Here is a 47858-nt window from a genome sequence, read left to right as displayed (position 1 = left end):
CCGTGCCTGAGCTCTTTTTTTCGCGCAGCCCGCGCCCCCGCCGCTGCGCGGCCTCCCTGCCCCCGCAGGAGAGCAGAGAAGCCCGGGGTCAGGTCAGTACCCTTTCTTCACCTGCGCCAGCGCCGCGCTGAGGCCCTGCGCGACCCGCGCCCGCTCGTCCGGCCCGGCATCGCGCGCCACCAGCGCCTGCTGTCGACGCGAGACCAGGGTCAGACGCTGGAGACCGTACTCGTCGTCCTCGACCGTCTCGAGCTTTGTCCAGAGCGGGTTGAACCGCCACTCGCGCCGCTCGCCGCGGTGGCTGACCCGGGCCAGCAGGATCTCGATCTGCGAGATCATCACCTCCTCGAAGGAACGCCCGCGTCGGAAGCTCACCTTGAGCGCGGCGTAGATCGCCAGCATGTCGAGGCCGAAGAAGCCGGCCACGGGCCAGAAGCCCATGCGCCAAGCCCAGACCGATACGGCGAGGGAGACCGCGCAGCACCCGCCCATGACCACCCGGAAGCCGCGCCGGCTCAAAGACTGGTGCGGCCGGATCGTCGCGGTGAAGACGGGCCGGTCGATCGTGTCCGGATCGAGCCCGTAGGGGTGGACGGAAGGATTGCCGCTCGCCATGCGATCCATATAACGCGCCGATGCCCGCCAGAAAGACTCCCCCTCCCGTGACGGATCGCGCCGGTCGGCGCGTCGCGGGACCGGCCGAGGCCGCGCCCGGGGCCGTGACCGAGACGTCGCGAACGAAGCGGCGCGAGGACGCGGCGGAGAACGTGGCCAGAGGCCCGTCCCGGAGCGCCGCCCCGGCGCGGCTCGCGGGTCCGATCGGGCGCGCCGTCACCGCGCAGGTGGACACGGCTCCCGAGGCCGTCGACCCGGCGACGCTCGCCGAGATCTTCCGCCGCTTCCAGGCGGCGGAACCGGAGCCCAAGGGTGAGCTCCACTACGTGAATCCGTTCACGCTGCTCGTTGCCGTGGTGCTGTCGGCCCAGGCGACCGACCGCGGCGTCAATCTCGCCACCGGCCCGCTCTTCGCGGTCGCCGACACGCCCGAGAAGATGCTGGCCCTCGGCGAGGACAGGGTCCGCGATTTCGTGCGCACGATCGGGCTGTTCAACACCAAGGCGAAGAACGTCGTCGCCCTCTCGCGGATCCTCGTGGACGAGCACGGCGGCACGGTGCCGGCTAGCCTGGAAGCCCTCCAGGTTCTGCCCGGTGTCGGCGCCAAGACCGCGAGCGTGGTGCTCAACATCGCCTTCGGGGTTCCGCGGATCGCCGTGGACACCCATATCTTCCGGGTCTCGAACCGGATCCCGCTCTTCGTCGGCGCGACCACCGACAAGGTGCAGGCCGGTCTCGAGGCGATCGTGCCGGATTCCTACCGGCTCCACGCCCATCACTGGCTGATTCTGCACGGCCGCTACACCTGCAAGGCGCGCAAGCCCGAATGCCCGCGCTGCCTCATCGCCGACCTCTGCCGCTACCCGTCCAAGACGACCGCGTGATGGCGGCGTGACGGCGGCGTGACGGGCTGCCGAGGTCGTTCCGGGCACGTCCCGGCCGGCCTCCGCAATCCCGCCCTGCGGGCTAACGCGTTGTGCTGGAAGCCCGCATCCGCTAGTTTGGCGGCCGGTCGCCGGGGCCCTCGGGCAGAGGCCGTCCGGCGGCCCGACCTCGCGTCCGGTCGCCGCGCCGCGGATTCCTCCCAATCGTCGCGCATCAGGAGCCTCGGCCCATGGACTTCCTCAAACCACGGTACACGCCTATGAATCGCCGCCGTCGCATCTACGAGGGCAAGGCGAAGGTCCTCTACGAGGGGCCGGAGCCCGGCACGCTCATCCAGCACTTCAAGGATGACGCGACGGCCTTCAACGCGAAGAAGCACGAGGTCATCGACGGCAAGGGTGTGCTGAACAACCGGATCTCGGAGTTCGTCTTCCAGCACCTCAACGACATCGGCGTGCCGACGCACTTCATCCGCCGGCTGAACATGCGCGAGCAGCTGATCCGCGAGGTCGAGATCATCCCCCTCGAGGTCGTTGTGCGCAACGTCGCGGCCGGCTCGCTGGCGACGCGGCTCGGTCTTGAGGAAGGCACCCAGCTGCCGCGCTCGATCATCGAGTTCTACTACAAGAACGACGCGCTGAACGACCCGATGGTCTCGGAGGAGCACATCACGGCTTTCGGCTGGGCGACGCCCCAGGAGATCGACGACATCATGGCGCTGGCGATCCGCGTCAACGACTTCCTGTCCGGCCTCTTCCTCGGCGTCGGCATCCGGCTCGTCGATTTCAAGATGGAGACCGGCCGCCTGTGGGAAGGCGACATGATGCGCATCGTGGTGGCGGACGAGATCTCCCCGGATTCCTGTCGGCTCTGGGACATCAAGTCCTCCGACAAGCTCGACAAGGACCGGTTCCGCAAGGATCTCGGCGGCCTGATCGAGGCCTATACCGAGGTCGCCAAGCGGCTCGGCATCATGTCGGAGAACGAGAAGGTCCAGGGCGGCGGCCCGCGCCTCGTGCAGTAGGCCCGGTCAGGCTGTCGGCCGGCGCAGGGGCGCCGGTCCGGCCTCGGGAAAACCTGCGCGCAGTCGCGCGTGGGTCGAGAGCGCCGGGTCGAAACCCGGATGGTAATGGGGGTCCTGCACCAGCAGCGACCCCCATCGCGTTCTCAGCGCGGCGATCTCGCGCGCGTGGCGGGCGCGGGCCTCGGGGGTCCAGCGGCGGCTCGCGGCCTCGCGGTGATGCAGGACCGCCCCGGGGACCAGGAGCGTGCGGTAGCCGGCCGCGTTCAGGCGCAGGCAGAGATCGACATCGTTGAAGTCGACCGCGAAGACCGCCTCGTCGAAGCCGCCGACCGCGCGGAACTTCTCCGCCTCGACGACCAGGCACGCGGCGGTCACCGCGGAGACCGTCTGCGTGACGCGCAGAGCGCCGAGATAGCCGGGGGCGTCCGCCGGAAAGTGCCGGTGGCCGTGAGTGACGAGGCCGCCGGTTCCGAGCACGATGCCGCCGTGCTGGATCCGGCCCTCGCCGTCGAGGAGCTTGGCACCGACGGCCCCCACATCCGGGCGGAGGGCCTCCCGGGCCATGCGCGAGAGCCAGTCGGGCCGGAAGGCCTCGACGTCGTTGTTGATGAAGACCAGCAGCCTGCCGCGGGCGCAGGATGCGGCGGCGTTGTTCATGGCGGCGAAGTTGAACGGCCCGGGCCAGGGCACGACGTGCCCCCTCCCCTCCCCCTCCAGGGCCCGCAGGTAGGCGAGCGTCTCGGGCTCGCGACTGTCGTTGTCGCAGACGATGATCTCGGTCGACGGCCAGTCCGTGCAGCTGCGCAGGCTCTCGAGACAGGGGCGCAGGAGATCCAGGCGGTCGCGGGTCGGAACGATCAGGCTGGCCAGGGGCCGCGTTTCGGGCAGGGGATGCTCGACTGCGACGAGGCCGTCCGTTCCCACGGCCACGCGCAGGCCGGCGCCGCCCGCCCGGTCGAGGTGGGCGCGTACGGTGGCGTGATGGGGCGCGTGTCGCGCTTCACGATCCGTCGCGGCGATCGCCTCGCCGCGCCGGACGGACAGGATCTCCGGCAGGTGGCCGATCGCGCCGGGGCCGAAGCGCTCCGCGATCCGAAAGGCGGCCTCGGCGGGACTCCCGGGATCGACGCCGGGGTCGAGGGCGCTGCATCGGCAGGCCAGGACGGGCCCGAGATAATCGAAGGCCGCGAGCCGGTCAGGGTCGAAAACCGGCGGCAGCAGCGGCAGCACCGCGCCGCCGGGTCGCTCCTGCACCAAGGCGTCGCCGTACAGGGCCTGAAGGTCGGGCTCGCTCGCGAACAGGGCCGCGATCCGTCCGGGCGCACCGGCGACGAGGACCCCGTCGCCGATCAGGCGGATCGCGCCGCCCGGACCGGCCGGTGCCGGCGGGAAGCGGTCGAGGATCCCCGGCGGCAGGGTGAGCCGATGGTCGATCCCGATCAGGGCCGCGAGCGCCTGCCGGGCGCGCAGCCGCTTCCCCGTCAGGCGCGCGCCCACGATCGCGGCCGCCGTTCGCGGATGCGCGAGCGCGTGGCGCGCCGCGCCCACCAGCGCGCGCCAGGAGCGGCGCGACGCTCCGAGAAACGGCGCCGCTCGGCGGCCCGACGCGCCGTCCGGCGGCGTCATTCCAGATCCTCGCCGAAGGTCGTGACCGACAGGGCGGGGTGGTAGAACGGATCGTGCCGGATCACGGCGCGCCAGCGCTCGGAGAAGCGGGCGGCCTCCTGCTCGAAGCGGGCGCGCTTGGCCCCGACGGACGGACCGCGGCTGACGGATTCGAGATGGGCCAGCGTCGCGGCCGGCGTCCAGACCGTCTTCCAGCCGGCGGCGCCGAGGCGCAGGCAGAAATCCACGTCGTTGAAATCCACCGGGAAGGCCTCGGCGTCGAATCCGCCCACCGCCAGATACTTCTCCCGCGCGACGGCGAGGCAGGCGGCGGTCACCGCCGAGACCTCGTGCGCGACGCGCAGCTGGCCGAGCTGACCCGGCGTGTCGCCGGGCCGGCGACGCAGGATGTGCCCGGCTCGGCCACCGAGACCGACGACGACGCCGGCATGCTGCAGGGTACCGTCCCCGTAGAGCAGCTTCGCCCCGACGGCGCCGACCTCCGGCCGGCAGGCCTGCCGGACCATGGCCTCGAGCCAGCCGGGCTCCAGCACGGCGACGTCGTTGTTCAGCAGCACGACGATCGTCCCCGACGCCGCGGCGACGCCGGCGTTGACCATCGCGGCGAAGTTGAAGGGCTGCGGATCCATGAGGATCTGGACGCGCGGATCGCCGCGCAGGGTCGCGTAATGGTCGAGGACCGCCGGATCGGTCGAGCCGTTGTCGACGATGATCAGCTCGAGCGGCGCGTAGGCGGTCTCGGCGAGCACCCCGCGGCAGACGCGGGTGATCAGGTCGAGGCGGTCGCGCGAGGGGATCACGATGCTGACCAGCGGCACCGGATCCGGCAGGGGCCATTCCAGGCGAACGGCACCGTCTTGGATCCCGGCGCGGACCTGAGGCCGTCCGGCCCGGAGCGCGTGGAGGGCCGCCGCCCGAGCGGACGGGCTCAGGCCATCGCCGGCAGAGCGGGCGAGGATCCGTGGGACGTGCGCCACCCGCGCGGCGCTGGTCATCGCGGCGGCCATGATGGCCGGCGCGATCTCGGCCATCCGGCCGGCGGGGCGCGTCAGGGCCGCGGCGAGCCAGGATCTCGACAGGAGGAGGGGAAACCCCGGATACCCCGTCGCCAGGGCGAGGTCCGGGCTCCAGTCCGGCTTCAGCCGCGGCCGGCCGTCGGGATCGATCGCGTCGCCGTAGGCGATGTCCGCGCCCGACAGGGCGCGGGCGAGCAGCGCCAGGGCCTCCGGCTCCGGGACGTCGCCGGCGCGCAGCAGGCACAGGGCGTCCGCCTCGCCGGAAAGTTCGTCGAAGCGGGCAGCCTCGTCCCAGGCCTGGTGCGACATCGGCCCGCTGGCCTTTGCGGGCGGCGCCCCCGCCCAGGCGACCCGGATCGACTCGGGGCGGTGCGTCTGCGCGTTCAGCGCGTCCCGCGTGGCCGACAGCGCCGCCGCGTCCCCGGGCTGCGCGAGCAGGACGCACCGGATCCGCAGGGCGGCGGGCGCGATGCGGGCGGGCCGGGTCCGGGCGGCGGCCCAGGACGGGAACCGGTCCATCGGCGTCACCGCGCAGGCGCCGCGCAGGATGTCGCGGTAGCGCCGCTCCGACCCGCGGGCGCGCTCGTACAGGGCGGAGACGCAGCGCCAGGGCCGGCGCAGGAGGCACTGCGCGAGCACCTCGACCTCGCGTCGGGCGCCGACCCGCTCCAGGGCGAAATCGGCGCCGGCCGAGAGGCGGATCTCCCGCGCATCCGGGGGGATCAGTCCGAGCCAGTGTGCGAGCCCCTGGGAGGCTCCCGGCAGGACGAAGTCCTGAACGGTCTCGTCAGACCCACGCAGGACGCGCAGGATCGGGCGCCGGGGCGCCGCCGTCGGATCACCGGCATAGCTCAGCACGATCCAGCCGGCGGGATGATCCGGGAGCACGAGGCGGCGATCGAACGCGGGATCGTCCGTGGCCTCCAGCCGAAACCGGACAGGCCGGCCGAGCCAGATCCTGTCGCGACCGGTCTTCGCGATCAGCGGGATCGGATCGCCGAGGCGCGCCGCGGCGTCACTGGGCAGCGTCGCCTCCGCCGGCGGGCGCAGCGGCGACAGCCGGTTTGCGCCGGCGCGGTTTCGCGGCGGGCTTGCCCGCCCCCTTGCCGGTGCCGACGCCCACCGCGATGTCGTAATCGGCCGTCATGGCGGCCGGAACCTGCAGTTCGTCGGCGACGATCGTGGCGAAGCCCTGCGCCTCGCCGGCCCCGACGACGACGCTGGCTCGCTCAGTGCGGCTCGAGACGGTCTTGCCGTCGTGGCGGATCTGGAACGTGACCGGCACATCGAACCGGCCCGGCGCGCCCGCCGGCCCGAGCAGGACGTTGATCTCGACGCCCACCTTGACGGTGATCGAGCCGTCCTGACGCCGCGTGCATTCGCGGGCGAGGCGGCCGAGGGAGAACTGGGTGCGCACCGCGTCGCCCGCGAGCGTGCGCGAGGCCGCCCCACCTTCCGCGACCTCGACCGTCGGGCAATAGGCCGGGTCGAGGGCTTCGGGCTGCGACGGCGGGACCGTCGTGCCGCCGTACTTGAACAGGTTGGAGAAGATGTTGCCCTCCTCGGCCCGGCCCGGGGCCGTGGCGGCGAGCGACGCGGCGAGCACCGAGGCGCCGAGCCGGAGAGCGACGGTCCGGCGCCGGGCCATGTCCGGGGACCGCGTGACGCTCCTGTTCCGATGTCCGATCATCGCACGGCTCCCGAACGGCACCGTCATTTCAGGCTGTCGAACCCGGCCGCGAAGCCCTTCATCGACAGCGGGATGCCGACGCCCTCCTCGGGCGTCTGGAACACGATGAAGGTGGCCTGCGTGCCGTTCTTGAACTGGCGGATCAGCCCGTCATCCATGACGACCTCGGCCACGCAGCCGGTGGTGAGGCAGCGGACGAAGCCGGCGCGGCCGATATCCGTCTGATCGATCTTCAGGCCGAGCCCGGAAGGCAGGAGAACGCCCAGCGGCGCCACCACCCGCAGCAGGTAACCGCGATTGTCGGCGGTCTTGAGGACGATGACCACCAGGGTCAGGTTCGGGCGATCCTCGGCGGCGAGATACTGGACGAGGGCGCACTGCTCGGCCTTCGCGCCGGCCGGCGTCTCGCAGCGCAGCTGCCAATCGTCGAAGGTCTTGCGCACCATGCCCTGAGCCGCGGCCGGCCCGGCGGGCGCGAGTGCCGCCGCGACGAGGGCGAGGAGAACCGGCAGCGCGGCGCGCCGGAAACGAACGAGCCTCGCGTGAAGCGGCACCACCGATCCCTTCGGAACGCTCCGGCCGAGGACCGGCGGGAGCCGTACAATCGGGCGTGTTCCGACCATGGTCCGCCCCGCGCTGTCAAGCGATGCGGGCGCGGTGTTGCGCGTCGGCGCTACCCGTGACGGTTTCAGCGGCCTAGATTGTGTTCGAACACTCCTCCAGCGCCGGATCTTGACGCCGTGATGCGCCCGCTCACTCTCTCGGCCGCCTGCCTGGTGGCCACCCTCGCGCAGGCGGGAGCCCAGTCCCTGCCGGTCGGAGAGACCACCTACATCGAACGCTCGCTGAACCACTCCGACACGCTGGTGATCGAGCATCCGCCCGTGGCGGCGAACCCGTACGGCCGCCGCAACGGGCAGGCGGCGATCGCCGGCTACTGCCGCGACGGCGGCCTGATCCGGCGCCGGGACGAGTTCGGCAACCCGGTGATCATCCGCCAGCGGGAGATCTGCGACAGCGTCGCCCCACGCACCCTCAGCCCGGGCCAGGTCGACCCCCGCCCGAGCTGGCCGGCGGATGCGGTGGCGCGCCAGCGGGTCCTTCGCGCCAAGGGCTGATGCAGGGCCTAACGACGACGGCTCAGCCGTAGCGATGCAGGCCGGTGCCGTGGCGCTTGAGCCACGCCTCGGCGGCATCGGTGTGCGGGCAGAGCGCGTGCACCAGGGCCCAGAAGCGCGGCGAGTGGTTCATCTCGCGCAGATGCGCCATCTCGTGGGCGACCAGATAGTCGAGCACCGTCGGCGGCGCGAGGATCAGGCGCCATGAGAAGTTGAGCTCGCCGCGGGCCGTGCAGGAACCCCAGCGGCTGCGGGTGTCGCGCAGCGTGACGCGCACCGGCCGCTGCCCGAGCTGCGCCGCGTAGCGCTCGATCGCTTCGGTCAGGTCGCGCTTGGCCTCGCGGGCCAGGAAATCCCGGACCCGGCGCGCCACGTGGGCGGCGTCGCACGAGACCGAGAGCACGCGCTCTCCCTCCACGCACTCGATGCGAACGGGGCCGCTCCGGGTGCCGCGCTGGCTGATCCGGTGAAGCTCACCGCGGACCGGCAGGCTGGCGCCGACCTCGAACAGCACGCGGACCGGCACGCGGGCGAGACGCGCCGCGATCCAGCCCGCGTGGCTCGCCGCGAAGCGCTGCGCCGTGTTGATGGCGGTCCGGCTCGGCAGGGTGATCACCGCCTCGCCGGTGGCGGCCGAGACGCGGAGCGTGATGCGGCGCGCGGTCGGTCGCCGACGGAGGGCGATGCGAAGGCTGGCGCCCTCGTGCTGGACCTCAAGATGATCGGGATCGGGGCGACGCAGCAGCGCGAGGGGCATGCGCGACTTTTAGCTAAGCCGAGCTCGGGGCTCCAGATCCTGCGCGTCTGAATCCCCGCGGCGGACTCAGCCGGCGAGGGCCCGGGTCCAGACCTCGGTCTCGGGGAGGACGAGGAGCGCCGCCGCGGCCAGGGCGATCCCGTACGGGATCCCGGTCTTGGCGTCGTGCAGGTGCAGGGCGAACGGCATGCGCGCGATCCGGACGGGCAATGGGTGCGTCCGCGCCAACAGGATCGCCAGCGTCAGGGCGCCGCCGAACACCGAGGCCACCAGCAGGTAGTCGCCGAGGCCGTCGAAGCCGAGCCACAGGGCCGTGGCGGCCGCGAGCTTCGCGTCGCCGCCTCCGATGATGCCGAAGGCGAACAGCGTGAACGTGACGAGGAGGACGACCGCTCCGGCCGCGCAGTGGAAGCCGATCTCGGTCCAGCTCATCGCGCTCGTCAGGGCCAGCAACGCGAACCCCGCCAGGAGGGCCAGGGAGATCCGGTTCGGGATCAGCATGGTGAGCAGGTCGCTGGCGGCCGCGTAGGCCATCAGGAAGGGGAACAGGATCAGGAGGCCGAAACCGGCCGGGCCCAGACCAGTCAGTCCCAGGCTTGCCGTCGCTGAACCGACCATCTCGGCGCCCATCTCGTCGAAGCCTGTCGCGTCACGGGATTCGACCCGACCCAGCGGTCTCGCTGCCGGTCCGGATCTCGGATGTGCCGGGCGGCCACCGCCGCCGCGAAGAACGACGATCCCGGCAGGCCGGGATCCCCCGCCTCTCTCCGGGTCTCGGGGAGAGGCGGGCTGTCTCGAACCTGCCGCAGATCGGACGGGTCTCGATCAGTTCAGGTTGCCGGAGATCTGGCTGAACTTGCTGGTCAGGCTGGTGCCGACGGTCTTCAGCGCGGTGATGATGGCCACGGCGATGAGGGCCGCGATCATGCCGTACTCGATCGCGGTGGCGCCGGACTCGTCCGAAGCGAAACGCGTGAACAGGGTCTTCATAGAGGGTGATCCTTCGACCAACACAGAGCGAGATAAAACTTGCGCGATGCCCGATGAAGAATTTTCAGGTCTCGATCGGCGGCCTGCACAGACTGCCGATTACGCCTTGAAAATCGGTTAAATCGATCCCGCACCGACGTAAAACGCCGTCTCGCTGCGAGTTTGGTGAAGGTTGGGTTTCCCCGATACGGCACAGTGCCGCGACTTGGTCTTGCTTAGCGCTTCCTTCACGGGTTCCGCGCTAGCCTGAGGCATCGGGCCGGATCGCGTGGACCGCCCGCCGTCTTGAGGAACCCCGATGCGTCGCACCCTGTCGATCGCGGGCCGAGCCGGCCTCGTCGTCCTGCTGACGGGCGCCGCGGCCGCGGCCGGGCAGCCCGATCTCCTGCCCGTCGTGACCGTTCTCGTGGACAACGCCAAGGTGCTCCGCCTGCCGGAGAAGACGTCGACCGTGATCGTCGGGAACCCGATCATCGCCGAGGTGACGCCGCAGAAGAACGGCGTGCTCGTGCTCACCGGCAAGAGCTTCGGCTCCACCAACCTGATCGCCCTCGACAACGGCGGCGCCATGATCGCCGAGACGACCATCCGGGTCGAGGCGTCGCGGGACTCGACCATCACGGTGCAGCGCGGCCTCGATCGGGAATCCCTGTCCTGCACGCCGGGTTGCCAGCCGTCGGTGCAGCTCGGCGACTCGGCCAGCTATTTCGGTGCGACGAGCGGTCAGGCCGACGCTCGTCGCAAGCTCGCGACCGGCGGCGGCGGCGGCGCGGTTCCGGCGGCCGATCACTGATCGCGGCGGGGTTCCGCCGCGACACCGGCCGCGGCCTGGGGCAGGATCCCCCGGCCCCCGCCGATACGCCGCGATGCCGCGGGGGCGATGACGCCAGGGAGACGCAGAGGCCGATGTCCGCCATCACCCGCCATCCGCCGCCGCCCGCCGTCGACCCGGCTGTGCTGGCGGCTTTCCGAGACGTCTCGACGGCCACGATCAGCGACTGCCTGGCGCGGATGCCGGTCCTGGCCGGCCTGCGCCCGTTCCACCGCGGCGGACCACTCGTCGGCACGGCCTTCACGGTTCGCGTCCGGAGCGGCGACAACCTCGCCATCCATCAGGCTCTGGAAGAGGTCCGTCCCGGCGACGTGATCGTGGTCGACGGCGGCGGCGACACGAGCCGCGCGCTGGTGGGCGACATCATGAAGGCGATCGCCGAGAGCCGGGGCGTGGCCGGTTTCGTGATCGACGGCGCCGTGCGCGACACGGCGGCCTTCGCGGGCTCGGACTTTCCCTGCTACGCCCGTGACGCGACGCCGCGGGGCCCGTTCAAGACCGGCCCCGGCGCGATCAACGGGCCGGTCTGCGTCGGCGGCTGGACGGTGAATCCCGGGGACGTGGTGGTCGGCGACGCCGACGGCGTCGTCTCCTTCCCGCCCGGCGACGCGGCGGCCCTGCTCGACGCCGTGCGGGCGCAGGCGGCCCGCGAGGCGGAGGTTCTGGAGCAGATCCGGGCCGGCCGCTACGACGGCCGCTACGCCCGGGTGGCGACGGGCTGATCGGGCCGGTCAGGTCCGGGCGCGTGCAGGCGCTGCCACAGGGCCTCGGCCGCGCCGCCGCGGCTCCCCCGCGCCCGGAACAGCCGGATCTCCACCGGAACGTCCAGCTCCTGGGAACCTGCCCGAACGAGCAGGCCGCGCGCGATCGCCGCCTCCGCGAGCGTCGCCGGGAGCCACGCGACACCGTCGCCTCCCTGCGCCATGGTCATCAGCGTCGCCGCCAGGTGCGACGTGAAGGCCGGCTCGTGGCCGGCCGCCACCCCGCTCGCCGCGAGGATCCGCCCGAGCCCGGAGGCCTCGCCGTAGGCGAGGTAGCGGACCGGCCTGCTTAGCGGCCAGAGCGGCGCCCCGCCGGATATCGGAGCGCAGAGCGGCACCAGGCTGTCCGCGCCGACGCGGACGGACTCGCAGCGGCCATCGTCCAGGCGCGTGGGCAGGTCCGCGCGATGGTGGCACAGGAGCAGCTGCACCTCGCCGGCCAGCAGGATGGCCTCGCAGGCCGCCATGCTGTCCGAGATCAGGTTGAGGGCGCCGAGCGTCTCGAAGGGCGCGTGCTGCCGGATCCAGCTTGGGAAGAACGTGAACGACAGCGCGTGCGTGGCCGCGATCGCGAGGCTCGCGTCCGCGCGCGCACCGGCGGCCCGGGCCTCGCCGCGGGCCCGATCCAGGCCCCGCAGCAGCTCCTCGGCGCCCGGCCGGAAGCGCGCTCCCGCGGCGGTCAGGCCTGCCCCTCGCGCGCTCCGCAGGAACAGCGGCGTCCCGACCCACTCCTCCAGCGCGCGGATCCGTCGGCTGAAGGCCGGCTGCGTCACGTTCCGGGCCTCGGCGGCCCGCGAGAAGGTCCGGTGCTCGGCGAGCGCGAGGAAATCCCTCACCCAGTCCAGATCCATGGCGCGCCTCTCCGACAGGACGGGCCGATGCCGTTCGCGCATCGCGCGCGCCGGAAACGGCATTGGCTGCCCGGGTGCGAGCGGCGCTACGGCACCGGGACACACCGGGAGGACAGCCATGCGCATCGTCGACGTCCGCGAGGTCACCAAGCCGATCGCCTCGCCGATCCGCAACGCCTACATCGACTTCTCGAAGATGACCACGAGCCTCGTCGCTGTGGTCACCGACGCGGTGCGCGACGGCCGGCGGGTCGTCGGCTACGGCTTCAACTCGAACGGCCGCTACGGCCAGGGCGGCCTGATCCGCGAGCGCTTCCGCGACCGGATCCTGGAGGCCGATCCGGCGAGCCTCCTGACGGAGGCGGGCGACAACCTCGATCCGCACCGGGTCTGGGCCGCGATGATGCGCAACGAGAAGCCGGGCGGCCACGGCGAGCGCTCGGTGGCGGTGGGCACCCTCGACATGGCGATCTGGGATGCGACGGCGAAGATCGCCGGGAAGCCGCTGTTCCGGATGCTCGCCGAGCGGAAGGGCGTCGCCGCCGACCCGCGGGTCTTCGTCTACGCGGCGGGCGGCTACTACTATCCCGGAAAGGACGATTCCGCCCTCCGCGCCGAGATGCGCGGCTATCTCGACCGCGGCTACACGGTCGTGAAGATGAAGATCGGTGGCGCGCCGATCGACGCGGATCGGCGCCGGATCGAGGCCGTGCTCGCCGAGATCGGCGGACGGGGACGTCTCGCGGTCGACGCCAACGGCCGCTTCGATCTCGAGACCGCCATCGCGTACGCACGGATGCTGCGGCAGTACCCGCTGTTCTGGTACGAGGAGGCGGGCGACCCGCTCGACTACGCGCTCCAGGCGGCGCTCGCGCCCTACTATCCCGGGCCGATAGCCACCGGCGAGAACCTGTTCTCGCACCAGGATGCGCGCAATCTCCTGCGCTACGGCAACATGCGGCCCGACCGCGACTGGCTGCAGTTCGACTGCGCCCTGTCGTACGGGCTGGTGGAGTACCTGCGCACCCTCGACGTGCTGGCCGAGTTCGGCTGGTCGGCCTCCCGCTGCATCCCGCATGGCGGGCACCAGATGTCGCTCAACATCGCGGCCGGCCTCGGCCTCGGCGGCAACGAGAGCTACCCGGATCTCTTCCAGCCCTACGGCGGCTTTCCCGACGGGGTGCGGGTCGAGGACGGCCACATCACCATGCCGGACCTGCCGGGCATCGGCTTCGAGGGCAAGTCGGACCTGATCGCGGAGATGCGCGCCCTCGCGGCGTAGCGCGCCCACCCGGGTGGCCTTGCGGAGCGCGACGCCGCGGTGGACGATGGCGCGATGGATTCGGGCCCCCTCACCTACGCGATCGGCGACGTCCACGGCTGCGCCGCCCTGCTCGACGCGCTGCTGGAGCGGATCGCCGGCCATGCCGGCGACCGTCCCCACCGGCTGGTCTTCCTCGGGGACTACATCGACCGCGGTCCGGACAGCGCCGCGGTGCTCCGCACCGTGAGCCGCCTGAACTGGGCCGAGCCCGAGCGCGTCGTCTGTCTGATGGGCAATCACGAGCGGATGCTGCTCGACGCGCTCCAGACGGGAAGCGCGGCCGCGCACTGGATGTACAACGGCGGCGAGGCGACGCTCGACGCGTTCGGCGCGCGGGACCCCGCCGGCCTTCCCCGGGACACCCTCGACTGGATCGAGGCGCTCCCGACGCTGCACGGTGACGGCGCCCACTGGTACGTGCATGCCGGCCTGCGGCCCGGCGCGGACGCCCGCGATTCGGACGCGCACGATCGCCTGTGGATCCGCGAGCCGTTTCTCGAGGGCGACCACGATTTCGGACGGCACGTGGTCCACGGCCACACGCCGCAACGGAGCGGGCGCCCGGAGGTGCGCCGGTTCCGCACCAACCTCGACACCGCGGCCGTCTACGGCGGCGCGCTCACCGCCGGGATCTTCTCGGACGCGCAGGGACCGGCCCTGGACTTCCTGCAGGTGCGGGCGGGCTGAGGCTCGGACGCACCGCCGCGGCGGCCGGCGCGACGCCTCCGGCTTCGTCGAGGCTCGGGACTGATCTCAGGCCGCGCGTCGCGCAGGCACCAGAGCGCAGAGGATCCCCACGAGCCACCCGGCCATCAGGGCGAAGCCGCCCGTCGGCGCAGCCATCGGGAAGAGCGCGTGCTGGAGCCAAGCGCGCACCGAGAGGTCGCCGCAGAACAGGATCAGGCCGGCGACCAGGAGTCCGGCCGCGACGCGCGCGAGACCGGCCCGGGCGAGGCCCGAGGCCCCGAAGCCGACGAGCGCCAGGATCGCGGGGGCGTGGAACAGCAGGAACTGCGCCGCCGTCTTCAGCGAATCCGCCCCGGGGATGTGCGCCGCGGCGGCGCTCAGCGCGACGCCGAGCAGCCCGGCGAGGCCGGCGAGCGCCGCGAGCGCGCGGTCGATCCCCGCGAGTCTCACGCGCCGCGCTCCACCAGGAGCTTGGCGATGGCCGCGCGCAGATCCGGCACGCCGGAATCGTCCCGGCTCGAGGTGAGGATCACCTGCGGGTAGGCGGCCGGACGCTTGGCGAGACCCGCCTCGATCCCGGCGATGCGGCTGGCGACCTCGCCCTTCTTGAGGGAATCGCCCTTGGTCAGAACGACCTGGTAGCTCACCGCGGCCTTGTCGAGGCCGTCGAGCACGTCGGTGTCGATCGACTTGAAGCCGTGCCGGGCGTCGATGAGCATGAACACCCGGGCGAGGTTGGTGCGGCCCTTGAGGTAGGAATGGATCAGACGGGTCCACGCCTCGACCTTGGCCTTCTCGACGGCGGCGTAGCCGTAGCCGGGCATGTCGACCAGCGACAGGCGCTCGCCGATCCGGAAGAAGTTGAGCTGCTGCGTCCGCCCCGGCGTGTGCGAGGTCCGCGCCAGGGTGTTCCGCCCGGTCAGCGCGTTGATCAGGCTCGACTTGCCGACGTTCGAGCGGCCCGCGAAGGCGATCTCGACGCCCTCCATCGGGGGCAGACGGTCGAGGGTCTGGGCGGCCGCGTAGAAGTCGGCGGCGCCGGCGAAGAGAAGGCGGCCGGCCTCGGCGAGGTCGGCCGCGTCGTCGTTGGTGTCGGTCACGGCGTGTCGCCTGTCAGCTCTTGGTGGCGGCCGCCTTGGTGCCGTTGCCGCGGCGGAACGTCGATCGCAGGTTGTCCCACAACTCCACCTTCACGCCGTTGCGGCGCATGATGACGTACTGCTGGATCACCGACAGGGTGTTGTTCCAGGCCCAGTAGATCACGAGGCCAGCGGGGAACGAGCCCAGCATGAAGGTGAACACGATCGGCATGAAGGTGAAGATCTGCGCCTGGACCGGGTCCGGCGGCGCGGGATTCATCTTCATCTGCACGAACATCGTGATGCCCATGATGATCGGCCAGACGCCCAGGTGCACGAAATCGGGCGCCGGGAACGGCAGCAGGCCGAACAGGTTCACGATGCTCGTCGGATCCGGCGCCGCGAGGTCGCGGATCCAGCCGAAGAACGGCGCGTGGCGCATCTCGATGGTGATGAACAGGACCTTGTAGAGCGCGAAGAAGACCGGGATCTGGATCAGCACCGGCCAGCAGCCGGCGACCGGGTTGATCTTCTCCTTCTTGTACAGCTCCATCGTGGCCTGCTGCTGCTTCATGCGGTCGTCCTTGTACCGCTCGCGGATGGCGGCCATCTCCGGCTGCACGGCCTTCATCTTGGCCATGGAGACGTAGGACCGGTTCGCGATCGGCAGGAACAGCAGCTTCAGGCAGAAGGTCACCACCAGGATCGAGACGCCGAAGTTGCCGAATAGGTGGTAGAAGAAGTCCAGCGCCCGGAACATCGGCTTGGTGATGAAGAAGAACCAGCCCCAGTCGATCATCAGATCGAAGTGCTTGATGCCGAGATCCTTCTCGTAGTTGTTGATGACGTTGACTTCCTTGGCGCCCGCGAACAGCCGCTGCGTCGCGGTGGCCGAGGCACCCGCCGCGAGGTTCACGGCGTCGCCGCGCACGCTCGCCTGGTAGACGTTGGTGGCACCGTCGGTCCGGTCGGTGAAGGCGCCGGTGTAGGGCGTGTCCTGATCGGGGATCGCGGCCGCCGCCCAGTACTTGTCGGTGATGCCGACGAAGCCGCCGGTCACGCCGGTCCAGGCCTTGCCCTTGGTGTTGGCACCGCCGTAGGCGCCCTCCTTGGCGAGCTTGTCGTAGGTGAATTCCTGCAGGCCGTCGTTGCCCAGATAGCCGATCATGCCCTCGTGCAGGACGTAGTAGCCCTGGGTGTGCGGCTTACCCCAGCGGGAGACGAGGCTGTACGGGTACAGCGTGATCGCGCCCGAGCCCTTGTTCTCGACCTCGTCGCGGATCGTGAACATGTACTTGTCGTCGACCGCGATGATCCGCTTGAAGACGAGGCCGGCGCCGTTGTCCCAGGTCAGGGTCACGGGCATGCCGGGCGAGAGCGTCTTGCCGTCGCTGGTCCACAGGGTGTCGTTGGTCGGCAGCGGACCGGCATTGGCGCCGACCCAGCCGAACTCGGCGTAGTAGGGCGTCTCGGTCCCGGCCGGCGAGAACAGCACGATCTCGGGGCTCTTGGGGTCGATGGTCTCGTGGTAGTTCTTGAGCGAGACGTCGTCGACGCGGCCGCCCTTCAGGGCGATCGAGCCCGAGAGCGCCGGGGTCTCGATCCGCACGCGCGGCGAGCGGGCCAGCGCCGCCTCGCGGGAGACCGGGCCGCCCTGGGCGGTCGGCAGCGTGCCCGGCGCGGGCGCGGCCGGGCCGCCCTCCTTCGGGGACGGCGAGGGCACGCCGTCCGGGGTCACGCCCGGGGGCTGCTGCTGCGCGGCCTTGTTCTGCGCCTCGATCTGGCGCTGCTGCTCCATGCGCGGGCCGGCCACGAAGTACTGCCACCCGAGCAGCACCAGCAGCGACAGGCCGATGGCCACGAACATGTTCGTCTTGTCATTGCCCATCAGGGACACCGCCGCACGCGTTCGGAGTGGCAACAGGAGCGTCGCCGGCCCCGGAGGACCTGCGCGCGCCTGTGATTCGGGGATCTCTGTCGCACCCCTGCGACGGGCCGATGTCGGCTCCGCCGGTCGGGGCCGCCTGCGCGGAGGCGCGGCCGGCTTCGTGCGGGAGAGAGGACGTCTGAGATAGGGTCTTGTCGGGGGTCGGCCCGGAGCGCCGGCCACCGGACCGGCCGGAGGGCCTGTCCCCGCGGGCCGCCGCCGGGCGGGTCACCGCGGGAATCGCGCGACGCAGATCCTCGGTGAGGGTCTCGAAGGCGGCTTCCAGGGCGGGACGGCGGGCGATCAGCACGATGTCGGCCGGAAGGCCCGCGAGCTCGCCCGGCAGGTCGGACGCGACCACGCTCAGGGCCGCGCGGAGGCGGCGCCGGATGCGGTTGCGCTCCGTCGCGTGACCGACACGCTTGGTGATGGTGAACCCGAGACGGAGGCCGGGACAAGCGTCCGGGTTCCGAAGACGCCCCTGCGCGGTCATCCGCTCGGTGTGGAAGCGACGTCCCTCGGCCGCCGCCAGGAAGTCGGGTCGTTTCTTGAGCCGCTCGATCGTCGCCATCGATGGTTCGATCCCGGCCGATACCACTTGCCTCGTGGCGCGGATGCCCGGGGCGTCCGCGCCGGCGAGGATCAGGCCTCAGGCCGACAGGCGCTTGCGGCCATGGGCGCGACGGCGCGCGATGACCTTGCGGCCGCCGGCGGTGGCCATGCGCGCACGGAAACCGTGACGGCGCTTACGGACGAGCTTGCTCGGCTGGTAGGTTCTCTTCATGGCTCAGAGCCTTCAAAGGTCGAGGCGCGCTCGCGGGCAGCTGATGCTGCACCCGACCTCCACGCGTCCTGGTTGTCTGCAAACACGAAGGGCGCCCATGCGGGGCGCCACGTCGCGAGTGGCGGGCTTATGGCGGATGGGCCCCGCGAAGTCAACGTTTCGCGGGCCCTAATGACCCTCGAACTGCATGAGGGTGCGCACCTCGACGCCCAGGTCGCGCAGGCGCTGCGCGCCGCCGATCTCGGGCAGGTCGATGACGAAGCAGGCGGCCACGATCTCGGCGCCGATCTTCTGGAGCAGGTTCACGGCCGCGATCGCCGTGCCGCCGGTGGCGATCAGGTCGTCGACCAGCAGCACCTTGTCGCCCGGCCGGACGGCGTCGACGTGGATCTCGATCTCGTCGGTCCCGTACTCGAGGGCGTAGGCCATCGACACGGTCTTGTGGGGCAGCTTGCCCTTCTTGCGGATCGGCACGAAGCCGCAGGAGAGCTGGTGGGCGATGGCCCCGCCCAGGATGAAGCCCCGCGCCTCGATGCCGGCCACTTGGTGGATCTGTCCGCCGGCGTAGGGGTGCACCAGGGCGTCGACCGCCCGCCGGAAGGCGCGCGGGTCGCTCAGCAGCGTGGTGATGTCGCGGAAGATGATCCCCGGCTTCGGGTAATCGGGAATCGAGCGGACCGATTCCTTCAGCGCGACGTGGCGGCGGGCTTCCATGCGTTCGGCCTTCCGTGGAGAACCGCGGGCTTAAAGCAGAAGCTCGGCGCCCTGACCAGTTCGCGGCGGCTCAGGCCGCCTGGACCTTCTTGAGGATGGCGACGAGGTCCCGGTGCAGCCCCTCGTTGCCGCAGGCCACCGAGCGCGGGGCCAGGGGTTCGGCCGCGCCGTCCGCCGAGGTCACGAAGCCGCCCGCCTCGCGCACCAGGATCACGCCGGCGGCGAAGTCGTAGGTCTGGAGATCGCGCTCCCAGTAGGCGTCGAGGCGGCCGCAGGCGACGTAGGCCATGTCGAGGGCCGCCGAGCCCATCCGGCGGGTGCCGCCGGCCACCGCCATCACGGCGCCGAGCTCGCGCAGGAGGCGCGGATGGCTGCCGCGACCGAGATAGGGCGTGCCGTAGCCCACCAGCGCGTCCGCCATGTCCTGGCGGCCGGAGACGCGCAGGCGCCGGTTGTTGAGATAGGCGCCCTTGCCGCGCTCGGCGACGAACAGCTCGTCCTTGATCGGGTCGAAGATCGCGCCGGCCACGATCTGGCCCTCGCGCTCGAGACCGACCGAGACCGCGAAATGCGGCACGCCGTGCAGGAAGTTCGACGTGCCGTCGAGAGGGTCGATGTGCCACGTGTGGCTCTTGTCGGTCCCCTCGATGATCCCGTTCTCCTCCAGCACGAGGCCGTAGCCCGGACGCGCCTTCATGAGGGCGTCGCGCAGCACCTCCTCGGCCTTGCGGTCGGCCGCGGAGACGAAGTCGCCCGGACCTTTGCGCGAGACCTGCAGGTTCTCGACCTCGCCGAAGTCGCGGCGCAGGCCGCGCGCGGCCTTGCGCACGGCATCGACCATCACGGTCATGAGCGGGGAGGAGATCATGGGCGGACTTTTCGCGGGTGAGGATCGGGGCCGTCGTTACAGGTCGGCGCCGGAAAAGACGAGATGGGGTCGGGACATGGGAGCGGTGCGGGCGGCCGCCTCAGCGCCGAGCCGCGGGGTCGAGGCCGGTGTCAGAACGCCGTCGCGCCCGTCTCCGCGAGCGGAGCGACGCAATCCAGGGCAGCAGGCCGTCGGTGAACGGGCCCCCCGGGTTGCTTCGCCCCCTTCGCGGAAGCGGGCGCCCGCAGCACCGCCTCTCGGGGAGAGGCGGCGCGGATCCTACTCCGCCGCCTCGACGAACACCGTGCCGGCGCGGGGCAGGTCCAGCGCCTCCCAGGTCTCCGTCAGCGCCGCAGCCAGGCGCTCGATATGCGCCGCGTCGTGGAAGGGCGACGGCGTGATCCGCAGGCGCTCGGTCCCGCGCGGCACCGTCGGGTAGTTGATCGGCTGGATGTAGATCGCGTGGTGCTCCAGAAGATGGTCGGCCGCCGCCTTGCACAGCTCGGCATCGCCCACCATCACCGGCACGATGTGCGTCTCCGTCTCCAGGACCGGCAGGCCCGCCGCGCGCAGCGCCGCCTTGGTGGCCGCCGCCTGGCGCTGGTGCGCCTCCCGCTCCGCGCCCGAGCGCTTGAGATACCGCACCGACGCCCGCGCCGCCGCCGCCACGGCAGGCGGCAGCGCCGTCGTGAAGATGAAGCCCGGCGCGAAACTGCGCACCGCGTCGCAGATCGCCGCCGAAGCCGTGATGTAGCCGCCCACGCAGCCGAAGCCCTTGGCCAGCGTCCCCTCGATCACGTCGACCCGGTGCATGACGCCGTCGCGCTCGGCGATGCCGCCGCCGCGCGGGCCGTAGAGGCCGACGGCGTGGACCTCGTCGAGGTAGGTCATCGCCCCGTAGCGGTCGGCGAGGTCGCAGATCTCGCCGATCGGCGCCACGTCGCCGTCCATCGAGTAGACCGACTCGAACACGATCAGCTTGGGCCGGTCGCCGGCCTCCCGGAGCAGCTCCTCCAGGTGCTGGAGATCGTTGTGGCGGAAGATCTTCTTCGCGCAGCCGGAATGGCGCACGCCCTCGATCATCGAGTTGTGGTTGAAGGCGTCCGACAGGATCAGGCAGTCGGGGATCAGCTTGGCGATGGTCGAGATGCCGGCCTGGTTCGAGACGTAGCCGGAGGTGAAGACGAGGCCGGCCTCCTTGCCGTGCAGGTCGGCGAGCTCGCGCTCCAGATCGACCAGCGGCGAGGTGTTGCCGGCGATGTTGCGGGTGCCGCCGGCGCCGACGCCGCAGCGGGCGGCGGTCTCGGTCATGGCCGCCACGACCTCCTTGTGCTGGCCCATGCCGAGGTAGTCGTTGGAGCACCACACCGTGATCTCGGTGGTCTTGCCCTCGGGCTGGCGCCACTTGGCCGTCGGGAAACGGCCCGAGATCCGCTCGATGTCGGCGAAGACCCGGTAGCGCCGCTCGCCGTGCAGCTGATCCAGGGCCCCGCGGAAGTAGCGCTCGTAGCCGGATCCGGCGCGCGTCGATCCCGCTTGGGCGAGCATCGTGCTGGGCATCCGGGTGACGGTCATCGAGCGTCCTTCGCGTGTTCGGCCGCGCGGGCGACACCGCCGAAGCGGCATCTCAGGCCCGCGATCGAGGTCCGGCCTCGGTCCAGTCCTTCGCGTGAGGGCCGCAAGATACGCGCGGATCTGGAACTGGTTCAAGGTAAGGTTCCGACATCGCAGCGTTGCATCCGTTGAGAGGCCCGCGTGAACCCGCTAGCGTCCGGCAGGATCTTCCGATCCGAATTTGGCTCCTGCCCCCTGCAACAGCTCATGTCACCATCCGCAGATGGCTCATCCGGCGGGGGTCGCTCCGCCCCGACCTTCCGGCGACCAAGGGTCGCGCCGTGACGGGCTCCAAGGATGAGCGCGCGGAGCGCCTCAAGGCCGCGCTGCGCCAGAACCTGCGCCGCCGCAAGGCGCAGGACCGCGGACGGGCCGAGGCGAGACCGTCACCGGGCGCGGACCAGTCCTGCACGCGCGAATCCGACGGAAGCGGTCCTGATTCCGACAAATCCGGTCTATAGGGCACGGCCAAGCCTGGGCGCTGCCGCGCCCGCGATCAGCACGGTCGGCCGCGCGTCCTCGCGGATGCGCCGCCCGAGGACACACGATGGACCGCATCCACATCACCGGCGGCGCGCCGCTCAACGGCGTGATCCCGATCTCGGGGGCCAAGAACGCGGCGCTGCCGCTGATGATCGCGAGCCTGCTGACCGGCGAGACGCTGGAGCTGATCAACGTGCCGCGGCTCGCCGACATCGCCGCGCTGACGCGGATCCTCGGCAATCACGGCGTGGACCACATGGTCGTGGGCAAGCGCCCCGGTCAGACCACCGAGACGGGCCAGACGATCCGGCTCACCGCCTCGAACGTCATCGACACCACGGCACCCTACGAGCTGGTCTCGACCATGCGGGCGAGCTTCTGGGTGGTCGCGCCGCTGCTCGCCCGGTTCGGCGAGGCCAAGGTGTCGCTGCCGGGCGGCTGCGCCATCGGCACCCGCCCGGTGGACCTGCTGATCATGGCGCTGGAGCGGCTCGGGGCCGAGATCGAGATCGACGCCGGCTACGTCGTCGCCAGGACCAAGAACGGGCTGCGCGGCGCCGAGATCGCCTTCCCGAAGGTGACGGTGGGCGGCACGCACGTGGCACTGATGGCCGCCGCCCTCGCCTACGGGACCACGGTGCTCGAGAACGCCGCCCGCGAGCCGGAGGTGGTCGACCTCGCGGAGTGTCTGAACAAGATGGGCGCCAAGATCCGCGGCGCCGGCACGCCGCGCATCGAGATCGAGGGCGTGGCCCGCCTGAACGGCGCCCGCCACGAGGTCCTGCCCGACCGGATCGAGACCGGCACCTACGCGATGGCAGTGGCGATGGCCGGCGGCGACGTCGTGCTCAAGGATACGCGGGCCGACCTGCTGCACTCGGCCCTCGACGTCTTGTCGACCACGGGCGCGGAGATCACCCAGGTCGAGGGCGGGATCCGCGTGCGCCGCAACGGCGGCGGCATCGCGGCGGTGGACATCACCACCGACCCGTTCCCGGGCTTCCCCACGGATCTCCAGGCGCAGTTCATGGCGCTGATGACGCTGGCCAAGGGCCAGTCGCACATCCGCGAGACCATCTTCGAGAACCGGTTCATGCACGTGCAGGAGCTGGCCCGCCTCGGCGCGAAGATCCGCCTCGAGGGCGATCTCGCCATCGTCGAGGGCGTGGACCGGCTGAAGGGCGCCCCCGTGATGGCGACCGATCTGCGCGCCTCGGTCTCCCTGGTCATCGCGGGCCTCGCCGCCGAGGGCGAGACCCAGATCAACCGGGTCTACCATCTCGACCGCGGCTTCGAGGCGCTGGAGGCCAAACTCGGCCGCTGCGGCGCGCAGATCGAGCGCGTCCGGGCCTGAACGGCAGCGCTCGGTCCGCACCGGCCGGGGCTGCGCGGCGCCTGCGGCGGCCGCAAGTCCGGCTCAGCACGGAGCCCCGGCGGCGCACCGACCGGGGCTGCGCGGCCTTCGTGAGCGCCGGCGACCGCCCACGAAGCCCGGGCATGGACCACGACCTGCTCGGCGCGGTCGCCCGCGCCGCGAAGGGCGTACCGCCGCTCCTACCCGCCCCGGCAATGCGGCGCGGGGCTGCCGCGGTCCCGCCGCGCGCGGCGTCCGAACGCGGCCGTGGCCGCCCATCGCCGTCGATCGCGTCCGACGGCCGTCGGGCTCAATCCTCGATCTGCCCGCGCTTGTAGCCGAAGCCGGGAATATCGCAGCCGCAGGGCGCATCGGGAGGGGCCGGGCGCACCGTGCAGGTGCCGCGGGCCGTCACGCAGACGCTGTCGTCCCACCGGCGTCCGAAATCGCCGCGCCAGCGCGGGCCGCGCCTGTCATACGCATCGTCGAGTGGCGGCGGCGGGGGTGGACGCCAGCCATACCCGTCATCAGCCGGCGGAGGCGGCGGGCGCCCGCCGGGCGGCGGCGGTGCGTAGTCATCCCGATCCGGCGCCGGGCGGCCGTAGATGTAGGGCCGCGCGTCCGGGCCGACCTGCGCGGAGGCGGATCCGACCGCCAGCAGCCCGATGGTCAGCACCGCCAGAACCGCGCGCTCGGTGAGTGCGGCCATATGAGACCCTGCCTCGGCTCGTCCGCCAGCGCGTCTAAACGGCGACGCTGGGCCGAGCCTGTGCTCGACCGGGATCGCGATCCCCAGACCAGCCGTTGCCCGATCGGGGCCGCGCCGCTACCTACGCCGTGCCGCGGACCGGCCCGCGCCGCCCGATCCGCGCCCCGTATCCCCCGAGGACCTTCTGCATGGAGCTGCTCAGGCTCGCCGCCCTCGACACCGAGGACCTGACCGTGATCTCGGCCCATCTGCAGGACGCGATCCTGCGGCCGCAGGACCTGACCTACCTCGCGGGCGAGCAGCGCTTCCTCATGGCCGTGCGCCGCTTCGACTGGACGCCGAACGTCCCGCCGCGCCGCCGCCTCGCCGGCCTGCATGTCGAGCGCGTGCTGGGCGTGAAGAGTCGCGGCCTGAAGCCGGACGACGCCACGCCCATGAGCCTGCTCGCCCTCACCTTCGAGCCGACGGACGCGCCTTCCGGGCATATCGACCTCGTCTTCTCCGGCGGTGCGGCCCTGCGGCTGGAGGTCGAGTGCATCGAGGTCCGGATGAAGGATCTCGGCCCGGTCTGGGAATCGGCCACCCGTCCCGGACACGACATCGACACCGATACGGCCGCCGGCCCGGCGGCCTGACGCGAGACAGAAGGCTTCCCGATGGTCCGGCTCGACAGCAGCGATCCGAATTTTGCCGCCGCCTTCGCGCACCTCCTGACGGTGAAGCGCGAGATCGCCGAGGACGTGGACGAGGCCGTGCGCGGCATCATCGCCGACGTCGTCGCCCGGGGCGACGACGCGCTGGTCGATTTCACCCGGCGCTTCGACCGGCTCGGCGCCGATTTCTCGGCGGCGCAGCTGCGGGTCACGGACGCGGAGATGGCCGCGGCCGTCGCGGCCTGCCCGCCGGATGCCCTGGAGGCGCTGCGCCTCGCCGCCGAGCGGATCGAGAGCTTCCACCGGGCCCAGCGGCCCGAAGATCACCGGGCCACGGACGCCCTCGGCGTCACGGCCGGATGGCGCTGGACCGCGCTGGAATCGGTCGGCCTCTACGTACCGGGCGGCACCGCGAGCTATCCCTCCTCGGTGCTGATGAACGCGCTGCCGGCCCGCGTCGCGGGCGTGCCGCGGCTCGTCATGGTGGTGCCCACACCGGACGGCCAGATGAACCCGCTGGTCCTGGCCGCCGCGCAGCTCGCCGGCGTCCACGAGGTCTACCGGGTGGGCGGTGCCCAGGCGGTCGCGGCCCTCGCCTACGGGACCGCCACCATCGCCCCCGTGGCCAAGGTCGTCGGACCGGGCAATGCCTGGGTGGCGGCGGCCAAGCGCCGGGTCTTCGGCCAGGTCGGGATCGACATGATCGCCGGCCCCTCCGAGGTGCTGATCCTGGCGGACGGCCACGCCAACCCCGACTGGATCGCCGCCGACCTGCTGGCCCAGGCCGAGCACGACGTGGCCGCCCAGGCGATCCTGATCACCGACAGCGCCGAACTCGCCGGGGCCGTCGAGGAGGCGGTCGAGCGCGCGCTGACCACCCTGCCCCGCCAGGAGATCGCCCGGGCGAGCTGGCGCGATTACGGCGCGATCATCCGGGTCCGCACCTTCGACGAGGCCGTGCCGCTGGTGGACCGCCTCGCACCCGAGCACCTGGAGATCGAGACGCAGGACGCGGAGGCGCTCGCCGCCAAGGTGCGCAATGCCGGCGCGATCTTCCTCGGCTCGCACACGCCGGAGGCGATCGGCGACTATGTCGGCGGCCCCAACCACGTCCTGCCGACGGCCCGCTCGGCCCGGTTCTCGTCCGGGCTGGGCGTGCTCGACTTCATGAAGCGGACGACGATCCTCGCCTGCACGCCGGAGAGCTTGCGGGCGCTCGGCCCGGCGGCGATAAACCTCGGCCGGTCCGAGGGCCTGGAGGGGCATGCCCGCTCCGTCGCGATCCGGTTGAACCTGTGAGGTTTTGGGGATGGCGGAGAAGCAGCGCGGGCCGAACCGCCTCGCGAAGGTGAGCCTGGACGAGGCGTCCATCGCCCGCGGCAATCCGGATCAGGAGCACGAGCGGGCGATCGCGCTGTTCGACATCCTGGAGGACAATTCCTTCACGATCCCCGGTCGGGAGGGGCCCTACGCGCTGACGCTCGGCCTCGTCGAGAACAAGCTGTCCTTCGCCATCGCCACGGTGGACGGTGAGCCGGTGATGACGCACCTCCTGTCGCTGACGCCGTTCCGGCGGGTGATCCGCGACTACGAGATGATCTGCGAGAGCTACTACAACGCGATCCGCACCGCCTCGCCGTCGCAGATCGAGGCGATCGACATGGGTCGGCGCGGACTGCACAACGAGGCGTCCGAGACGCTCAAGCAGCGGCTTGAGGGGAAGGTGGACCTCGACCACGACACGGCGCGCCGCCTGTTCACCCTGATCTTCGCGCTGCACTGGAAGGGCTAGGCGCCCTCCGCGCCGACCGGCGATGGCTGAGCCCGCTCCCGAGCCTCCTCCCGACGCTTCCCCGAAGAAGCGGCGGGTGCAGTCCGTCCTGTTCATGTGCAACTACAACGCCGTGCGCTCCGTGGCGGCGGACGCGATCGCGCGCGCTTATTTCGGCAAGTCCACCTACGTGCAGTCGGCCGGGGTACGATCCGGCGAGCCCACCGACCCGTTCATGATCGCGGCGCTCGACGAGGTCGGGATCGACGCGAGCCGGCACCGGCCGCGCACCGTGGAGGAACTCGAGGACTGGGAGGGTCTGAACTTCGACCTGATCATCACCCTCGCGCCGGAGGCGCATCACCGGGCCCTGGACCTGACCCACACGCTCGCGGCCGATGTCGAGTACTGGCCGACCCCCGACCCGACCCTGGTGCAGGACGCGTCCCGCGAGCAGCGCCTCGACGCCTACCGCGACGTCCGCGACGGCCTGACCCGGCGGATCAAGGCCCGGCTCAAAGCCTAGGCGGGCGGCCTCTCGCCCCGGCACCCTGCCAGTGCCGTGCGGCGGATCGTTGCTGCCGCGACCCGGAACGTCGCGCGGCCCGGGGGGCCGCTGGGTTCAGCCGCGATCGCCCACCAGCCAAGCCCGGATCCGGCCGGCGAGGAGCGGCCGGGCGCGGACGACGTCGTCGCCGTCGAGGAGCGGCGAGGCTGCGAGGGTCGCGAGATAGGCGTCCTCGGCGGTCCGGCAGGCCCGGAAGGCGGCGTCGGCGGCGAGATCCCGGTCGGTCAGCGCGGCCTGGATGTGAAAGTTGCGGCTGACGCAGTCGCGCCACGCGGCGTGGCGGAGTTCGGTCTCGCTCGCGGCCCGCGCGGTGCCGCAGGCGGCGGCGACGAGGACGGCCGCGAGAAGCGGGACCGGCGTCACGTTGCGGGCTCGCGGCATCGTTCAGGCACTCCGTCACCCGACAGAGTGGCGCCGCACGGTTAGCAATCCGTTAAGGCGCGGCGCCGGCGGCCTGGGTTCCACCGCCGGCCGCGTGCCTTGCTCACCGGTTGGCGGTGGTGACCGGGGAGGTGACGCCGCCGAGGGAGACCCAGGCGACGGCGTCCTGGCTCTCGCGCTTGATGAAGACGTAGCCGGTCTTGTGCCAGGGCAGGATGGCGTTGGTCTTGTTGTCGAGGACGAGGTCGCCCCGGTCGGTGATGAGTGTCAGCACGGCGTGGCCCTCGCCCTTCTCGTCGATCACCACGGTCATGCGCATCGCGCGGCGCGGCAGCCCGGCCTCGGCCAGCATGTGGCGCTTGAGCAGCTGGAAGTCCTCGCAGTCGCCGATGCCGTCCTCGGCCAGGTCCCAGCGGTCGGCCACGTGCAGGTGGTCCTGGTCGGTCATCGGCTCGACCGCCTTGTTGACCCGCCGGTTCACCGACACGATCGTCGCCCAGGTGGCGGGCGTCAGGCTGATCCGGGCCGGCTCGCCCCGGTCCAGCGCGCACTCCGCCGCGTAGGTCTGGCAGAACGTCACCCAGGCCGCGATCGGCTTGGCGTCGCCCTGCACCCGGGCACCGGCCTCGGTCGGCAGGCTCGCCAGCGTCTGCGCCTGAGCCGGGGCGGCGAGACCCGCGACGCCGATGGCGGCGAGGGCAGCGAGGCCCGCCCAGCGGCTCCGGGAGAGCCGACGCGAGGCGGGTCCCTTGACCAGTCCCTGCATCATGGAAACCGCGAACCGCATCGCCGGGACCCAACCGTTAAGCTCTCGTTAACGAAAGCTCTCACGCCGGCGGGCCGGCGGCAATCCGCCGATTAACAAAAGGTTAATGCTGTGCGCAACGCGGATAAGCGCCCCCTCGTCCACTCATCGCGGCGCTCACCGGCCAAGCGCGAAAACGTGAAGGTGTGCCAAGGTGTTCTCGACCGAGATCCGCCGTTATCCCGGCGCCGCGCCACCGAGAACACGCCTGTGGGCGGCGGGAGGAAGACGGATGCGGAGCGTTGCAGACAGACTCGCCAGCCTGGTCCTGGCCGGGCTCGCAGCAGGGACCCTGGGGATGCTGCCGGCGTCCGCCGCGGCTCCGACGGCCGCTCCGCCCGCGGCCGACCTGAAGAGCGAGGGGCCGACGCAGCCGGCGAAAGTTCAGGACGGCCAGTACACCGACAAGAACGGCGACCCGACGTACCACATCACGGAGGGCGGCAAGAAGGTCGACTGGTACACCATGTCCGGCTACGTGCGGTACAGCGCGAACTGCCTGGCCTGCCACGGGCCAGACGGGATGGGCTCGACCTACGCGCCGTCCCTGGTCGACGCTCTCAAGGGCATGGACTACGCGCACTTCGCCGGCATCGTCGTGGGCGGCAAGCGGGATGTGAACGCCTCGCAGGAGCTGGTCATGCCAGCCTTCGGCGAGAACAAGAACGTCATGTGCTACCTGCCCGACATATACACTTATCTCCGCGCCCGCTCGGACGGCGCGATCGGCCGCGGCCGGCCGGCGGACCACGAGGCCAAGCCCGCGGCCTTCGAGAAGGCCGAGGATGCCTGCATGAAGTGAGCGCCACTCCCCGGTCCGGCCTTGCCTGTGAACCGGACCGGGGGCAACACGCCCCGTTGCACCGCTCGGTTGCGCACGACATACTCCGCGCAAGACGCTGAAGAGCGGGCACCAAGCCTGCCGAGGGGGTCGCAGGGGGTGGAACGTGGCTCAAGGATCGGGAGTGCGCCGCCATCTGTGCGGCATCTGGACGGCCTGGACGGACGCGGCCGCGGCCGCCGACGCGGCCGCGGAGGTCGCGCTCGCGGTCGGTGACAGCGCCCTGTCGCAGGTCGTCGCGTTCTTCTCCGCCGATTACGACGCCGAGATCCTGGCCCGCGCGCTGGAGGCCCGGTTCCCCGGCGTGCCGGTGGCCGGCTGCTCGATGTCGGGCGGCATCGCCCCGGCCGGCGGCCTCGACCGCGGGCTCGTCGTCATCGCGTTCCCGGCCGAGCGTTTCCGGATCGTCTCGACCGTCCTCGACGCCATCGACCACCTCGACGTGGAGCGGACCGCCTCGGCGGTCCGGGCGCTGCGCCGGACCCTCGACCCGCTGGACCGGTGCCGCGATGTCGACGCGGCCGCCACGGGCCACCGCTTCGCCCTGTCGCTGATCGACGGGCTCGCCAATGCCGAGGAGACGGTGGTCTCGGCGATCGCCTGGGCGCTCGACGGCATCCCGATCGTCGGCGGCTCGGCCGGCGACGACCTGCGCTTCCGCGACGCCGTCATGCTGCACGGCGGGAAGATCCACCGCAAGGCGGCGGTCCTGGTGCTCGTCGAGACCGACTTCTCGGTGGAGATCTTCAAGAGCGACAACTTCGAGCCGACGCGGACCAAGTTCGTGGTCACCGCCTCGGACGGCGAGCGCCGCACCGTGCACGAGCTCAACGCGGAGCCGGCGGCCCGGGAATACGCGATGGCGATCGGCCTCGACCCCGAGGGCCTGTCGCCGATGAGCTTCGCCGCCTACCCGCTCGCCGTGAAGGTCGGCGGCGAGTATTTCTGCCGCTCGATCCGGCGGATGAACGAGGACGGCTCGCTCAGCTTCTTCTGCGCGGTGGACGAGGGCGTGGTGCTGACCCTCGCCGAGCCGCGCGACATCGTCGCCTCGACCCGGGCGGAGCTGGCCCGCCTCGACGCCGTGCTCGGCGGCGTCGACCTGATCATCGGCTTCGAGTGCGTGCTCCGCCGCCTCGACGCCGAGAGCCGGCAGGTGCGCCACGGGATCGCCGACCTCTACCGCCGCTACAACGTCGTCGGCTTCGAGACCTTCGGCGAGCAGTACCGGGCGATGCACCTGAACCAGACCTTCACGGGCATCGCCATCGGCAAGACCCTCGCCGCGGGCGCGCCGGCCGCGGCCGCCGCCCCGGTCGCGTCGTGACCCTGCACCCGAACGGCCTCGAGACCGACGCGTCCCTGCACCGGCGGATCGAGAAGCTCGAGCGCATCAACGCCGCGCTGATGTCCCATGTCGAGCGCTCCATGGATCAGCGGGGCAGCGCCTACTCGCTGTTCCAGACGGCGATCATGCTCGAGGGCCGGGTCCGCACCCGCACCGAGGAGCTGACCGGGCTCATGCACCGGCTGGAGCGCTCCAACGAGGCGCTGGCCGCGGCCAAGGAGGAGGCCGAGACCGCCAACCGCTCGAAGACGCGGTTCCTGGCGGCGGCGAGCCACGACCTGCTGCAGCCGGTCAATGCCGCCCGCCTGTCGATCTCGGCGCTCGCCGACCTCGAGGTCCCGCCGGAAGCGCGCGCCATCGCCGGACAGGTGGAGCGGGGCCTGCAGACCATCGAGGACCTGATCAAGACGCTGCTCGACATCTCGAAACTCGATGCCGGGGTCGTTCGACCGCAGGTCCAGCCCGTCTTCCTGCCCGACCTGCTGGCGGAGCTCGCGGAGAGCTTCAAACCCTTCGCGCAGCGCAAGGGTCTGCGCCTGTCGGTGCACTGTCCGGAGGTCACCGTCACCAGCGACGTGGTGCTCCTGCAGCGGATCCTCCAGAACCTCGTCTCCAACGCCGTCCGGTACACCCGCACCGGCGGGATCGTCCTGGCGGCCCGGCGCCGGTCCGGCGCTGTCCGGATCGAAGTGACCGACACGGGCTGCGGCATCGCCGCCGAGGAATGCGACCTCGTCTTCGACGAGTTCTTCCGGGGCGGCGACCGGACCGGCAGCGGCGAGGAGCCGGGCCTCGGCCTCGGCCTGTCGATCGTCCGCCGCATGGCCCTGGCCCTCGACCATCCCCTGCGGCTGCGCTCCCGGGTCGGCCACGGCACCCGGGTCGCGCTGACGCTGCCCCTGAGCGCGGTCCCGGCCGCGGCCGCGCCGCCCGCCCCGGTGGCGACCCGGCTTTCGGGAGCGCACGTCCTCGTCGTGGAGAACGACGCCTCGACGGCCGACGCCCTCGCGCGCCTCCTCCAGAACTGGGATGCCCGGGTCTCGACCTTCCGCGACCTCGCGGGGGTGAAGGCCTCCGTCGAGGCGGGCGCCGGGGCGCCGGACATCCTGGTGCTCGACTATCATCTCGACGAGGGCGCCTGCGGCCTCGACGTGGCCGCCTATCTCCGCGCGCTGCGGGCCGAGCCGCTCCCGGTCATCGTCACCACCGCCGACCATTCCAGCGCGGTCGAGGATCGCGTCACAGCCGCCGGAGCGGAACTCGTGCACAAGCCGATCAAGCCGGCCCAGCTCCGCTCCCTGCTGACCTACATGCTGGCTTGATCCCGGTCGGGACCCGCGACGCTCCGGGTCGCGCCCGGCGCGCGCCGCGCGCTCCCGAACCGATCGCGCGCCCGGGCCGCGCGGCGTGCTGCCGACGGCGGGCCGATCCGGCGCGAACGAACCCGCCCGCGCCGTGACATAGGACACACGGCGCCCCTCGACGGGACCGACCGCCTGCGCGACAGGGAGCAGCATCCGCCTCGCGTCCCGCGTCCGGATTTCCCAGCCATCGACGTCACGGACCCGCCGGGACGCCGCAGGAGCGCGCACCCATGGCGCAGGTCCCGCACGGTCCGACAGGCGGCGCGCCGGGCAGCCCCCAGCCGCCCCCGCAGGCGCCCGTCCAGGACGGCCTGCCGCCCCGCGAGCGCGTCCTCGCCATGGCGGCGATCGGGCTTGCCATGACCATGGCGGTCCTCGACGGGGCCATCGTCAACGTGGCGCTGCCCGTCATGGCGAAGGACCTCTCGGTCAGGCCGGCCGACGCGATCTTCGTGGTCAACGCCTATCAGGTCGCCGTCACGGCGAGCCTCCTGCCCTTCGCGGCCCTCGGCGACATCTTCGGCTTCCGGAAGGTCTACCTGCCGGGGCTCGCGGTGTTCGTCGCCGCCTCCCTCGCCTGCGCGGTCGCGCCGAACCTGCCGCTCCTGATCGCGGCCCGCATCGTCCAGGGTCTCGGGGGCGCGGCGATCATGAGCGTCAACATCGGCTTCGTGCGCTTCATCTACCCGCACCGGATGATCGGCCAGGGGGTCGCCAACGTCGCGCTCGTGGTGGCGGTCGCCTCGGCCGCCGGCCCGACCGTGGCCGCGGCGATCCTGTCGGTGGCGACCTGGCCCTGGCTGTTCCTCGTGAACATCCCCGTGGGCCTCCTGGCCCTGACGGTGGCGTCCCGGACCCTGCCGGTCACACCGGCGAGCGGCCGGCCGTTCGATCTCGTGAGCGCGGTGCTCAACGCCCTGACCTTCGGCCTGCTGATCATCGGGATCGACGGCCTCGGCGATCCGGAAGCCCGGGGCGTCGCCATCGTCGAACTCGCGGCCGCCCTGGTGGTCGGCGCGGTGTTCGTCCGGCGTCAGATCCGGCTGCCCGCACCGCTCCTGCCGGTCGACCTGCTGCGGATCCCCGCCTTCGCCCTGTCGATGGCGACGTCGGTCGCCTCGTTCTGCGCCCAGATGGTCTCCTACGTGGCGCTGCCCTTCTACTTCCAGGACGTGCTGCACCTCTCCAGCACCCAGACGGGCTTCCTGCTCACCCCCTGGCCGATCGCGGTCGCCGCGATGGCGCCGATCTCCGGCCGCCTCGCGGACCGCTACCCGCCCGGCATCCTCGGCGGCATCGGACTGGCCATGATGGCCGCCGGGCTCGTCAGCGTGACCCTCCTGCCCGCGGTGCCCGCCATCCTCGACATCGTCTGGCGGCTGACCCTGTGCGGCCTCGGCTTCGGCCTGTTCCAGTCGCCCAACAACAAGGTCATCGTCACCTCGGCACCGCGCGAGCGGGCCGGCGGGGCGAGCGGGATGCAGTCGACGGCGCGGCTCACCGGGCAGTCGCTCGGCGCGGCCCTGGTGGCGGTGATCTTCGGCCTGACCCACGGGCTCGGGGCCGAGCGGGCCGTGACCATCTCGCTGTCCTGCGCGGTGGCGCTCTCGGTGATCGGCGGCTGCGCCAGCGTCCTGCGGCGGAGTCGGAGCGGCTAGACCGGTCCCGTATGCCACCGCGGGCACCGGACCGCGTTGACGGAACGAGTCACGTGCTGGAGCGTCCCATGGATCTCGATCTCACCGGCCGGAAGGCGCTGGTCACCGGCTCGACCGGCGGTATCGGCTACGCCATCGCCAAGGAACTCTGCGATCTCGGCGCCGAGGTCGGCATCAACGGCCGCACGCCCGAGCGCGTCGAGGCAGCGCTGGCGAAGCTGCGGGGCGAGGCCAGGGCCGGCCGGGCCTTCGCGGCGCCGGGTGATGTCGCGACCGCGGACGGCGTGTCCGCGCTCGTCCAGGCGCTGCCGGCCGTGGACATCCTGGTCAACAACACCGGGATCTTCGAGCCGAAACCGTTCTTCGAGATCCCGGATGCCGACTGGCAGCGCTTCTTCGACGTCAACGTGATGAGCGGCGTGCGCCTGTCCCGGGCCTACACGCCCGGCATGGCGGAGCGGGGCTGGGGCCGGGTGATCTTCATCTCCAGCGAGTCCGGCATCAACACGCCGACCGAGATGGTCCATTACGGGATGACCAAGACCGCGCAGCTCGCGATCTCCCGCGGGCTCGCCCAGACGGTGGCCGGGAGCGGCGTGACGGTCAACAGCGTCCTGCCCGGCCCGACCCTGTCGGAAGGTGTCGCCGAGTTCATGAAGCAGATGGCCGGAGGCGCGGCCGATGCCGACCTCGAAGCCATGGGCCGCAAGTTCGTGGCGGAGCACCGGCCCTCCTCGCTGATCCAGCGCCTCGCGCGGGTGGAGGAGGTGGCGAACCTCGTTGCCTACCTCTGCAGCCCGGCCGCGAGCGCCACCACCGGCGCGGCTCTGCGGGTCGATGGCGGTGTCCTGCAGGGCCTCGCCTAGGATCGGGCAGCACCTGGCATCGGGAGCAGGCTCGGCGCGGACGCGCCCGGCCGGTCGCCGGACGACCGGCCCTGTCCGCGACCCTGCGGGCGCGGGACGGCTTTGCCTCGGCGGGAGCGCGCAGGGAAGCCCCGGATCCAGACCCGTGGGACGCGTCCGGCTCAGCGGATGGCCCGAGACCTCCGGGACGGCCGGTGACTCCGGATACCGGGCTCTCGCCCGCGGCGCGCCGCACCATGTCGGCCGGTCTTCCGGCCCGACTGGCGCGTCACGGAGGCGCCTAGAGCCGTCGGCCCGGACGAGACGCCGGACTGGGCTCTAGGTCGTGATCAGGCCTTCAGGTGGGCGGCGAGGTGCTTGTTCATCTCGAACATGGAGCACTTGTCCTTGCCGAAGACCTTCTTGAGCTTGTCGTCGGCGACGATCTCGCGCTTGTTCTGCGGGTTCTGAAGGTTGTTCTTCTTGATGTAATCCCAAACCTTGCTGACCACCTCGCCGCGGGGCAGCGGGCTGGTGCCGACGATGGCGCCGAGCTCGGCCGACGGCTTCAGCGGCTGCTGCAGAGCGTTGGGCTTCGTGCCGGCCGACTTGGCGGCAGCCGGCTTCGCAGCCTTCGCCGGGGCGGCCTTCTCCGCAGTCTTGGTGGTCTTGGCCGCCTTCGGCGCAGCCTTCTCGGTCTTTGTGGCCATAAACTTCCTCCGGTTCTCGGGCCGCAGGCCGGGGCATGATCGCCCCACGGCCGAGCCAGCATAGCAGCAACTAAGCGGTGCCGCCGCCGTTCCAAGGGGAAATTGCCTTTGAAGCACGCTCATCCACAAGGCACGCACGGGAATCCCCCGTGGGATCGCCCGATCGATGCCGTCGTGAAGATTATTCGGCCAGATGCCGGGTGCGAAACCTGCTCTTAACAATCCTGCGCGCGAAGTACAGGCATGTTCGCCCCGGCCCTCACGCTCGCGCTTCTGCTCGCCACCGGACTGGTCACGGGTCTCGGCCTGGTGATCCGCGCGGAGACGACGGCCTCCGGCGTCGCACCGGTCCGCGGACTGATCTGAGCGCGCCGGGATTGCCGCGCCGGCCCGTCGGGTGCATCAGCCCGACCGCATGACCGACCCGATCACCCTCGCCAGCCTGGAGAGCACCGCGCACGTCGTCCAGGTTGCGCTCAGCCCCGTCTTCCTCCTGTCCGGCATCGCGACGCTCCTCAACGTCTTCGGCGCCCGGCTCGCGCGCGTGGCGGACCAGGCCGACCACGTCTCCGGATTGCTGGCGGGGGCCGGCGATGCCGAGCGCGTCCGCCTCGGGCAGCGCCTGGACCGCCTTCACCGGCGCTCCCTGGCCCTGGACGCCGCGGTGTTCCTGGCCGCGCTCGGCGGCGTGGCGACCTGCGGCTCGGTGCTGACCCTGTTCGTGGGAGCGCTGCGCGACAGCACGGTCGCGACCCTGCTGTTCGGCCTGTTCGGTGCGGCGATCCTGTGCACGCTGTGCGCCCTCGTGGCCTTCGGGTTCGAGATGCTGCTGGCGAACCGATCGGTCCGCGACCGGATCAACCAGCGGCGGGCGAGCGCCGGCATGCCGCCCGACCGCTGAGCGCACGGTGCGGGCCCGAACGCCCGGCCGGCCGGCGGAACCCGTCCCGACCCGCGCGCTTAGTGAGCCGAGGGGCCGCCACGCGGGCCTTGCCCCGCGCGCGAACCGGGAGAGACCATGCCGACGGACCTGCCCAACGAGCGCACCTTGAGAGAGCCCGGCACGCTGGAACTCGACCCCACCGGCGAGGGTATGGCGATCGACGAGACGCCGCGGCTGATCGCGTCCAACATGGTCGAGGGCACGGCCGTCTACGACCGCAGCGGCCGCCACCTCGGCGCGATCCACAATTTCATGGTGGACAAGGTCTCCGGACAGGTCGCCTACGCGGTTCTGGCCTTCGGGGGCTTCCTCGGGCTCGGCGAGACCCACCACCCGCTGCCGTGGAAGAGCCTCAGCTACAGCACGGAACTCGGCGGCTACGTGGTCGACATCGAGCCCGGCGTGCTCGCGGAGGCGCCGAGCCAGGCGGTCGGCTAGGCCGAACTCGGCCGAACTCGTCGACCGAACTCACGCGCCCGCACCGCTTCCGGTCACGGCGCGCGGGTGCCGGCGTTGCAGACCGGTGCGGGCGCTCGGACGGATCGGCTCAGAACTTCCCGCCGAGACCGACGCTGCCGCCGGGCGACAGCATCGGGCCCATCGAGCCGCTCCCGCCGCTGCCGCCGACGGCCGCGTTGCCGCCGTCGAGATCCTCGCGCCGGATCCGGCGCTCGCCGCTGTCGGCCGTCCGCGTGGCGCCGCCGGCGTTCTTCGGGATCGCGAGTTGCTTCGTCGGCGCCGTCTGGAGCGGCTGACCGTCGGCGTCGACCGCGGCGTTGTGCGGCTCGCGGTTCGGCAGAGACCCGCGCAGCGACGGCGGCAGCCCGACCTCCGTCGCCGGCATCACGCCGCCGCCTCCGCCGAGCGCCTGACAGCCGGCCACGAGACCGGCCAGAGCGGCGCCGAGCGCGAGGCCGCGCGCTGCCGCGCATCGCGACGTGGTGAGGGTCGACATCGTTTGGTCCTCGACAGTGGCCGCGGTGTCATCCGCGGCTCGCATGGGTTTATGCGCGGTTGTCTACGCTGGGGATGCGGCGAAAACCAGACAGCGCCATGGGACGCCGGGGGATGATCGCCGGACACCCTCGGCCGCTCGGCCGACAGGCGCGGCTCGAGCCTTGCTGTCGGATCGCCGCGGTCCATAACTTCGCCCAGGTCCTGCGGCACGACGCCATCCGCAGGCGGGGTCCTGCCGGCGGCGGACCCGGGACCGGCCGAATGCGGTCGTGGACGCGCCGGCGCGCCGGTGCAGCCCGGCCTTTCCTCAGAGGACGAAGCGTGTTCAGAACCAACCGGATGATCGCGGCCGTGACGCTCGCCCTCTGGGCGTCGGGGACCGCGGCGCAGGCCCAGCCGGGCGGCAGCGAGGGTCCTGCCGGTCAGGCCGCGCCGCAGAGTCCGGCCACGCCGCAATCTGCTCCTCCGGCCCAGACACCGGCGCCGACGCCTCCGCCTCCGCCCGCGGCGACGCCGGCCTCCCCGCCCGCCAGCCCGCCGGCTGCCGCGGGCGCGCCGCCCGCCGCGGCGCAGGCACAGCAGCAGGGAACGCCGGCCACCGTCCTCGACACCCAGGATTACGAGAGCCTGCTCGGCCGCAGCGTGCGCAGCGCCGGCGGCGACGAGCTGGGGCGCGTCATCGACATCATCATCGACAAGGAGGGCCACCCCCGCGCCGCCATCATCGATTTCGGCGGCTTCCTCGGTGTCGGAACCCGCAAGATCGCCGTGGACTGGCGCGCCCTGCGCTTCACGCCGGACGGCGGGAAGGAGCGCAAGCTGTCGGTCGCGCTGACCCGCAACCAGGTCCGCGTCTCACCGGAATACAAGGCCGGCGAGCCGATCGTGGTCCTGGGTCCCGCCAGCCCGGCCGCGCCCGCGCCGGAGGGCGAGCAGGCGGCAGCGCCCGCGTCCGGCTCGGCGACGCCGCCGCAGCCGGCCCCGGCATCGACCGTCCCGGGCAACGCCGCCTCCGGGGGCACGGCGCCGCCCGCCGCGACCCCGCCGGCCTCTGCCCCGGCCGCGCCCGCACCCGCCCTGCCCCCGGAGAAAGCACCGGATAAGTGACGGTGGCCCGGTTGAAGGTCAGAACCGCCGCCGCCGCCCGCGAGCGCGACGTGCCCCGGCAGGACATCCGCTCCCGTCCGGCCCGCCTGAAGGATCAGGCGGCCGAGGCCGCGCGCTCGCCGGCAGCCTCGGCGGCCCACGGCGGACGCGCGATCTCGTCGGCGAGCCGCTACGGCCTCGACGCCTTCGCGTTCTTCGTGGCCAACCTGCAGACCGGGTTCGGCCCGTTCCTGGCGGTCTACTTCTCACAGGCCAAGTGGACGCAGTCCGACATCGGCTTCGCCCTCACGGTGGGGAGCCTCGTGGCGCTCCTCGGCCAGGTCCCGGGGGGCGCCTTCGTCGACGTCGTGCGCTCGAAGCGCTTCGCCGCCGCCGTGGCGGTCATCGGCATCGCGGGCAGCGCGTTCGCGCTCGCGGTCTGGCCGAGCTTCCTGGTCGTGCTCCTGGCGATGGCGCTCCACTCGGCCGCGAGCTGCGTGCTGACGCCGGCCATCGCGGCGATCAGCATCGGCCTGGTCGGGCGCGCCCGGGCCGGCGAGCGCCTCGGCCGGAACGCGAGCTTCGCCGCCCTCGGCAACGCCCTCGGCGCGGCCGGCATGGGCGCCATCGGCTACTACCTGTCGAACGGCGCCGTCTTCTACCTGACCGCCGCCCTCGGCATCCCGACGGTGATCGCGCTGGCGCGCATCCGCGCCCAGGACATCGATTCCAGCGTGTTCAAGGAGCCGGCCGCGGCCCAGGCGGCGCCGGCCTCCGGCAAGGACGGCATCCGCGCCCTGCTGACCAACCGCGGCCTCCTGTGCTTCGCGGCCTGCATGGTGCTGTTCTTCCTCGCCAACGCGGCGATGCTGCCGCTGGTGGGCAGCGTCCTGACCCTGCGGGCGAGCGAGACCGCCACCGCGCTGGTCGCCGCCTGCATCATGGTCCCGCAGGCCGTCCTCGCGGTCAGCGCCCCGGCGGTCGGCCGGGCCGCCGAGCGCTTCGGCCGCTACCCGGTCCTGCTGTTCGGCTTCGGCGCCCTGCCGGTCCGCGGCCTGCTCCTCGCCTACACCACCAACCCCTACGGCCTAGTCGCCATCCAGGTCCTCGACGGGATCTCGGCCTCGGTGCTGGGCGTGATGGTGCCGCTGATCGTGTCGGACCTCACCCGCGGCACCGGCCGCTTCAACCTCGCCCTCGGCGCGGTCGGCACCGCCATGGGCATCGGCGCGGCCCTCTCGACGTCGCTCGCCGGCATCATGGCCGACCATCTCGGCAGCCACAGCGCCTTCCTGGGGCTCGCGGTCGTCGGCTTCGCGGCCTTCATGCTGGTGGCGCTGATCATGCCGGAGACGCGCCAGTCGGAGCGGGCGGCCTGACCAGCGGCGGCATCGGATTCGCTTGGGTGTTTCCACGCCGCTCAAGCGGCGTTCAGGTTCTGCGGATAAAAGCGCAACGAAGGTGCGGGCCGGTGAAACATATGGCAACGCTCTCGCGTTGCCGCTGCGGGTCAGACTGCGCCCGCGCTGCACTCCGCCTCAGCCCGTAAGCCAAAGCCGCGCGAATACGGAATGGTCACCGCGATGGAAGAGCTGCACCGATACGCCGACAGGCCCTTCGCCTTCGTCGGGCGGTATCTCCGGCGCCGCTGGCTGCCGCACCTGGTCATCCTGATCTCGGTGCTCGGCGCCGTCGGCTTCTCGGTCTCCACCGACTACGCGCTCAAGGGCGTGGTCGACGCGCTGACGAAGGGGCCCGGCCCGGGCAACACCGTGGTCTGGAGCGCCCTCGCGGTCCTGATCGCCTTCATCGCCGCCGACAACATGCTCTGGCGCGTGGCCGCGCTGACCGGCGCCTTCACCTTCGTGGGCATCACCGGCGACATCCGGCGCGACCTGTTCCGGCACCTGACCGGCCATTCGCCGACCTTCTTCTCCGACCGGCAGCCGGGCACCCTGGCATCGCGCATCACGGCGACCTCGAACGCGATCTTCACGGTCGAGAACATGTTCGTGTTCAACGTGATGCCGCCGACGGTCGCGGCCTTCGGGTCGATCGCCTACATCGCCACCGTGAACCTCACCATGGCGGGCATCCTGGCGGGCGTGTTCGCCGCCGTCGTCGTGCTGATGTTCAAGATGGCCTCGGCCGGCAAGCCGCTGCACCACGACTTCGCCGCCAAGGCGGCCTCCGTCGACGGCGAGATGGTCGACCTCGTCGGCAACATGTCGCTCGTGCGCGCCTTCTCGGCCTTCAAGCGCGAGGGCCAGCGCTTCGAGGGCACCATCGCCACCGAGATGCGGGCCCGCCGCTCGTCCCTGCTCTATCTCGAGAAGCTGCGCATCGTGCACGCGGTGCTCACCGTGCTCGCCGTGTTCGGCCTGCTCTACTGGGCGATCCAGATGTGGGAGGCCGGCCAGGCGACGAACGGTCAGGTGGTCCTGGTCTGCACGCTCGGCATCCGCATCCTCGCCGCCACCCGCGACCTCGCGGTGGCGCTGGTCGACGCGACCCAGCACACCGCCCGCCTCTCCGAGGCGCTGCACACCCTGCTCCAGCCTCACGACCTCGTGGACCATCCGGAGGCGCAGCCGCTGACCGGCCAGGGCGCCAAGATCGAGTTCGAGCACGTCGCGTTCAACTATCCGGACGGACGCCCGGTCTTCACGGATTTCGACCTCGTCATCGAGCCCGGCCAGCGCGTCGGCCTCGTGGGCCGGTCCGGCGGCGGCAAGTCGACCCTGTTCTCGCTGATCCAGCGGTTCTACGACGTGCAGAGCGGCGCGATCCGCATCAACGGCCAGAACATCGAGCGCGTCACCCAGGAATCCCTGCGCGAGGCGATCACGGTGGTCCCGCAGGACGTCTCGATGTTCCACCGCTCCTTGCGCGAGAACATCCGCTACGGCCGGCCCGACGCCACCGACGAGGAGGTGTGGCAGGCGGCCGAGGCCGCGCACTGCACCGACTTCATCAAGGCCCTGCCGGAGGGCTTCGACACGATCGTGGGCGACCGCGGCGTGAAGCTCTCGGGCGGCCAGCGCCAGCGCATCGCCATCGCCCGGGCGATCCTGAAGAACTCGCCGATCCTGCTGCTGGACGAGGCGACCTCGGCGCTGGACGCGGAATCCGAGCAGGCGATCCGTCACGCCCTCGCCAACCTGATGAAGGGCCGGACCGTCATCGCCATCGCGCACCGTCTCTCGACGCTGCAGGATTTCGACCGGATCGTCGTCCTCGACGGCGGCCGCATCGCGCAGGACGGCTCGCCCGACAAGCTGACCCATCTCGACGGCTTCTTCCGGGAGCTGATGAAGAAGGAATCCATGGCGATGGCGCTCGCCGCCGCGTGAGACTCCTCTTCGCCGAGCGGCCGCACCGCTGCCGCCTCTGCGGGCGCCGCGAAGCAATCCGGTCGCGCCGCGCTGGCCGAGGTCGCGCCGCTCCGGGTCGCCGCGCGCGCGATGACGGTGCGGATCGGGTGACCGCCCGGCGGCCGACGCCCGCCGGCTGATCGTCGCGTGAGCGCGGCCGCTCCGGTTCCCAGGCCGGTCCGGCGCTGCTAGATCACCGCCGGGCCGGACCGGACCTTGCATCGCCTGAGACGTCGCGAACCGGCCCGGTTCCGACGCAACGCGACGCCCGAGCCCGACCGTGCCCGACCTTGCCCACGTCATCCGGGAGATCTCCGAGGAGATGGCCCAGCGCTCCGACCGGGGCGCGGTCGCGGACTACATCCCCGAGCTCGCCCGGGTCGATCCCGACCAGTTCGGCATGGCGGTGATCGACGCCGAGGGACAGGTCTTCACCGGCGGCGACAGCGAGACGCCGTTCTCGATCCAGAGCGTGTCGAAGGTGTTCACGCTCACCCTCGCCCTCGGCATGGTCGGCGACCGGCTCTGGAAGCGCGTCGGCCGCGAGCCCTCGGGCAACCCGTTCAATTCCATCGTCCAGCTGGAGCGGGAGCGCGGCGTGCCGCGCAACCCGTTCATCAACGCGGGCGCGATCGCGGTCACCGACGTGATCCTCTCGGGTCACGAGCCCCGCGAGGCGCTGGGCGAGATCCTGCGCTTCATGCAGTTCCTGGCCCAGGATTCCGGCATCATCATCGACGAGACGGTGGCGGCCTCGGAGAAGCGCACGGGCTTCCGCAACACCGCGCTCGCCAACTACATGAAGTCGTTCGGTGTCATCGACAATCCGGTCGACTACACGCTCGGCGTCTACTTCCATCACTGCGCCATCGCGATGAACTGCCGCCAGCTCGCGCGGGCCGGCCGGTTCCTGGCGCATAACGGCGTCAACCCGTCGACCGGCCACTCGGTGGTCTCGGCGGAGCGCGCGCGCCGCATCAACGCGATCATGCTGACCTGCGGCCACTACGACGGGTCGGGCGAGTTCGCCTACCGCGTGGGCCTGCCGGGCAAGAGCGGGGTCGGCGGCAGCATCCTGGCGATCGCGCCCGGCAAGGCGTCCATCGCCGTCTGGTCGCCCGGCCTCGACGCGGCGGGCAATTCCCACCTCGGCCGCATCGCCCTGGAGCGGCTCACGCAGCGCATGGGCTGGTCCGTCTTCGGCGCGTGAGGGTCCCCTCTCGGCCGGCGTCGCACCCCCTTGCGCGGCGCGCGCTTCCGCGGCACTGCGCCGGCGGGGCGCCGCGGCGCCGAGACGAGGCTCATCGGCATGGCGACGCGTACGGCGGTCCAGGCTGCCGATGAAGGTCTCGATCCCGGCGCCATCCTGGCCCGTCTCGACCGGCTTCCGGCGACGCCGACGGTCTGGCGCCTCGTGGTGCTGCTCGGGCTCGGCTTCTTCTTCGAGCTCTACGACCTGCTCTTCACCGGCTACGTCGCGCCGGGCCTCGTCAAGGCCGGGATCCTGACGCCGACGACCCCGGGCCTGTTCGGTGCCAGCGGCGTCGCGAGCTTCGTCGCCGCCCTGTTCACCGGCCTGTTCATCGGCACCCTCGCCTGCGGCTGGCTCGCCGACCGGTTCGGCCGGCGGGCGATCTTCACGTGGTCGCTCTTGTCCTACACCGCCGCCAACGTGGTGATGGCCTGCCAGAGCGACGCCTTCGGCCTCAATCTCTGGCGCCTGATCGCCGGGATCGGCCTCGGCCTGGAGATGGTGACGATCGGCAGCTACCTCTCCGAGCTGGTGCCGAAGGCGATCCGCGGCCGGGCCTTCGCCCTGTGCCAGGGCATCGGCTTCACCGCCGTGCCGGTCGTGGCGTTCCTGTCCTACCTGCTGATCCCGGCGGCGCCCCTCGGCATCGACGGGTGGCGCTGGGTCGTGCTGATCGGCGCCTCGGCGGCGATCGTGGTCTGGTGGATGCGGGCGGGCCTGCCGGAGAGCCCGCGCTGGCTCGTCGAGCACGGCCGTCTGGCGGAGGCCGAGGCGGTCCTGCGGCAGCTGGAGGCGCGGATCGCGGCCGAGACCGGCGGCCCGCTTCCCGCACCGGCCGCGCCGGAGCCGGTGCAGCCGCGCGGCGCGTTCCGCGATCTCTGGGTCCAGCCCTACCGGCGCCGGGCCCTGATGATGGCGGGGTTCAACGTCTTCCAGACGGTGGGCTTCTACGGCTTCGCCAACTGGGTGCCGACCCTCCTGGTGGCCCAGGGCATCACGGTGACGTCGAGCCTCGCCTACACGGCCCTGATCGCGCTCGCCGCCCCGGTCGGGCCCCTGATCGGCCTCGCCATCGCCGACCGGTTCGAGCGCAAGCACGTCATCGTGGCCGCCGCCCTCCTCTACATCGCCTGCGGCCTGGCCTTCGCGCAGACGCGGGACGTCGCCGTCATCGTGGCGCTCGGCATCGGCCTGACGCTGGCCTCGAACGTGATGTCGTACAGCTTCCACGCCTATCAGGCCGAGCTGTTCCCCACGGGCATCCGCGCCCGGGCGGTCGGCTTCGTCTATTCCTGGAGCCGCTTCTCGGCGATCTTCACCGGCTTCGTCATCGCGTTCGTGCTGCGGGAGGCCGGGACGCCGGGCGTGTTCCTGTTCATCTCGGCGGCGATGCTGGCCGCGGGCCTGCTCGTCGGGCTGCTGGGTCCCCGGACGCGGGACGTCGCGCTGGAGAAGATCGCGGGATGAGGCGCGTGAGGAGCACGGCTCCCGGCAAGCCGAATCCGTGCTGGCCTCGGGCATGGTCGCTCAGCCGAGATCCCGGATGACGGTCGACGAGTTTCTCGCCTGGGCCGAGGGGCAGCCGGGACGCTTCGAGCTGGTCGACGGCGAGGTGTTCGCGATGTCGCCGGAGCGCGTTCGGCATGCCGAGGTCAAGGCGGCCACCTATCTGGCGCTCCGGTCGGCACTGAAGCAAGCGGGGAGCGCCTGCTACGCGCTGCCGGATGGCATCAGCGTTCGCGTCGGTCGGGATACGGTCTTCGAGCCCGACGCCCTCGTTTACTGCGGGATGCGCGCTGACCCCGATGCGACCGAGATCACCGATCCCGTCATCGTCGTCGAGGCTCAGTCGCCGGGCGCACGCGCGGTGGACTCGGGCCTGAAACTGACCCGCTACTTCGGTCTGGAGAGCGTCATCCACTATCTGATCGTGGATCCGGTGAAGCGCCACGTCATCCATCACCGCCGCGCGCAGGGCGGCCTGATCGAGACCCGCATCGCGACCCGGGAGACGCTGGACCTGACGCCGCCCGGCCTGCGCCTGACCGTGCCCGAGCTGTTCGCCGACCTCGCGCCCGCCGACGACGGCGCTTGATCCGATCCGAGGCGGATGCCACAGCGGCGCGAACGCGAATCAGGACGCCCGGATGACTGCACCCCTCGATCTCCTCGTGCTCGGCAACGCGATCGTCGACGTGATCGCCCGCACGGACGACGCCTTCCTGGCGGCGCAGGGCGTCACCAAGGGCGCGATGCAGCTCATCGACGAGCCGCGGGCCGAGGCGCTGTTCCAGGCGATGGGACCGGCGACGATCGTGTCGGGTGGCTCGGGCGCCAACACCGCGGTCGGCGCGGCGCTCCTCGGGGCCAGGACCGGCTTCGTCGGCAAGGTCCGGAACGACGAGCTCGGCGGCCTGTTCAGCCACGACCTCAAGGCGACCGGCGTCGACTTCACCGTCCCGGCCGCCGCCGAGGGTCCGGCCACCGCCCGGTGCTTCGTGCTCGTGACGCCGGACGGCGAGCGCACGATGAGCACCTATCTCGGCGCCTGCCAGGGCCTGTCGCCCGACGATGTCGACAAGACGCTCGTGAGCTCGGCCCGCGTCGTCTATCTCGAGGGCTATCTCTGGGATCCGCCGGCCGCCAAGGACGCGTTCCGCAAGGCCGCGCAGCTCGCCCATCAGGCGGGCAACGCCGTCGCGCTGACCCTCTCGGACGCGTTCTGCGTGGGCCGCTACCGCGACGAGTTCCTCGGCCTCGTGCGGGACGGCAGCATCGACATCCTGTTCGCCAACATGGCCGAGCTGCAGAGCCTCTACGAGACCGAGGATCCCGAGGCCGCCGTCGCGGCCCTGCGCGACGAGCGCAACGCCCGCGGCCGCCACCTGCTCGGCCTGGTCACGCGCTCGGCCGACGGCGCCCTGGTGGTGCAGGGTGGCGAGGTCCGGGCCGTCGAGGCGAGCCCGGTCCAGACGGTGGTCGACACGACCGGCGCGGGCGACCTGTTCGCCGCCGGCTTCCTGGCCGGCCACGCCCGCGGGCTGGACAACGTCGCCAGCGCCCGCCTGGGCACGCTCGCGGCCGCCGAGGTCATCCAGCACATCGGCGCCCGCCCGCAGGCGGACCTGGTCGGCCTGGCCAAGGCGCGCGGGCTCCTCTGAGCCGGCGCGCCGGGCGCGCGGCCGGAGGTCCGCGTCCGCGCCGATCCCGCGCGCTCAGGCCGCGCGGACGGTCGCGAGGAAGCGCGTCACCTCGTCCCTGAGATGCCCGGACCGGAGCGACAGCTCCGAGGCTGCCGTGAGAACCTGGTCGGCCGCCGCGCCGGTCCCCTTGGCCGCGTCGGCGACGCCCGCGATGGTGCCGGTGACGTCGGCCGCCCCCTGGGCGGCCTGGGAGACGTTGCGGACGATCTCCTGCGTCGCCGCGCCCTGCTGCTCCACGGCGCTGGCGATCCGCGTCGCCACCGCGCTGAGTTCCTGGACCCGGCCGCCGATGCGCCCGATCGCCGAGACGGCGTCGCCGGTGGAGGCCTGGATCCGGGCGACGTGGGCGCCGATCTCGTCGGTCGCCCGCGCGGTCTGGCCGGCCAGGTCCTTCACCTCCGCGGCCACGACGGCGAAGCCGCGGCCGGCGTCGCCCGCCCGCGCCGCCTCGATCGTGGCGTTCAGCGCCAGGAGGTTCGTCTGCTCGGCGATGCTCGAGATCAGGCCCACGACGTGGCCGATCTGGACCGCCGCCCCGTTCAGATCCTGAACCAAGTGCGCGGTCGCCGCCGCGTCCGCGACCGCCGACTGCGTCAGCGCCGTCGAACCCGCGACCTGGCGGCTGATCTCCTGGACGGAGGCGCCGAGTTCCTCCGCAGCCGCCGCCGCGACGTTGACGGTGCTGGCCGCGAGTTCGGCCGCGCTCGCCACCCGGCCGGAGCGATCGGCGGTGTCGCCGGCCGCCTCGCTCATGGCCGAGGCCGTGTCCTGCAGCGCGGCGACGGCGGCCGAGACCGTGCCGATGATGCCGCCGACCGTGCCCTCGAAGGCGTCGGCGATCTCCTGCACGCCGCTCCGCCGCCGCGCCTCGGCCGCGGCGCGGGCCTGCGCGGCTTCGTGCTCGAGGGCCCGCGCGCGGATCAGGCCGTCCTTGAAGACCCGGACGGACGCCGCCATGACGCCGATCTCGTCCCCTCGCTCGGAACCGTTGACGGCCACGTCGAGGTCGTCGGCCGCGAGCCGGCCCATGATCTCGGCCAGCGACCGGATCGGGCGGGCGACCCGGTGCCAGACCCACCAGACCGCCGCGCCGGTCATCGCCGCTCCGATCACCGAGAGCGCGATGGTGACGGACCACGCCGTCCGGAACGCGTCCTCGGAGCGCCGGACCGAGACGTTCGTGCCCTCCGCAGCGACCTGGGCCAGATCCGCCAGGGCGTCGAAGGCGGCCACCAGCGGCGGGCGGGCCGGCGCGATGGCGTCGCGGGCCGCGTTCTGGTCGCCGCGCCTGAGTGGCGCGAGGATCGCCTCCTGGGCAACGCGATAGACCTTCCACCGCCCCTCGAACGCGTCCCAGAGCGCGCGCTCCCGGGGCGTCGTCGCGCGCGCGCGATAGCTCCGGAAGGCCTCGGGGATGGTCCGATCCATCTCGACGAACTCGGCATCGAGGTCCCGGTTCTCACCGTCGTCGGTGGCGACCACCTTGCGGATCGTCGTCGTGTGGTACCGCAGCATCAGGAATCGAATCGTGTGGAGATCGTTGTCCTTGCGCACCCAGACGTCGCGGGTCTCCACGGCGGCGGCGTTGATGGCCTGTATCTGCATCAGGCCAATGGTCGAGCTCGCGATGAACAGCAAAAAGCCGATCAACGAGGGCAGCATCAGCTTCGATACGACACTTCTGCGCAAGTTCATCTCGGGCACCGCGGAGGACGACGTCGTCTCATCGGGACCCATGAAGATGAAGGACAGATTTTTCCGCAACCTCTACTTCGGAGACGGCCCGCGCCGCAGATCAGCGCGGAACGCATGACTCGCCGCCCGCCGAGGCCGTGCGGCGGGTCGAGGGCCGACCCGGTCGAGGGCGGCCGCGGCCCGATCAGGGCCGCAGGAGAACCTTGCCCACGGCCGCCCGGCGGGTCAGGAGGCCGAAGGCCTCCGGGTACTCCGCCAGCGGGTAGACGCCGTGGACCTGCGCGGTGAGCTCGCCCTCGGCGACCCAGCCGAGGAGGCGGCGCTGATCGGCCCGGTGGGCCTCGGGCTCGCGATCCAGGAAGGCGCCCCAGTGGACGCCCTGCACGTCGAGTTCCTTGAGGAGCATCAGGTTCAGCGGCAGCCGCGGGATGGCGCCGGCGGCGAAGCCGATCACGAGGAAGCGTCCGCGCCAGCCGAGCGCCCGCAGGGCCGGCTCCGCGTAGGCGTCGCCGACCGCGTCGTAGACCACGTCGATCCCGCCGCCCGAGATCCGGCGCAGCTCGTCCTTGAGCGTCGCGGGGTCGTAGACCACGCCCGCCTCGGCGCCGTGGGCGCGGGCGACCGCGAGCTTCTCCTCCGAGGAGGCGCAGGCGATCACCCGGGCGCCCATCAGCCGGCCGAGCTCGACGGCGGCGA

Annotated in this window: 52 protein-coding genes and 1 pseudogene; 29 read left to right on the top strand and 24 right to left on the bottom strand. The window is 71.9% G+C overall.

Annotated elements, in window-relative coordinates:
- Positions 1–93: 93 nt before the first annotated feature.
- Entirely contained in the window at positions 94–615 is a 522-nt protein-coding gene (locus tag ME121_RS22365; protein ID WP_024829287.1) for a DUF2244 domain-containing protein, read from the bottom strand.
- Between the two features lie 203 nt (positions 616–818).
- Here ME121_RS22365 and nth point away from each other — a divergent pair, with 203 nt between their 5' ends.
- Together nth and purC are read left to right on the top strand one after the other, a co-directional pair.
- Positions 819–1499, top strand: a complete 681-nt coding sequence (gene nth, locus ME121_RS22360; protein WP_053622270.1) for an endonuclease III — start codon at positions 819–821, stop codon at positions 1497–1499.
- Between the two features lie 230 nt (positions 1500–1729).
- On the top strand, positions 1730–2524 hold the full coding sequence (gene purC, locus ME121_RS22355; protein ID WP_010684691.1) for a phosphoribosylaminoimidazolesuccinocarboxamide synthase: 795 nt from the start codon (positions 1730–1732) through the stop codon (positions 2522–2524).
- Positions 2525–2530: 6 nt separating this feature from the next.
- On the opposite strand, the gene ME121_RS22350 is transcribed toward purC, so the two are convergent.
- The 4 genes from ME121_RS22350 to ME121_RS22335 form a co-directional block, all read right to left on the bottom strand.
- Positions 2531–4150 carry a glycosyltransferase gene (locus ME121_RS22350; protein ID WP_059409602.1) on the bottom strand — a complete coding sequence of 540 codons (1620 nt, stop codon included), beginning with the start codon at positions 4148–4150 and terminating at the stop codon, positions 2531–2533.
- Complete coding sequence (locus ME121_RS22345; protein ID WP_089231696.1) at positions 4147–6054, bottom strand: glycosyltransferase family 2 protein; 1908 nt, start codon at positions 6052–6054, stop codon at positions 4147–4149. The genes ME121_RS22350 and ME121_RS22345 overlap by 4 nt, the downstream gene beginning before the upstream one ends.
- A 127-nt stretch (positions 6055–6181) precedes the next feature.
- Complete coding sequence (locus ME121_RS22340; RefSeq protein ID WP_012320429.1) at positions 6182–6856, bottom strand: hypothetical protein; 675 nt, start codon at positions 6854–6856, stop codon at positions 6182–6184.
- A 23-nt stretch (positions 6857–6879) separates the two neighbouring features.
- Positions 6880–7413 (bottom strand): invasion associated locus B family protein, encoded by a 534-nt coding sequence (locus ME121_RS22335; RefSeq protein WP_012320430.1) that lies wholly within the window; start codon positions 7411–7413, stop codon positions 6880–6882.
- A gap of 186 nt (positions 7414–7599) precedes the next feature.
- Here ME121_RS22335 and ME121_RS22330 point away from each other — a divergent pair, with 186 nt between their 5' ends.
- On the top strand, positions 7600–7974 hold the full coding sequence (locus tag ME121_RS22330; protein ID WP_012320431.1) for a hypothetical protein: 375 nt from the start codon (positions 7600–7602) through the stop codon (positions 7972–7974).
- 22 nt (positions 7975–7996) lie between these two features.
- Here ME121_RS22330 and ME121_RS22325 read toward each other — a convergent pair whose 3' ends face one another.
- The 3 genes from ME121_RS22325 to ME121_RS22315 all read right to left on the bottom strand — a co-directional run bounded on the left by ME121_RS22325 (position 7997) and on the right by ME121_RS22315 (position 9721).
- Positions 7997–8731: a M48 family metallopeptidase gene (locus ME121_RS22325; RefSeq protein ID WP_012320432.1), complete on the bottom strand. Its 735-nt coding sequence runs from the start codon at positions 8729–8731 to the stop codon at positions 7997–7999.
- A 66-nt stretch (positions 8732–8797) separates the two neighbouring features.
- A complete protein-coding gene (locus tag ME121_RS22320) occupies positions 8798–9349 on the bottom strand; it encodes an A24 family peptidase (RefSeq protein ID WP_043074175.1) in 552 nt (183 codons plus the stop codon).
- Positions 9350–9556: 207 nt separating this feature from the next.
- On the bottom strand, positions 9557–9721 hold the full coding sequence (locus tag ME121_RS22315) for a Flp family type IVb pilin (RefSeq protein ID WP_012320434.1): 165 nt from the start codon (positions 9719–9721) through the stop codon (positions 9557–9559).
- A 298-nt stretch (positions 9722–10019) separates the two neighbouring features.
- Between ME121_RS22315 and ME121_RS22310 the strand changes: the two genes are divergently transcribed.
- Together ME121_RS22310 and ME121_RS22305 are read left to right on the top strand one after the other, a co-directional pair.
- Complete coding sequence (locus ME121_RS22310; RefSeq protein ID WP_012320435.1) at positions 10020–10514, top strand: pilus assembly protein N-terminal domain-containing protein; 495 nt, start codon at positions 10020–10022, stop codon at positions 10512–10514.
- Between the two features lie 113 nt (positions 10515–10627).
- A complete protein-coding gene (locus ME121_RS22305; protein ID WP_012320436.1) occupies positions 10628–11275 on the top strand; it encodes an RraA family protein in 648 nt (215 codons plus the stop codon).
- Here ME121_RS22305 and ME121_RS22300 read toward each other — a convergent pair.
- On the bottom strand, positions 11251–12165 hold the full coding sequence (locus ME121_RS22300; protein ID WP_059409600.1) for a LysR family transcriptional regulator: 915 nt from the start codon (positions 12163–12165) through the stop codon (positions 11251–11253). The two genes, ME121_RS22305 and ME121_RS22300, sit on opposite strands and share 25 nt — an antisense overlap.
- 118 nt (positions 12166–12283) lie before the next feature.
- Between ME121_RS22300 and ME121_RS22295 the strand changes: the two genes are divergently transcribed.
- Positions 12284–13447, top strand: coding sequence for a mandelate racemase/muconate lactonizing enzyme family protein (locus ME121_RS22295; RefSeq protein ID WP_059409599.1), 1164 nt, complete (start codon positions 12284–12286; stop codon positions 13445–13447).
- 54 nt (positions 13448–13501) lie between these two features.
- Positions 13502–14176, top strand: coding sequence for a metallophosphoesterase family protein (locus ME121_RS22290; RefSeq protein WP_029360663.1), 675 nt, complete (start codon positions 13502–13504; stop codon positions 14174–14176).
- A gap of 66 nt (positions 14177–14242) precedes the next feature.
- On the opposite strand, the gene ME121_RS22285 is transcribed toward ME121_RS22290, so the two are convergent.
- The 8 genes from ME121_RS22285 to hemA form a co-directional block, all read right to left on the bottom strand.
- Complete coding sequence (locus tag ME121_RS22285; RefSeq protein WP_012320440.1) at positions 14243–14626, bottom strand: DUF423 domain-containing protein; 384 nt, start codon at positions 14624–14626, stop codon at positions 14243–14245.
- Positions 14623–15276 (bottom strand): ribosome biogenesis GTP-binding protein YihA/YsxC, encoded by a 654-nt coding sequence (gene yihA, locus ME121_RS22280; RefSeq protein ID WP_012320441.1) that lies wholly within the window; start codon positions 15274–15276, stop codon positions 14623–14625. Before yihA ends, ME121_RS22285 begins: the two co-directional genes overlap by 4 nt.
- 13 nt (positions 15277–15289) lie before the next feature.
- On the bottom strand, positions 15290–17143 hold the full coding sequence (gene yidC / locus ME121_RS22275; protein ID WP_012320442.1) for a membrane protein insertase YidC: 1854 nt from the start codon (positions 17141–17143) through the stop codon (positions 15290–15292).
- On the bottom strand, positions 17133–17753 hold the full coding sequence (rnpA, locus tag ME121_RS22270) for a ribonuclease P protein component (RefSeq protein ID WP_012320443.1): 621 nt from the start codon (positions 17751–17753) through the stop codon (positions 17133–17135). Before rnpA ends, yidC begins: the two co-directional genes overlap by 11 nt.
- Positions 17754–17831: 78 nt before the next feature.
- Positions 17832–17966: a 50S ribosomal protein L34 gene (rpmH, locus tag ME121_RS22265; protein WP_007558110.1), complete on the bottom strand. Its 135-nt coding sequence runs from the start codon at positions 17964–17966 to the stop codon at positions 17832–17834.
- Between the two features lie 168 nt (positions 17967–18134).
- The gene (locus ME121_RS22260) at positions 18135–18680 is read right to left on the bottom strand and encodes an adenine phosphoribosyltransferase (protein WP_012320444.1); all 546 of its coding nucleotides are present in this window, start codon (positions 18678–18680) and stop codon (positions 18135–18137) included.
- 70 nt (positions 18681–18750) lie between these two features.
- Positions 18751–19548, bottom strand: coding sequence for an inositol monophosphatase family protein (locus tag ME121_RS22255; RefSeq protein WP_024829277.1), 798 nt, complete (start codon positions 19546–19548; stop codon positions 18751–18753).
- A gap of 279 nt (positions 19549–19827) precedes the next feature.
- The gene (gene hemA / locus ME121_RS22250; protein WP_041372710.1) at positions 19828–21096 is read right to left on the bottom strand and encodes a 5-aminolevulinate synthase; all 1269 of its coding nucleotides are present in this window, start codon (positions 21094–21096) and stop codon (positions 19828–19830) included.
- Positions 21097–21443: 347 nt separating this feature from the next.
- Between hemA and ME121_RS34055 the strand changes: the two genes are divergently transcribed.
- Together ME121_RS34055 and murA are read left to right on the top strand one after the other, a co-directional pair.
- The gene (locus ME121_RS34055; RefSeq protein WP_043074169.1) at positions 21444–21623 is read left to right on the top strand and encodes a hypothetical protein; all 180 of its coding nucleotides are present in this window, start codon (positions 21444–21446) and stop codon (positions 21621–21623) included.
- An 86-nt stretch (positions 21624–21709) separates the two neighbouring features.
- Positions 21710–22999, top strand: a complete 1290-nt coding sequence (gene murA / locus ME121_RS22245; RefSeq protein WP_012320447.1) for a UDP-N-acetylglucosamine 1-carboxyvinyltransferase — start codon at positions 21710–21712, stop codon at positions 22997–22999.
- A 310-nt stretch (positions 23000–23309) separates the two neighbouring features.
- On the opposite strand, the gene ME121_RS22240 is transcribed toward murA, so the two are convergent.
- The gene (locus ME121_RS22240; RefSeq protein ID WP_024829276.1) at positions 23310–23708 is read right to left on the bottom strand and encodes a hypothetical protein; all 399 of its coding nucleotides are present in this window, start codon (positions 23706–23708) and stop codon (positions 23310–23312) included.
- A gap of 188 nt (positions 23709–23896) precedes the next feature.
- Between ME121_RS22240 and ME121_RS22235 the strand changes: the two genes are divergently transcribed.
- The 4 genes from ME121_RS22235 to ME121_RS22220 are packed head-to-tail and all read left to right on the top strand — an operon-like array spanning position 23897 to position 26658.
- Positions 23897–24343 carry a DUF2948 family protein gene (locus tag ME121_RS22235; protein ID WP_024829275.1) on the top strand — a complete coding sequence of 149 codons (447 nt, stop codon included), beginning with the start codon at positions 23897–23899 and terminating at the stop codon, positions 24341–24343.
- A gap of 21 nt (positions 24344–24364) precedes the next feature.
- On the top strand, positions 24365–25660 hold the full coding sequence (gene hisD, locus ME121_RS22230; RefSeq protein ID WP_059409598.1) for a histidinol dehydrogenase: 1296 nt from the start codon (positions 24365–24367) through the stop codon (positions 25658–25660).
- Between the two features lie 10 nt (positions 25661–25670).
- Positions 25671–26153, top strand: coding sequence for a UPF0262 family protein (locus ME121_RS22225; RefSeq protein ID WP_012320451.1), 483 nt, complete (start codon positions 25671–25673; stop codon positions 26151–26153).
- A gap of 22 nt (positions 26154–26175) precedes the next feature.
- Positions 26176–26658 carry an arsenate-mycothiol transferase ArsC gene (locus ME121_RS22220; RefSeq protein ID WP_059409597.1) on the top strand — a complete coding sequence of 161 codons (483 nt, stop codon included), beginning with the start codon at positions 26176–26178 and terminating at the stop codon, positions 26656–26658.
- A gap of 96 nt (positions 26659–26754) precedes the next feature.
- On the opposite strand, the gene ME121_RS22215 is transcribed toward ME121_RS22220, so the two are convergent.
- Positions 26755–27081 (bottom strand): hypothetical protein, encoded by a 327-nt coding sequence (locus ME121_RS22215; protein WP_024829272.1) that lies wholly within the window; start codon positions 27079–27081, stop codon positions 26755–26757.
- A 103-nt stretch (positions 27082–27184) separates the two neighbouring features.
- Positions 27185–27847, bottom strand: coding sequence for a transglutaminase-like cysteine peptidase (locus ME121_RS22210; protein WP_046154955.1), 663 nt, complete (start codon positions 27845–27847; stop codon positions 27185–27187).
- A 271-nt stretch (positions 27848–28118) separates the two neighbouring features.
- Between ME121_RS22210 and ME121_RS22205 the strand changes: the two genes are divergently transcribed.
- The 5 genes from ME121_RS22205 (at position 28119) to ME121_RS22185 (ending at position 33963) form a co-directional block, all read left to right on the top strand.
- The gene (locus tag ME121_RS22205) at positions 28119–28688 is read left to right on the top strand and encodes a c-type cytochrome, methanol metabolism-related (RefSeq protein WP_012320455.1); all 570 of its coding nucleotides are present in this window, start codon (positions 28119–28121) and stop codon (positions 28686–28688) included.
- 163 nt (positions 28689–28851) lie between these two features.
- On the top strand, positions 28852–30054 hold the full coding sequence (locus ME121_RS22200) for an FIST signal transduction protein (protein ID WP_245337852.1): 1203 nt from the start codon (positions 28852–28854) through the stop codon (positions 30052–30054).
- Complete coding sequence (locus ME121_RS22195; protein WP_012320457.1) at positions 30051–31397, top strand: ATP-binding response regulator; 1347 nt, start codon at positions 30051–30053, stop codon at positions 31395–31397. The genes ME121_RS22200 and ME121_RS22195 overlap by 4 nt, the downstream gene beginning before the upstream one ends.
- A 272-nt stretch (positions 31398–31669) precedes the next feature.
- On the top strand, positions 31670–33097 hold the full coding sequence (locus ME121_RS22190) for an MFS transporter (RefSeq protein WP_012320458.1): 1428 nt from the start codon (positions 31670–31672) through the stop codon (positions 33095–33097).
- A 68-nt stretch (positions 33098–33165) separates the two neighbouring features.
- Positions 33166–33963, top strand: a complete 798-nt coding sequence (locus ME121_RS22185) for an SDR family NAD(P)-dependent oxidoreductase (RefSeq protein WP_012320459.1) — start codon at positions 33166–33168, stop codon at positions 33961–33963.
- Positions 33964–34292: 329 nt separating this feature from the next.
- Here ME121_RS22185 and ME121_RS22180 read toward each other — a convergent pair whose 3' ends face one another.
- Positions 34293–34652, bottom strand: a complete 360-nt coding sequence (locus ME121_RS22180) for an SWIB/MDM2 domain-containing protein (protein WP_012320460.1) — start codon at positions 34650–34652, stop codon at positions 34293–34295.
- Positions 34653–34895: 243 nt separating this feature from the next.
- Between ME121_RS22180 and ME121_RS34050 the strand changes: the two genes are divergently transcribed.
- The 3 genes and pseudogenes from ME121_RS34050 to ME121_RS22170 form a co-directional block, all read left to right on the top strand.
- Positions 34896–35018 carry a hypothetical protein gene (locus ME121_RS34050; RefSeq protein WP_266284939.1) on the top strand — a complete coding sequence of 41 codons (123 nt, stop codon included), beginning with the start codon at positions 34896–34898 and terminating at the stop codon, positions 35016–35018.
- A gap of 49 nt (positions 35019–35067) precedes the next feature.
- Positions 35068–35553, top strand: a complete 486-nt coding sequence (locus tag ME121_RS22175) for a DUF2721 domain-containing protein (RefSeq protein ID WP_012320461.1) — start codon at positions 35068–35070, stop codon at positions 35551–35553.
- Positions 35554–35670: 117 nt separating this feature from the next.
- Positions 35671–36030: pseudogene (locus tag ME121_RS22170) on the top strand (PRC-barrel domain-containing protein); the annotation flags it as partial.
- Positions 36031–36142: 112 nt separating this feature from the next.
- Here the strand turns inward: ME121_RS22170 and ME121_RS22165 are convergent.
- The gene (locus tag ME121_RS22165; RefSeq protein ID WP_012320463.1) at positions 36143–36550 is read right to left on the bottom strand and encodes a hypothetical protein; all 408 of its coding nucleotides are present in this window, start codon (positions 36548–36550) and stop codon (positions 36143–36145) included.
- Between the two features lie 341 nt (positions 36551–36891).
- Between ME121_RS22165 and ME121_RS22160 the strand changes: the two genes are divergently transcribed.
- From ME121_RS22160 to ME121_RS22130, 7 genes are all read left to right on the top strand, one after another.
- The gene (locus ME121_RS22160) at positions 36892–37659 is read left to right on the top strand and encodes a PRC-barrel domain-containing protein (RefSeq protein ID WP_012320464.1); all 768 of its coding nucleotides are present in this window, start codon (positions 36892–36894) and stop codon (positions 37657–37659) included.
- The gene (locus ME121_RS22155) at positions 37656–39017 is read left to right on the top strand and encodes an MFS transporter (protein WP_029360489.1); all 1362 of its coding nucleotides are present in this window, start codon (positions 37656–37658) and stop codon (positions 39015–39017) included. Before ME121_RS22160 ends, ME121_RS22155 begins: the two co-directional genes overlap by 4 nt.
- Before the next feature lie 204 nt (positions 39018–39221).
- Positions 39222–40991: an ABC transporter ATP-binding protein gene (locus ME121_RS22150; protein ID WP_012320466.1), complete on the top strand. Its 1770-nt coding sequence runs from the start codon at positions 39222–39224 to the stop codon at positions 40989–40991.
- A gap of 301 nt (positions 40992–41292) precedes the next feature.
- Complete coding sequence (locus tag ME121_RS22145) at positions 41293–42222, top strand: glutaminase (RefSeq protein ID WP_012320467.1); 930 nt, start codon at positions 41293–41295, stop codon at positions 42220–42222.
- A 99-nt stretch (positions 42223–42321) separates the two neighbouring features.
- Positions 42322–43731, top strand: coding sequence for an MFS transporter (locus ME121_RS22140; protein WP_058606223.1), 1410 nt, complete (start codon positions 42322–42324; stop codon positions 43729–43731).
- A gap of 76 nt (positions 43732–43807) precedes the next feature.
- Entirely contained in the window at positions 43808–44359 is a 552-nt protein-coding gene (locus tag ME121_RS22135; RefSeq protein WP_245297703.1) for a Uma2 family endonuclease, read from the top strand.
- A gap of 52 nt (positions 44360–44411) precedes the next feature.
- Positions 44412–45425: an adenosine kinase gene (locus ME121_RS22130; RefSeq protein ID WP_024829262.1), complete on the top strand. Its 1014-nt coding sequence runs from the start codon at positions 44412–44414 to the stop codon at positions 45423–45425.
- Between the two features lie 54 nt (positions 45426–45479).
- On the opposite strand, the gene ME121_RS22125 is transcribed toward ME121_RS22130, so the two are convergent.
- A complete protein-coding gene (locus ME121_RS22125) occupies positions 45480–47162 on the bottom strand; it encodes a methyl-accepting chemotaxis protein (RefSeq protein WP_059409603.1) in 1683 nt (560 codons plus the stop codon).
- On the opposite strand from ME121_RS22125, the gene ME121_RS34045 reads away from it, so the two are divergent.
- Positions 47080–47280, top strand: coding sequence for a hypothetical protein (locus ME121_RS34045; protein ID WP_209650969.1), 201 nt, complete (start codon positions 47080–47082; stop codon positions 47278–47280). The genes ME121_RS22125 and ME121_RS34045 overlap by 83 nt on opposite strands.
- Positions 47281–47346: 66 nt before the next feature.
- Here the strand turns inward: ME121_RS34045 and ME121_RS22120 are convergent.
- On the bottom strand, positions 47347–47858 hold a 512-nt coding region (locus ME121_RS22120; RefSeq protein ID WP_491892859.1), incomplete at its 5' end, for a zinc-binding dehydrogenase.

It is taken from the genome of Methylobacterium sp. ME121, assembly GCF_000974725.1.
GTDB classification, from domain to species: domain Bacteria; phylum Pseudomonadota; class Alphaproteobacteria; order Rhizobiales; family Beijerinckiaceae; genus Methylobacterium; species Methylobacterium radiotolerans.
The sequence above is the reverse complement of the archived record's forward strand: the minus strand, read 5'-3'. Positions and strand labels throughout refer to the sequence as shown.

Bases quoted from the DNA above. Each gene is read 5' to 3' on its own strand.
- yidC (WP_012320442.1), bottom strand. From the start codon at position 17,143: ATGGGCAATGACAAGACGAACATGTTCGTGGCCATCGGCCTGTCGCTG.
- ME121_RS34050 (WP_266284939.1), top strand. From the start codon at position 34,896: ATGTTCGCCCCGGCCCTCACGCTCGCGCTTCTGCTCGCCACCGGACTG.
- ME121_RS22150 (WP_012320466.1), top strand. From the start codon at position 39,222: ATGGAAGAGCTGCACCGATACGCCGACAGGCCCTTCGCCTTCGTCGGG.
- ME121_RS22190 (WP_012320458.1), top strand. From the start codon at position 31,670: ATGGCGCAGGTCCCGCACGGTCCGACAGGCGGCGCGCCGGGCAGCCCC.
- ME121_RS22140 (WP_058606223.1), top strand. From the start codon at position 42,322: ATGGCGACGCGTACGGCGGTCCAGGCTGCCGATGAAGGTCTCGATCCC.
- ME121_RS22135 (WP_245297703.1), top strand. From the start codon at position 43,808: ATGACGGTCGACGAGTTTCTCGCCTGGGCCGAGGGGCAGCCGGGACGC.
- ME121_RS22365 (WP_024829287.1), bottom strand. From the start codon at position 615: ATGGCGAGCGGCAATCCTTCCGTCCACCCCTACGGGCTCGATCCGGAC.
- ME121_RS22260 (WP_012320444.1), bottom strand. From the start codon at position 18,680: ATGGAAGCCCGCCGCCACGTCGCGCTGAAGGAATCGGTCCGCTCGATT.
- ME121_RS22300 (WP_059409600.1), bottom strand. From the start codon at position 12,165: ATGGATCTGGACTGGGTGAGGGATTTCCTCGCGCTCGCCGAGCACCGG.
- ME121_RS22215 (WP_024829272.1), bottom strand. From the start codon at position 27,081: ATGCCGCGAGCCCGCAACGTGACGCCGGTCCCGCTTCTCGCGGCCGTC.
- ME121_RS22205 (WP_012320455.1), top strand. From the start codon at position 28,119: ATGCGGAGCGTTGCAGACAGACTCGCCAGCCTGGTCCTGGCCGGGCTC.
- ME121_RS22160 (WP_012320464.1), top strand. From the start codon at position 36,892: ATGATCGCGGCCGTGACGCTCGCCCTCTGGGCGTCGGGGACCGCGGCG.
- ME121_RS22220 (WP_059409597.1), top strand. From the start codon at position 26,176: ATGGCTGAGCCCGCTCCCGAGCCTCCTCCCGACGCTTCCCCGAAGAAG.
- ME121_RS22320 (WP_043074175.1), bottom strand. From the start codon at position 9,349: ATGGTCGGTTCAGCGACGGCAAGCCTGGGACTGACTGGTCTGGGCCCG.
- ME121_RS22255 (WP_024829277.1), bottom strand. From the start codon at position 19,548: ATGATCTCCTCCCCGCTCATGACCGTGATGGTCGATGCCGTGCGCAAG.
- purC (WP_010684691.1), top strand. From the start codon at position 1,730: ATGGACTTCCTCAAACCACGGTACACGCCTATGAATCGCCGCCGTCGC.
- ME121_RS22290 (WP_029360663.1), top strand. From the start codon at position 13,502: ATGGATTCGGGCCCCCTCACCTACGCGATCGGCGACGTCCACGGCTGC.
- ME121_RS22175 (WP_012320461.1), top strand. From the start codon at position 35,068: ATGACCGACCCGATCACCCTCGCCAGCCTGGAGAGCACCGCGCACGTC.
- rpmH (WP_007558110.1), bottom strand. From the start codon at position 17,966: ATGAAGAGAACCTACCAGCCGAGCAAGCTCGTCCGTAAGCGCCGTCAC.
- rnpA (WP_012320443.1), bottom strand. From the start codon at position 17,753: ATGGCGACGATCGAGCGGCTCAAGAAACGACCCGACTTCCTGGCGGCG.
- ME121_RS34045 (WP_209650969.1), top strand. From the start codon at position 47,080: ATGGTCGAGCTCGCGATGAACAGCAAAAAGCCGATCAACGAGGGCAGC.
- hisD (WP_059409598.1), top strand. From the start codon at position 24,365: ATGGTCCGGCTCGACAGCAGCGATCCGAATTTTGCCGCCGCCTTCGCG.
- murA (WP_012320447.1), top strand. From the start codon at position 21,710: ATGGACCGCATCCACATCACCGGCGGCGCGCCGCTCAACGGCGTGATC.
- ME121_RS22125 (WP_059409603.1), bottom strand. From the start codon at position 47,162: ATGAACTTGCGCAGAAGTGTCGTATCGAAGCTGATGCTGCCCTCGTTG.
- ME121_RS22350 (WP_059409602.1), bottom strand. From the start codon at position 4,150: ATGACGCCGCCGGACGGCGCGTCGGGCCGCCGAGCGGCGCCGTTTCTC.
- ME121_RS22130 (WP_024829262.1), top strand. From the start codon at position 44,412: ATGACTGCACCCCTCGATCTCCTCGTGCTCGGCAACGCGATCGTCGAC.
- ME121_RS22340 (WP_012320429.1), bottom strand. From the start codon at position 6,856: ATGATCGGACATCGGAACAGGAGCGTCACGCGGTCCCCGGACATGGCC.
- ME121_RS22295 (WP_059409599.1), top strand. From the start codon at position 12,284: ATGCGCATCGTCGACGTCCGCGAGGTCACCAAGCCGATCGCCTCGCCG.
- ME121_RS22310 (WP_012320435.1), top strand. From the start codon at position 10,020: ATGCGTCGCACCCTGTCGATCGCGGGCCGAGCCGGCCTCGTCGTCCTG.
- ME121_RS22180 (WP_012320460.1), bottom strand. From the start codon at position 34,652: ATGGCCACAAAGACCGAGAAGGCTGCGCCGAAGGCGGCCAAGACCACC.
- ME121_RS22210 (WP_046154955.1), bottom strand. From the start codon at position 27,847: ATGCAGGGACTGGTCAAGGGACCCGCCTCGCGTCGGCTCTCCCGGAGC.
- ME121_RS22165 (WP_012320463.1), bottom strand. From the start codon at position 36,550: ATGTCGACCCTCACCACGTCGCGATGCGCGGCAGCGCGCGGCCTCGCG.
- ME121_RS22305 (WP_012320436.1), top strand. From the start codon at position 10,628: ATGTCCGCCATCACCCGCCATCCGCCGCCGCCCGCCGTCGACCCGGCT.
- ME121_RS22315 (WP_012320434.1), bottom strand. From the start codon at position 9,721: ATGAAGACCCTGTTCACGCGTTTCGCTTCGGACGAGTCCGGCGCCACC.
- ME121_RS22325 (WP_012320432.1), bottom strand. From the start codon at position 8,731: ATGCCCCTCGCGCTGCTGCGTCGCCCCGATCCCGATCATCTTGAGGTC.
- ME121_RS22240 (WP_024829276.1), bottom strand. From the start codon at position 23,708: ATGGCCGCACTCACCGAGCGCGCGGTTCTGGCGGTGCTGACCATCGGG.
- hemA (WP_041372710.1), bottom strand. From the start codon at position 21,096: ATGCTCGCCCAAGCGGGATCGACGCGCGCCGGATCCGGCTACGAGCGC.
- ME121_RS22225 (WP_012320451.1), top strand. From the start codon at position 25,671: ATGGCGGAGAAGCAGCGCGGGCCGAACCGCCTCGCGAAGGTGAGCCTG.
- ME121_RS22330 (WP_012320431.1), top strand. From the start codon at position 7,600: ATGCGCCCGCTCACTCTCTCGGCCGCCTGCCTGGTGGCCACCCTCGCG.
- ME121_RS22185 (WP_012320459.1), top strand. From the start codon at position 33,166: ATGGATCTCGATCTCACCGGCCGGAAGGCGCTGGTCACCGGCTCGACC.
- ME121_RS22235 (WP_024829275.1), top strand. From the start codon at position 23,897: ATGGAGCTGCTCAGGCTCGCCGCCCTCGACACCGAGGACCTGACCGTG.